This is a genomic window from Streptomyces sp. H27-D2, from assembly GCF_035828615.1.
Classification (GTDB): Bacteria; Actinomycetota; Actinomycetes; order Streptomycetales; family Streptomycetaceae; genus Streptomyces.
The window spans coordinates 1-57,194 of sequence record NZ_JAYMZR010000038.1 but is presented as its reverse complement, the minus strand read 5'-3'; the positions used below and the strand labels follow the sequence as shown (position 1 = coordinate 57,194).

Annotated in this window: 39 protein-coding genes and 3 pseudogenes; 20 read left to right on the top strand and 22 right to left on the bottom strand. The window is 71.0% G+C overall.

Features of this window, described 5'->3' with window-relative positions; all coding sequences use genetic code 11:
* Positions 1–51 precede the first annotated feature (51 nt).
* The 7 genes from QMK28_RS16745 to QMK28_RS16715 form a co-directional block, all read right to left on the bottom strand.
* The gene (locus QMK28_RS16745) at positions 52–327 is read right to left on the bottom strand and encodes a type B 50S ribosomal protein L31 (protein WP_326438641.1); all 276 of its coding nucleotides are present in this window, start codon (positions 325–327) and stop codon (positions 52–54) included.
* 121 nt (positions 328–448) lie between these two features.
* Positions 449–916 (bottom strand): hypothetical protein, encoded by a 468-nt coding sequence (locus QMK28_RS16740; protein ID WP_326438639.1) that lies wholly within the window; start codon positions 914–916, stop codon positions 449–451.
* Positions 916–2,049, bottom strand: a complete 1,134-nt coding sequence (locus QMK28_RS16735) for a molybdopterin-dependent oxidoreductase (protein ID WP_443050744.1) — start codon at positions 2,047–2,049, stop codon at positions 916–918. The genes QMK28_RS16740 and QMK28_RS16735 overlap by 1 nt, the downstream gene beginning before the upstream one ends.
* 102 nt (positions 2,050–2,151) lie before the next feature.
* A complete protein-coding gene (locus QMK28_RS16730; protein ID WP_326438635.1) occupies positions 2,152–3,222 on the bottom strand; it encodes an enoyl-CoA hydratase/isomerase family protein in 1,071 nt (356 codons plus the stop codon).
* Positions 3,223–3,560: 338 nt separating this feature from the next.
* Positions 3,561–5,666, bottom strand: coding sequence for a beta-N-acetylhexosaminidase family protein (locus QMK28_RS16725; RefSeq protein WP_326438633.1), 2,106 nt, complete (start codon positions 5,664–5,666; stop codon positions 3,561–3,563).
* 226 nt (positions 5,667–5,892) lie between these two features.
* The gene (locus tag QMK28_RS16720) at positions 5,893–8,133 is read right to left on the bottom strand and encodes a SpoIIE family protein phosphatase (protein ID WP_326438631.1); all 2,241 of its coding nucleotides are present in this window, start codon (positions 8,131–8,133) and stop codon (positions 5,893–5,895) included.
* Between the two features lie 381 nt (positions 8,134–8,514).
* Positions 8,515–9,753 (bottom strand): metallophosphoesterase, encoded by a 1,239-nt coding sequence (locus tag QMK28_RS16715; RefSeq protein ID WP_326438629.1) that lies wholly within the window; start codon positions 9,751–9,753, stop codon positions 8,515–8,517.
* A gap of 281 nt (positions 9,754–10,034) precedes the next feature.
* Between QMK28_RS16715 and QMK28_RS16710 the strand changes: the two genes are divergently transcribed.
* From QMK28_RS16710 to QMK28_RS16695, 4 genes are all read left to right on the top strand, one after another.
* On the top strand, positions 10,035–11,675 hold the full coding sequence (locus QMK28_RS16710) for an esterase/lipase family protein (RefSeq protein ID WP_326438627.1): 1,641 nt from the start codon (positions 10,035–10,037) through the stop codon (positions 11,673–11,675).
* Positions 11,676–11,927: 252 nt separating this feature from the next.
* Positions 11,928–12,452, top strand: a complete 525-nt coding sequence (locus tag QMK28_RS16705) for a hypothetical protein (protein WP_326438625.1) — start codon at positions 11,928–11,930, stop codon at positions 12,450–12,452.
* On the top strand, positions 12,439–13,485 hold the full coding sequence (locus QMK28_RS16700; protein ID WP_326438623.1) for a tyrosinase family protein: 1,047 nt from the start codon (positions 12,439–12,441) through the stop codon (positions 13,483–13,485). The genes QMK28_RS16705 and QMK28_RS16700 overlap by 14 nt, the downstream gene beginning before the upstream one ends.
* Positions 13,486–13,771: 286 nt before the next feature.
* A complete protein-coding gene (locus tag QMK28_RS16695) occupies positions 13,772–17,494 on the top strand; it encodes an NACHT domain-containing protein (RefSeq protein ID WP_326438621.1) in 3,723 nt (1,240 codons plus the stop codon).
* 36 nt (positions 17,495–17,530) lie between these two features.
* Here QMK28_RS16695 and QMK28_RS16690 read toward each other — a convergent pair whose 3' ends face one another.
* Complete coding sequence (locus QMK28_RS16690; protein WP_326438619.1) at positions 17,531–18,397, bottom strand: thermonuclease family protein; 867 nt, start codon at positions 18,395–18,397, stop codon at positions 17,531–17,533.
* A 471-nt stretch (positions 18,398–18,868) separates the two neighbouring features.
* Here QMK28_RS16690 and glgA point away from each other — a divergent pair, with 471 nt between their 5' ends.
* Entirely contained in the window at positions 18,869–20,347 is a 1,479-nt protein-coding gene (glgA, locus tag QMK28_RS16685) for a glycogen synthase (protein WP_326438617.1), read from the top strand.
* A gap of 149 nt (positions 20,348–20,496) precedes the next feature.
* Here the strand turns inward: glgA and QMK28_RS16680 are convergent, their stop codons facing one another.
* Together QMK28_RS16680 and QMK28_RS16675 are read right to left on the bottom strand one after the other, a co-directional pair.
* Positions 20,497–21,681 carry an FAD-dependent monooxygenase gene (locus tag QMK28_RS16680; RefSeq protein WP_326438615.1) on the bottom strand — a complete coding sequence of 395 codons (1,185 nt, stop codon included), beginning with the start codon at positions 21,679–21,681 and terminating at the stop codon, positions 20,497–20,499.
* A 257-nt stretch (positions 21,682–21,938) separates the two neighbouring features.
* Positions 21,939–24,344 (bottom strand): glycosyl hydrolase family 95 catalytic domain-containing protein, encoded by a 2,406-nt coding sequence (locus QMK28_RS16675; protein WP_326438651.1) that lies wholly within the window; start codon positions 24,342–24,344, stop codon positions 21,939–21,941.
* A 439-nt stretch (positions 24,345–24,783) separates the two neighbouring features.
* Here QMK28_RS16675 and QMK28_RS16670 point away from each other — a divergent pair, with 439 nt between their 5' ends.
* Positions 24,784–26,193 (top strand): SDR family NAD(P)-dependent oxidoreductase, encoded by a 1,410-nt coding sequence (locus QMK28_RS16670; protein WP_326438649.1) that lies wholly within the window; start codon positions 24,784–24,786, stop codon positions 26,191–26,193.
* Positions 26,194–26,435: 242 nt separating this feature from the next.
* Positions 26,436–26,861 carry an OsmC family protein gene (locus QMK28_RS16665; RefSeq protein WP_326438613.1) on the top strand — a complete coding sequence of 142 codons (426 nt, stop codon included), beginning with the start codon at positions 26,436–26,438 and terminating at the stop codon, positions 26,859–26,861.
* Positions 26,862–27,027: 166 nt separating this feature from the next.
* On the opposite strand, the gene QMK28_RS16660 is transcribed toward QMK28_RS16665, so the two are convergent.
* Positions 27,028–27,432, bottom strand: coding sequence for a hypothetical protein (locus QMK28_RS16660; protein ID WP_326438611.1), 405 nt, complete (start codon positions 27,430–27,432; stop codon positions 27,028–27,030).
* A 280-nt stretch (positions 27,433–27,712) separates the two neighbouring features.
* On the opposite strand from QMK28_RS16660, the gene trxA reads away from it, so the two are divergent.
* A complete protein-coding gene (gene trxA / locus QMK28_RS16655) occupies positions 27,713–28,090 on the top strand; it encodes a thioredoxin (protein ID WP_326438647.1) in 378 nt (125 codons plus the stop codon).
* A 70-nt stretch (positions 28,091–28,160) separates the two neighbouring features.
* On the opposite strand, the gene QMK28_RS16650 is transcribed toward trxA, so the two are convergent.
* Positions 28,161–28,703 carry a DoxX family protein gene (locus QMK28_RS16650; RefSeq protein WP_326438609.1) on the bottom strand — a complete coding sequence of 181 codons (543 nt, stop codon included), beginning with the start codon at positions 28,701–28,703 and terminating at the stop codon, positions 28,161–28,163.
* A 172-nt stretch (positions 28,704–28,875) separates the two neighbouring features.
* Between QMK28_RS16650 and QMK28_RS16645 the strand changes: the two are divergent.
* The 3 genes and pseudogenes from QMK28_RS16645 to QMK28_RS16635 form a co-directional block, all read left to right on the top strand.
* A pseudogene (locus QMK28_RS16645) lies at positions 28,876–29,256 on the top strand (AMP-binding enzyme); the annotation flags it as partial.
* On the top strand, positions 29,253–30,077 hold the full coding sequence (locus QMK28_RS16640; RefSeq protein WP_326438607.1) for a DUF427 domain-containing protein: 825 nt from the start codon (positions 29,253–29,255) through the stop codon (positions 30,075–30,077). The pseudogene QMK28_RS16645 and the gene QMK28_RS16640, both read left to right, overlap by 4 nt.
* 212 nt (positions 30,078–30,289) lie before the next feature.
* The gene (locus QMK28_RS16635) at positions 30,290–32,848 is read left to right on the top strand and encodes an excinuclease ABC subunit UvrA (protein ID WP_326438605.1); all 2,559 of its coding nucleotides are present in this window, start codon (positions 30,290–30,292) and stop codon (positions 32,846–32,848) included.
* Positions 32,849–33,018: 170 nt separating this feature from the next.
* Here the strand turns inward: QMK28_RS16635 and QMK28_RS16630 are convergent, their stop codons facing one another.
* The 3 genes from QMK28_RS16630 to QMK28_RS16620 form a co-directional block, all read right to left on the bottom strand.
* The gene (locus QMK28_RS16630) at positions 33,019–33,237 is read right to left on the bottom strand and encodes a dodecin (RefSeq protein WP_326438603.1); all 219 of its coding nucleotides are present in this window, start codon (positions 33,235–33,237) and stop codon (positions 33,019–33,021) included.
* 133 nt (positions 33,238–33,370) lie between these two features.
* On the bottom strand, positions 33,371–34,795 hold the full coding sequence (locus QMK28_RS16625) for an amino acid permease (RefSeq protein ID WP_326438602.1): 1,425 nt from the start codon (positions 34,793–34,795) through the stop codon (positions 33,371–33,373).
* An 89-nt stretch (positions 34,796–34,884) separates the two neighbouring features.
* A complete protein-coding gene (locus QMK28_RS16620) occupies positions 34,885–35,697 on the bottom strand; it encodes a crotonase/enoyl-CoA hydratase family protein (protein WP_326438645.1) in 813 nt (270 codons plus the stop codon).
* A gap of 220 nt (positions 35,698–35,917) precedes the next feature.
* On the opposite strand from QMK28_RS16620, the gene QMK28_RS16615 reads away from it, so the two are divergent.
* From QMK28_RS16615 to QMK28_RS16600, 4 genes are all read left to right on the top strand, one after another.
* The gene (locus QMK28_RS16615; RefSeq protein WP_326438600.1) at positions 35,918–36,349 is read left to right on the top strand and encodes an amidase family protein; all 432 of its coding nucleotides are present in this window, start codon (positions 35,918–35,920) and stop codon (positions 36,347–36,349) included.
* 19 nt (positions 36,350–36,368) lie between these two features.
* Positions 36,369–37,643: a VWA domain-containing protein gene (locus QMK28_RS16610; protein ID WP_326438598.1), complete on the top strand. Its 1,275-nt coding sequence runs from the start codon at positions 36,369–36,371 to the stop codon at positions 37,641–37,643.
* Complete coding sequence (locus QMK28_RS16605; RefSeq protein WP_326438596.1) at positions 37,643–38,428, top strand: hypothetical protein; 786 nt, start codon at positions 37,643–37,645, stop codon at positions 38,426–38,428. Before QMK28_RS16610 ends, QMK28_RS16605 begins: the two co-directional genes overlap by 1 nt.
* Before the next feature lie 409 nt (positions 38,429–38,837).
* Positions 38,838–40,373, top strand: coding sequence for an acetolactate synthase large subunit (locus tag QMK28_RS16600; protein ID WP_326438594.1), 1,536 nt, complete (start codon positions 38,838–38,840; stop codon positions 40,371–40,373).
* Position 40,374: 1 nt separating this feature from the next.
* On the opposite strand, the gene QMK28_RS16595 is transcribed toward QMK28_RS16600, so the two are convergent.
* Both QMK28_RS16595 and QMK28_RS16590 read right to left on the bottom strand, forming a co-directional pair.
* A complete protein-coding gene (locus QMK28_RS16595; protein ID WP_326438593.1) occupies positions 40,375–41,763 on the bottom strand; it encodes a hypothetical protein in 1,389 nt (462 codons plus the stop codon).
* A gap of 9 nt (positions 41,764–41,772) precedes the next feature.
* Positions 41,773–44,658: a peroxidase family protein gene (locus tag QMK28_RS16590; protein WP_326438591.1), complete on the bottom strand. Its 2,886-nt coding sequence runs from the start codon at positions 44,656–44,658 to the stop codon at positions 41,773–41,775.
* 369 nt (positions 44,659–45,027) lie between these two features.
* Here QMK28_RS16590 and QMK28_RS16585 point away from each other — a divergent pair.
* A pseudogene (locus QMK28_RS16585) lies at positions 45,028–45,411 on the top strand (FAD-dependent monooxygenase); the annotation flags it as partial.
* Here the strand turns inward: QMK28_RS16585 and glgX are convergent.
* The 5 genes from glgX to QMK28_RS16560 form a co-directional block, all read right to left on the bottom strand.
* Positions 45,332–47,413, bottom strand: a complete 2,082-nt coding sequence (gene glgX, locus QMK28_RS16580; RefSeq protein WP_326438589.1) for a glycogen debranching protein GlgX — start codon at positions 47,411–47,413, stop codon at positions 45,332–45,334. The pseudogene QMK28_RS16585 and the gene glgX sit on opposite strands and share 80 nt — an antisense overlap.
* 92 nt (positions 47,414–47,505) lie before the next feature.
* Positions 47,506–48,762, bottom strand: coding sequence for a hypothetical protein (locus QMK28_RS16575; RefSeq protein WP_326438587.1), 1,257 nt, complete (start codon positions 48,760–48,762; stop codon positions 47,506–47,508).
* A gap of 9 nt (positions 48,763–48,771) precedes the next feature.
* Complete coding sequence (locus QMK28_RS16570) at positions 48,772–49,902, bottom strand: cupin domain-containing protein (protein WP_326438585.1); 1,131 nt, start codon at positions 49,900–49,902, stop codon at positions 48,772–48,774.
* Positions 49,902–51,725 (bottom strand): GMC family oxidoreductase, encoded by a 1,824-nt coding sequence (locus tag QMK28_RS16565; RefSeq protein ID WP_326438583.1) that lies wholly within the window; start codon positions 51,723–51,725, stop codon positions 49,902–49,904. The genes QMK28_RS16570 and QMK28_RS16565 overlap by 1 nt, the downstream gene beginning before the upstream one ends.
* Positions 51,726–51,734: 9 nt before the next feature.
* A complete protein-coding gene (locus QMK28_RS16560) occupies positions 51,735–52,808 on the bottom strand; it encodes a hypothetical protein (protein WP_326438581.1) in 1,074 nt (357 codons plus the stop codon).
* Between the two features lie 349 nt (positions 52,809–53,157).
* Here QMK28_RS16560 and QMK28_RS16555 point away from each other — a divergent pair, with 349 nt between their 5' ends.
* From QMK28_RS16555 to QMK28_RS16540, 4 genes and pseudogenes are all read left to right on the top strand, one after another.
* Positions 53,158–54,819: an MFS transporter gene (locus QMK28_RS16555; protein WP_326438579.1), complete on the top strand. Its 1,662-nt coding sequence runs from the start codon at positions 53,158–53,160 to the stop codon at positions 54,817–54,819.
* 209 nt (positions 54,820–55,028) lie between these two features.
* Entirely contained in the window at positions 55,029–55,565 is a 537-nt protein-coding gene (locus QMK28_RS16550) for a MarR family winged helix-turn-helix transcriptional regulator (RefSeq protein ID WP_326438577.1), read from the top strand.
* Positions 55,566–55,688: 123 nt separating this feature from the next.
* Positions 55,689–56,720, top strand: coding sequence for an AvrD family protein (locus QMK28_RS16545; RefSeq protein WP_326438575.1), 1,032 nt, complete (start codon positions 55,689–55,691; stop codon positions 56,718–56,720).
* 130 nt (positions 56,721–56,850) lie between these two features.
* Positions 56,851–57,194 (top strand): annotated as a pseudogene (locus QMK28_RS16540) (hypothetical protein); the annotation flags it as partial.

Genomic DNA, 57,194 nt, shown 5'->3' with positions numbered 1-57,194 from the left:
CGACCACTCCACGCCAAGGGCTGGGGGCTGGGGGCTGGGGCCGACGAGGGCTCAGGAAGCCTTCCCGGGCTCGGGGCCCGATTCGGTGCTCCCGAAGCGGCGCTCGAACTTCTCGATGCGGCCCTCGGAGTCCACCACCCGGGCCTGCCCGGTGTAGAACGGGTGGCTCTCCGAGGAGATCTCCACATCGACGACGGGGTAGGTGCCGCCGTCGTCCCACTCGATGGTGGTGTCGCTGGTGGCCGTCGACCTTGTGAGGAACGCGTATCCGGCGCTCCGGTCCCGGAAGACCACCGGACGGTAGACGGGATGGGTATCCGACTTCACGGCTTGCTCCTCGCTGTGGCTGACGGGTGTCCGGGTGTCCGGGTGCTGCGAAGGGCGCCGGGGCGGGCCAGGCGGGTCCCGGTGGGGGCGCCGCGCAGCCGTGCGAACCGGCAGCCCCAGGCTAATCCGCCCTCCGGCGCTCGGCATGTCCCGCGCGCCGCCCCGCACCCCGTCCGCGCCCGCGCTCCCGCCCCCGTAGAGCCCGTACGAGCAACAGCGCCGCCGTGAGGGCCGCGGTCGCGGCCAGGGTGATCAGCCAGTTGCGCGGATAGTCCAGGGGCAGCACCGACGCCTTCGGGGTGCCGGGCCGCAGCAGCACCGGCAGCGCGACCGCCGTCAGCAGCGCGGCCACCAGCAGCCCGCCGCGCACCACCCCCTTCGCGCCCCTGGAGACCGGCAGCAGGGCCAGCAGCAGTCCGACGCCCAGCACCAGCGGCGCGATCAGCCCGTCGTGCGCGACCACCGACCCGGCCAGCCACACCACCGCGGCCCACGGCTCCCTGACGCGTTCGTTCGTGAACAGGATGAACGCCCCGATTCCCATCAGCGCGACACCCAGCGCGCCTGCCGTCATCCGAGCCGCACGCATCACAGCACCTCCAGACTGTTCACCCATTTGGTCTGCAGCACGCCGGGCCGGTTCGGCGCGATGATCCGCGCCGGGTAGCCGTGATCGAGCGTCAGCACCTCTCCGTTGAGGCGCAGCGCGAGCAGAGTGAGCGGATCGCGGGCGTAGTGGTGCCCCATCTCCATCACCCGGTAGTTGCCCCGCCGCTCCATCGAGACGACCCGTACCCGGGCGCCGGCCGGCGCGCCCGCCCGGTCCAGCAGGTCACGGACCCTCACCCCGGTCCAGCGGGCCGACTTGCTCCAGCCCTCCACACACGCGATCGGCAGCGTCACCTCCCGCTGCGGCAGCGCCCTCAGCTCGGCCAGGGTCAGTTCGTACGGCCGGGGCCCGTCCACCCGCAGCCGCCAGTCCCGTACGGAGTCGCGGCTCACCCGGGCCCTGGCCGCGGTGCGGTTGACCGGCAGGCCCTGTGCGCCATGATCGGGGTGGCGGGGAGCCAGCAGATCCAGGTCCTTCAAGGGAGTGAAGGACTGGCCGACCGTGGTGAGGGTGACCGCGCCGACCGCCGCGCCGACCGCTGTCAGCAGGGACCGCCGGTCGGGGCCGTCCTCGGCGGGCAGCGCGAGGGTGCCCGCCGAGCGGTTGCTCCAATGGGCGGCGATCTCGGGGGCCTTGACGGCCAGATGCAGGACCAGGGCCCCGATCATCAGCCAGCCGACCGCCCAGTGCGTCGAGATGAAGGAGAACGGCCACGGGTACCACTGGGCGGTGTTCAGCAGTCCGGTGAACAGCTCGAAGACCGCGGAGGCGACCAGCACCGCCACCGACAACCGCTCCAGCGCGTGCCGCACCGACCGCAGCGGGGGCAGGACGAACAACCGCGGGTAGACGGTCCACAGCTTCGCCGCGAGCAGCGGGATCGCCGCGGTCCCCACGGCCACGTGCAGCCCCTGGGTGAATCGGTAACCCCACGCCGGGCGGCTCGGCAGCCGATTGGCGAGCACGGCCGGAGGGTGCTGGAGGTAGTGACTGAGGACTCCGGTCACGAAGCACACCAGGACGGCCGCGCCCAGCCAGCGGCCGATCGCCGTGGCGGTACGCGCGTCGTGCAGCCGGCCGGAGAATCGGGGCGGGCGGAGTCGAGGCTTCATGCCGTCCATCAGACCCCCCCGACCTGGTGCCAGGGGGTGGTAGGACGCCTTACGAAACGCGGACGTCTGGGGTGCCGCAACCCATTCGGCCGAGTGCTCGGCTCAGGCTCCGGAGCCCGGCCCCGGCCCCAGCCCCGGTTCCGCGTCCCCGAGCGGCGCGAAGTTCCGTTCGACCGCCTCGTCGGTGACCGCTTCCAGCGTCGGCGGCGACCAGCGGGGAGTGCGGTCCTTGTCGACCACCTGGGCCCGTACCCCCTCGACCAGGTCCGGTCCGGCGAAAAGCGCGGTGGACACGCGGAACTCCTGGTCGAGCACGTCCTCCAGGGTCGCCAGCGCGCGGGCCCGGCGCAGCGCGCGCAGCGTCGTCTTGAGGGCGGTGGGGGAGTGGCCCAGGATGGCTTCGGCCGCTTCCTTGGCCGCCGGTTCCCCCGCGGACAGCAGGCGCTCGACGATGGCCTCGACCGAGTCGGCGGCGTAGCAGCTGTCGATCCAGTCCCGCTGCCCGGCGAGTTCGCCGGCCGGGGCGGGCTCGGCGAAGGCTCGTGCCGCGGCTTCGGGTTCGTCGGTCGCGAGCGCCTGGAGGAAGGCGTCGAGCCGCTCAGCCGGTACGAAGTGATCGGCGAAGCCGCACAGCAGCGCGTCGGCGGGGCCCAGGCGGCCCGCGGTGAGGGCGAGGTGGGTGCCGAATTCGCCCGGCGCCCGGGAGAGCAGCCAGGTGCCGCCGACGTCGGGCACGAAGCCGATGCCGACCTCGGGCATGGCGATCCGCGAGCGCTCGGTGACGATCCGCACGCTGCCGTGCGCCGAGACTCCGACGCCGCCGCCCATCACGATGCCGTCCATGGCCGCGACGTAGGGCTTGGGGTAACGCGCGACGCGGGCGTTGAGCCGGTACTCGTCGCGCCAGAATGCGAGGGACTCGCGGCCTCCGGCCAAGGCGTCCTCGCGGATCGCCCGGACGTCGCCGCCGGCGCACAGGCCCCGCTCGCCCGCGCCGGTGATGACCACGGCGCGCACGTCGTCGTCCCGCTCCCAGGAGGCGAGGGCGGCGTCGACGGCGCGGACCATCGGGTGGGTGAGGGCGTTGATCGCGCGCGGACGGTTCAGCACGATCCGGCCCACCCGGCCGTCCTTGCGGACGAGCACGGTCGCGTCGTCGGTGGGGGTGGGCATGGGGGCGGTTCCGTTCTGTCGCGGTGCTGCGCCGGCCGGCCCGTGCCGGGCGGTCCGTGTGGTGTGCGAGCCGCGCTGTCCGCGCCGCTCGGCGGGCGATCTTGCCGTCACCCTAGTGCGCGGGCCGGCGGCGCCGGACGGCGGTGGGGGGGGCCCCCCCGGGGTCCACGGGAGGGCCGCCCCACCGCCGTTCCCGGCTCTGTTCCCACCGCCGTTCCCACCGCCGTTCCCGGCACGGTTCCACTGCCGTTCCCGGCGGCTCCGCGTCCGGCGGTTCCGGCCCGACGCGCCCGTTCCCGCTGTTCGTCCCGTCCCACCGGGCGGCCGATGGGGGGCGCTCAGCCGGTCGTGGGGGCGCTGTCCCGCAGCTGTGCGCCGGCGCGTGTGATGAACGTGTCCAGCACGCCGTCGCCGACCTTGGGCGCTACCTTGCCCCAGCTGTTGCGGGGCGGGTCGACCCGTACGTCCCGGGCTTGCCGCTGCGCCGCGTCGGACTCGGCGAGCAGCGCTCGGGCCTTCACCTCGTCACCGCCCAGCCGAGCGGTGAGCGCGTCCAGCACCTTCACCAGCGCCTTGCCCCAGAGCTCGGTGGCGTCCAGCCAGGGTTTGGCGTCGGTGGTGAAGCCTGCTTCCACGGAGCCGGCGCGGATGGCGCTCGGGGCGCCGCTGACGGATTCCGCGTACGGGCGCAGTCCGGCGACGGCCCGGCTGCGGTCGCCCGCGTCCCAGGCGGTCCAGAACTCGGCTGTGCGGCGGGCGAGTTCGGGAGCCTGCGGCTGCCAGGGGGTGGCGCCGAAGGTCGGCGCGAGGTGTTCGAGGTCACCGAAGACGAGCAGCGCGTCCGTCGCCTTGCGGTCGTCGCCCGCGAGATGGGCCATGGCGCGGGGCCAGTTCTTCGTCGCGTCGTACGCCCGGTCGTTCCAGCTGAAGTCCGCCGCGCCGAAGACCGCGACCTTGCTGGCGTACGGCTGGTTCATCGGGTTCGCGACGATCCCCGTCAGCCGCTCGGACAGCCCCGCCGCGCGCTTGTCGTACGGGGCGAGCAGCAGCCGGCCGCTGGTGTTGTCGAAGTCGTTGACCGGGTAGTTGTCCCACACGAAGACCTTGCGGCCGAACAACTTCGCCGCCGCGTCGGCCTGTTCGTTGGTGATCACCGGCGGTACGACGTCCGTTCCGGTCCACATGATCTCGATCCTCGGGTCGAGGGTGGCCCGCAGCGTCTGCTTGTAGGCGGTGTCGGTCAGGTCGCCGTACTCGGTGGGGACCATGTGCAGCGGCTGGGCGCCGTCGTGGGTGGCGATGAAGTCGCGCTGTACGTCGTTGAGCAGGGCGGCCTGCGCCGTGGCGGCGGCCGCTCGGCCGGGCGCGCCGTACGCGCTCTGGTCGCCCGCGCAGTTCCATTTGGTGTAGCTGATGTCGTCGAGCGGGATGGAGAAGGCGCGGGTGCCGAGGTCGTACAGCGCCTGCAGCTTGGCCTTCAGCGCCTTGCGGTCCGCCGGGTCGGAGTAGCAGATCGAGGTGCCGGGGGACACGGCGAAGGTGAAGCGCACATGATTGGCGGTGGCCCGGTCGACGAGCTTGCCCAACTCGGCCAGTTTGTCCGCCGGGTAGGGGTCGCGCCACTTGCCGCGGTGGTACGGGTCGTCCTTGGGCGCGTAGATGTAGGTGTTGGCCTTCACCTCGCCGTAGAAGTCCATCTGGTCGAGCCGTTCGGCCGGGGTCCACGGCTGGCCGTAGAACCCCTCGATGGTGCCGCGCAGCGGCATGGACGGGTAGTCGCTGACCGAGACGCCCGCGATCCTCCAGCCCTCGGCGTCCCCGCCGCGGTCGGTTCGGTCGCCGCGCTTGCCGGGGCTCGCGCGCTCGCCGTCGCGCACGAAGAGCCGGCGCAGCGTCTGCACGGCGTAGAACAGCCCTGCGGTGTCCTTGCCGCCGAGAGAGACCCGCTCCTGGAGCCCGCCGCCGCGCACCCGCAGGGCGTAGCCCTCGGCGCGGTCGGGTACGTCGGTGCCGATCAGGTCCTCGGCGATGTCCGGCCGGGTGGCGGGCCCCAGCCGTACGGTGAGCCGGCCCGCGGTGGAGAGGGGCAGGCTGTCGGGGGAGACGACCTCGACGCTCTGCGCGCCGTGCGACCGGAGTTCCTGGACGAGCAGTTCGCGGGCCGCCGGGTCCGTAGCGGCGTCGGCGACGACGAGCACGCTCTTGCTGACGGCCGCGTCGTCACCGGCGAGCCGGAGCGACTGCGGGGTGGGGGAGACGGACGGCAGCGCGGCGGCGTCCCCGGCGCTCTGGCCCTTGCCGCTCTTTCCGCCCTTGCCTGCCTTGCTGTTCTTGCCGTCGGGCGGTGCGGCGGTGCTCGCGGTGGCGGCTGGGGCGAGGCCGCCGACGGTCATGGTGATCGCGATGGCGAAGCAGGTGCTCAGCGTGCTGGTGTGTCTTCCCATGGACGACTCCAGAGTGGTCTAGACCATCAAGCCGACCGTTAGCCTTGCCCGCGATGCGAATGACTGTCAAGGGGGCGCGTGTGCCGGTCCGGACCATCTTCCTGGCTGAACTTCGCTGTCGCCAACGCGCGGACCGGCGCGGCGCGGCTCCGCGCGGGGCGGGGGCGGAGCCGCAGCCCGGCAGGGTGTGACCCGGAGAGCCGCCGCCCGGCAGGGCACGCGTGGCTTACGGCACCGTGAACTCGCACCACACCGCCTTGCCCGTGCCGCGCGACTCCACCCCCCAGCGGCCGGCCAGCGCCTCCACCAGCAGCAGCCCGCGCCCTGAGGTCGCGGCCTCGCCCGGACTGCGCCGCTGCGGCCGGGTGCTGGAGCGGTCCTGCACTTCCAGGCGTACCCGGCGCGGCGTCCCGGGCAGCAGCTCCAGGCCGACCAGCGCGCCGCTGTCGGTGTGCATCAGCGCGTTGGTGATCAACTCGACCGCGATCAGCTCCGCGTCGTCGATCACGCCGTCCGCCCGCCAGCCCGAGAGGGTGTGCCGCAGCGCCAGCCGCGCCTCGACCAGCCCCTCGGGGTCGGCCTGATGGACGTGCAGATGGAACCGGGGCAGCGCCGAAACGCCGTGAGCCGCCGCCCGGCGCAGCAGCAGCAGCGCCATGTCGTCCTCGGACCCGGTGCGCTCCCACAGCAGGTCGGAGAGGTGGTCGGCGAGCTCTTCCAGGTCCTTGGGGCCGTCGCGCACGGCGTCGGACAGTGCGTCGAGTCCATAGACGATGTCCCGTCCGGGACGCTCCACGAGACCGTCCGTGCAGAGCAGCAGCGTCGCGCCGGGGTCCAGTTCGAGCTGGGTCTCCGGATACGCCTCCTGGCCGAAGGCCGTCGCGAGCCCCAGCGGCAGCCCGCCCCGCACCGGCGGCCAGCCGACGTTGCCGACGGCGTCCACCGCGAGCGGGCCGATGTGGCCGGCCCGGACCATGTGCACGATCCCCGAGAGCAGGTCCACCTCGGCGTAGGTGCAGGTCGCGAAGCGGGCGGTGTCCAGTTCGGCGAGGAAGTCCGAGGCGCGGGAGAGCACGGTCGAGGGCGGATGCCCCTCGGCGGCGTAGGCCCGCAGCGCGATGCGCAGCTGGCCCATGACGGCCGCGGCGTGGGTGTCGTGGCCCTGTACGTCCCCGACCACGATGCCGGTCCTGCCCTGCGGCAGCGGGATCACGTCGTACCAGTCCCCGCCGATGTCGCGCCCGGTCTTGGCCGCGTGGTAGCGGACGGTCACCTCCCCGCCGCTCAGCCGGGGGATGCGCCGCGGCAGCATCGCGGCCTGCAGCCCGGTCGCGAACTCCCGCTCCTGGTCGAAGAGCATCGCGCGCTGGAGGGACTGCGCGATGACGCCGGCGAGCGCCAGGCAGAGGTTGCGGTCCTCCGCGGAGAACTCCCGCGGGTTCTGGAAGAACAGCCCGAGGGCCCCGATGGACCGGGCCTGGGCCACCAGCGGAAGAAACGCGGCGCTGCCCACGTCGAAGGGCTCCAGGAAGCGTTCCACCTGCGGGTACACCGTGCCGAGCTCGTCGGAGGTGGCCAGGAACTTGGCCCGTCCGGTGAGCGCGGCCTGGGAGAGCGGGAGGTCCGCGTCGAGCCTGGCGAGCTGTAGTTCGTCCAGTTCGTGCGCGGGCCCGCCGGTCAGCCCGATCACCTTGATCCGCTCGCCCTCGACCAGCCCGAGGGCCAGCCCGTTCGCCCCGAAGCGGTCCAGGCTGCCCGCGCCGGTCAGCACCCGCGTGACATCCCGGACGGTCATGGCGCGGGACAGCGCCTCGGTGGTCCGCTGCACCATGGCGGTCTGCCGCCGTCGGTCCTCCTCCAGGATGCGGACCCGGTCGGAGTGCGCCAGCTCGGCGGTCGCGTCCCGGACGATGCCGATGACCCGGTGCGCCTTCCCGTGATCGTCCCGCAGCACCCGGCCCTGGGTGTGCGTCCAGCGGCGCGACCCGTCACGGCAGTGCAGCCTGAAGTACGCCCCGTACGACGGCTGCCCGTCCTGCAACGCCTCGGCCAGGGCCTCGTCGAGCCGGTATCCCTCCTCGGGCGGAATGCGGTGCGCCAACGCGTCCGGCGTTCCGTCGAACTCCTCCGGGAGCAGGTCGAAGACCTCCAGGCCGGCGGCGTCGAGGAGGAAGGTCCCCAGGTCCAGATTCCAGTCGAAGCTGCCGATCCGGTTCAGCGCGAACGGGTCGCCCGGGTCGGCGACCCGGTCCTCGCCGCCTTCCGGGGCCTCCGGATGCTCCCCGTGCTCCCGGCCGCCGCTGTCTCCCGCGCCCGCGGAGTCCCGGCCGTCCCGGCTGTGCGCCTCTGCGTGCACCTCTCCGTGCGCCTCGCCGGTCGCCGGAGCGGCCCGCGGGGGGCGTCGGTAGCGGCGCGTCGGGGACCGGGGATCGTACGGGTCCCGCGACGGCTGATCGGATGGAGCCATCCCAGCCCTCCCGGTGTGTGCCCGTGGTCTGTCGCGACCCGGCGCGTGGGAGCGCCCCATGCACACGGATCAACAGTAACTTTCGGTTGCTTCCGGGGCATCCAGGGCGGGTGTGCGGCTGGTCGGGTACCGGGGCGGACGGAGCGGAGGGCGGGACGGTACGGGAGGCGTGGCAGCGCCCGTACGGGGCCGGTACGGGGGCGTGGCCGTGCCGGTACGGGGGGCGTGGCTGTGCCGGTACGGGGCAGGCGCGCGCGGCGGCGGCCGGGCCGCCGGAGGGGCGCGCGGTGGAGGGCGCGCGTCGGAGCGTACGACAGCGGTCCCCTGGGCTCGGCCGCCCCCCACCCGGACATCCCCGCCCCCCGCGCCTGCTCCGGGGCGTCAGACGGCCTGCGGCACCGGTTCGCCCGTGGTGACGCTGTGCGCGAGGGTCGCGGCGGACGTCTCGATGTCCACCGTGTAGGCGTCCAGCGTGAGCCGGCCGGCCGAGGCCTTCAGCACCATGAAGCCGAGCTGGGAGAAGTCCTGCCAGCGCGCCGGGTGGTCACCGTGCGCGCGCCCGTCGCCCGCCTTGCCCGACGCGCCGCACACCGCCTGCCGGGTGCCGGCGCTGCGGACGGTCGGCTCCAGGATCTGCAGAGTGTGATCGTGGCCGGAGAGAATCAGGTCGGCCCGCCCGCAGACCACCTCTTCGTAGAGCTCCTTGAGGTGGACGCCGCTCGTGTAGTGGCCGATCTCGAACCCGTCGTACGAACCGGCGCTGCCGTGCTTGCCGTTGTTGAGGTACGGGTGGTGGCCGAGAACGATCTTCCAGGTCGCGCGGGAGGACGACAGCGCCGAGTCCAGCCAGCGGCGCTGCTCGCGCATGTACGGGCCGTTCCACCGGTAGCGCGGGTCGGTCTGCATCACCGTGGAGGCGACGGGATTGGTGTCGAGGGCGAAGAACTCGACCAGCGGCGGGGCGTCCGGGTCAGGACCGGCCGGCAGCGGCACCGAGTAGTAGCGCGCGGGCATATGCCAGCGGGAGGAACGGGCCGAGTAGGCGACCTCGCGGTCCCCGCGGGAGGGGTTGCCGCCGCTGCCGGGTATCAGGCCGGAGCAGTCGTGGTTGCCCAGCACCATGAGCCAGGGGACGTCGATCCCGGTATTGGGCTCCTCGAACTTCGTGCTGAATTCCGAGTCGTGGTCGGATTCGGGGCCGTTCTCGTAGATGTTGTCCCCGAGGCCCACCGCGAGCCGGATTCCCTCCGTCCGGCAGATCTGCCGGGCCGCCGCGGTCACCGCGTACTGGGTGGCCGACCCGGTGCCCGCGTCGCCGGTGACGAGCACCGCGTACTCCCCGTCCGCGTCGGGGCCGGCGGGGAGCGGGAAGGGCGTCGCGGCGGCTCGCGCGGGGGCGGCCGACTCGGGTCCCGGTGACTGGGCCCGCGCCTGCCCGCCGGACGGCAGCACGCTCAGCGCCGCGCCCGCGACCGCCCCTCCCAGCAGCGTCCGGCGGCCCACGGTGCGCGGGCCCCCGGCGGCTGTCCCGGCGGCGGACAGCGGCAGGTTCTCGTCCAGGTCGATCCACTGATATTCGGTCAGATCCGCACGTGGCGGGATCAGGTCGTGATCACACATGGACGCTTTCTCCCATGCTTCGCGGCCCGGGTGGTGGCGAACTGATGAATGCCCTGTGGACGTACGTCGCCGATCTGCCGACGTGGAAAGACGTGGAGAGGTGTCGCCTCTTCCGTAGCCCAGCCAGAGGAGGCCGGAGTCGTCCTCGGTGGCGAGGGCCGCGCAGCGTCATGCCGGCCGACACGCGGGCTGAAACGATACGGCAGGTGCCGTGGCATTGCGGCCCTCACAGTGGGGAGGCAGGGAACGCTTATACGCAACACTGGCTGGGAGTGGTCTCGATGGTTGACGGTCCTCGCCCACTGATCCTGATCCGCGGATTCGGTGGTGCGGATGTGCAGGACGAGCAGCGCGACGCCTATCAGGGTTTCAACAATGGCACGGTATATCCCGAGCGTCGGGGTGAGAACTACATTTACGAGGGCTTCGTTTTGCGTGCCCTGAAATCCACGCGCTACCCGTACCGCGACGCGACCAACGTGGTCAGCTACTACCCTCAAGAGGTTCCCGCCCCACCTGAACACGATGGCTGGCCGGAGGGTCTTCTTCGCGGGACTGTCGCGGTCGACGTTCCGATGGCGCGTCAAGTCCTCGCCGGAGGTATCTCCGGGACCCTGTGGGTCTACCGCTACTACGACCTCCGGCCCCGCACCATCGAGTGCTACGGGAAGGGACTCGCCCGGCTCATCGACATCATCCGGCAGGGAGCGGAGCGGGTGAACGAAGAGTTCGCCGGGGTGGACATCGTCGCCCACAGCATGGGGGGCCTGGTAGCTCGCGCCGCTCTCACCCAGATGGGGAGCAAGAGCGAGGAGCTGATCCACCGTATTGTCACCCTGGGTACCCCACATCGGGGGATCGCCTTCCAGCGTCTCCCGCATTGGCTGGTCGGATCGCTGCCCAAGGCCGACGCCGCCGCGGATGAACTCGCGGCCTTCAACCCGGACGGAACGGGCTTCCTCAAAATCCCGTTCTCGTCGAGGAAGATCCTCACGGTAGTCGGTACCGACTACCGCGCCTACGGCGCCAAGGCCGCGAGCTCGGGCAACCGGATCTCCACACTTCTGGACGAGGGCACCCTCAGCTACAACCGCAGCGACGGCCTCGTCAAGCAGGCTTCCGCCCAGCTTCCGGGAGCTCCCCGTACCTTCATCCACAAGTGCCACGGCGGCCGGGATTCGCTGGCCACCTCTCGCGAGGCGTACGAGATCGCGATGCGTTTCTTCCACGGGACGCGCCACGTGCAGCTCTGGCTGGATCGTGCCAAGGTCAGGCGAGGCAAAGATCTCTTCGGGAGAAGTGAGTTCTACCTCGGCGTCTGCGTCAAACCTCGGTACGTCGACTTCGAGATCTTCCACCAAAGCCCCGAGGCGGAGAACTGCTACGGACCATTCCGGAGGGACGACTTCACGGACGACCTGCCCGAACTCGCCCAGGAGCTGAGTCTGCCGCTCTCGGCATCCGGTGACGACACCACAGGCTGGGCGGGACCGGACCGGTTGATCTGGGAAGGCTGGATCGACGGCTCCTGCAAACCGGCCGGAGTGGTGGACGAGAGCCTGGTCTTCCGCCTGGACGTCTACGTAGGTGAACGCGACGCGTTCGGCATCGGATTTTTCGACAACGTCGTCTTCCGCAAGCAGTACTACGTGCAGGCAGTGCCCGGGGATGCGGGCGAGGCGCCAACGCTGTACCTCCACACAGGCGAGAGGTTTCTCGCACCAGACGTCACGACCGACGCGTTGGAGGCTGCTGCGCGGGGGACGGACCCGGCGGTCAAAAAACTGGAACCGTCGAAAGAGACCTCGGCTACTTGGGCGTTCTCCGTCGCCGGCAGCGGATTCGACGCCGACCTGTCGGTGTCGATCACCGACGTGGTCCACGCCCAGCAGCGGGCTTCGGAGGCGGCACCGGTGGCATAGCGGCCAGTGAGCCGCTGGTCCCGGTCATGGGGCGGGAGCCCCCGTACAGCCGGGCCTGTTCGGCGCGCATGCCCTCGTCGGGATCGCCGGCGCTTACCACCCGGACGGGCGTCGGCCCGCCCCTCGTTCGGACCCGTCGAGATCGCTGACGCGCGCCGCGAAGCCGACACTGAAGACGCTCCGCGAACGTCAAAGCCGCACACGCTGGACGTAGCAGCCTGGGACGAACACCCAATACGGAAAGAGCCCTTCATGACCTCAGCGCCACCCAGCACCGCCTCCGTGGTGCTGTCCAAGGGCGGAGCGGCCCTGGTCGACCTGCTCGTCGACACCGCGGAGCTCGGGATCACGGTCACCGGCCCACAGATGCTCTTCGAGAACCTGAGCCTGCTCACCACCCTCTCCCCGTTCGAGGGCTCCACCGTGCAGCGCCTCGAAGAGCTCGCCGGGTGTCTGGAGGGCACCATTCACTGCGGCCTCATCGGCATCCAACAGGCGGAGATCAAGGTCGCCAAGCACCGCGCGGGCGCCACCCTCCAGATCGGCCTCGGCCCCGCGAGCATGTACCAGAGCGAGCTCGTGCTGCGGACGAGGACGGCGGAGACCTTCCGCGCGTTGATCAGCCGACTGCTGTCCAGCGACCCTTCGCGCCCGTTCTTCGCGGGCCTGCACGCGGTGCCGGCCACGGGTCACCTCGAACACCACCACGCGCCTGCCGGCGGCGGACGCCACGAAGGCGGTACGCACCACGAAGGAGCGGGCCATGGACATCCGTAAGAGCGCCGTCGATCTCACGGAGCAGGAGCGGGACCGATTTCTCGAAGCCGTCATCCGCCTCAAACACCGTCCAGCCCCCGGCGGTTCCGCCGGAGTCAGCGTCTACGACCAGTTCGTCGTCCTGCACGGTGCCGTCATGGCCGTCATCACGCCGGGGCTCCCACCTGGCGAGACCGTCAACTTCGCCCACTGGGACATCGGATTCTGCGCATGGCACCGGAAGTACCTCAGAGAATTCGAAAGGGCTCTCCAGCAGGAAGTCAATGGAGTCGCCATTCCGTACTGGGACTGGACCGACCACGCGGGCGCGGTCAATAAGCTCTTCATTCCGGAGTTCCTCGGTTCCCTGCACTCCGGTGTGCCGGGCCCGGTGACCGACGGAGTGCTGCGCGACCCTGTCCCCGGATCGGAGCGGCCGGCCTGGTGGCCCGCGGGAGCGGACGGGTTCCCGGTCCATCCGCTGTTGGAGGACACCTTCGGCACCACCCTGGCCAGGGGGAGCGCCGGGGTCGGCTGGCCTGCGACGGCAGCGCGGATCGCACAGCTTGAGCGGCTCGTCATTCAAGAGCCGGGCGTACACCCCCTGTGGTACTTCTGGCAGGTCCTGGAGGAAGGAAACGCTCGATTCGCTACACGCACCCACAACAGAGGGCACAACTTCATCGGGGGCCATATGTCCGGCGCCTTTTCCCCCAATGACCCTGTCTTCTGGTTGCACCACGCCAACGTGGACCGGCTGTGGGCCGACTGGCAGGAGCGCCGCCTCAGTGACGTCCCCGGTTCCAAGCCTGACGACCACTATCCGCCGTCGGATGAGCTGTCCCCCTTCACCGGCTCGGAGGCGCCCGCAGGGCACCGCTTGGACGATCTGATGTGGCCGTGGGTGGGCGGCGCGCCGGGCTTTGACGTCGACCTGGACCCCGCCGTGAAACCGCTTCTGCCGGACTTCTCCAGTGCCCCGGCAGCGATCGTCAGGGAAATGCTCGATACGGACGCGGTGGGATATCGCTACGACCCACCGGGAGCACCGTAAACGCGCTGTCGGGCACCGTCCGGACCGAAACTGACGCCGGACCACCGTGGGCGTGACGGGAGCCATCCGCGCGGCAGAGCTGGATTTCCCGGCTCGATCCTGCCCAGTGGCGAGGTCGGGTGAGGGCTGGTAGCTGTGGAGGGAAGGGGATTCCTTCACCTCGACATCCCGCACCCGGAAGTGCCGGCCTACGGCTGTGCACGGGTTGGAATGCTGATTGGTTCCTCCCTCCCGCGCCCAGCCCGCAAGCGCCACTCCCGACGGCAGGCGTAGGGAGCTGGTGGTCATGGCGCACGAACTCCACGCGCCCAAGGTCAAGATCGTCACGGGTCCACCGGAGGGAGGTTCCCTCCGGGAGCTGTGGGCGCGCCTGCGGCGCCCGTTCGTCGCAGTCTTCAGGAACCTGCGCACCCGGTGGCTGCTTCACCGGGGCATCACTCACGCCAGACGGTGGTGGAACCCCTTCTGGACCACCGTGGTGATCTTCATCCTCGCCGTTCTGACCCTGGCGCTTGTCCTGTGGGGGCTCAGGGGCCTGCTGATCATCATCCATCACCCCGTGGGGTCGTGGTGGGGGTTCGACCCGGACGACGCTTGCAAGAGCAACGGCACCTCGTGCGCAGCGGTCACCAGTGCGGTGATGCCGGTGTTCCTGCTGGCTTCCTCGACCGTGCTGTTCCTGGTCTGGCGGCTGTGGCGGGTCCGCCGGTTCTGCGCGCGCCAGGCCAGGACGGAGCCCGGTCGCTTCGTGCAGACGGCGGGCAGTCTCATGGACGAGGTGGTCGGGCGCGACCAGCTCTGCAACGCGATCATGAACAACCTGCGTGACAGGAGGGCCCGGCGCCCCCATGTCGTCGTCGGCAAGGTCGGGGCGGGCAAGACGGCGGTGCTGGTCCGTCTCGCCGAGAAACTCGCTGCCGAGGGAGCCGTCCCTGTTCCGGTCCGGCTGTGCGACGCCCAGGAGGAGCTGGACTTCTGCGAGCTGGCCCGAAAGCGTTTCCGCGCCATGGTGCAGCCGATTGTCCGCTCCGATGCCGAAGTGGACAGGATCTGGCGGTGGCTCCGACAGCGGGCGGACCGCATCGTGGTCCTCGCGGACGGTCTGGAGGAGGCTCTCAACCACGACGACCAGGTGAGCGGCGAGCGCGACAACCTGATCCGGGAGGCGATCCGCAGGGCCGGCGAGGAAGGGCTGCCGCTGGTCATCGCCTCACGGCCGCACGACCCGCTGCGTGCGATGCAGGCCGCCGTCTCGGAGCTGGAACCGCTGAGCGATGAGGCGTCGTTGCGGTACATCGCCCGCAGCGGCAGCTGGCGCTCGGATGCGACGCTGCTCGACCGGGTCGTGGAAGTCGCCAACATGGCGGAGTCCCCCCTCTACCTGCAGATTGCCAAGGACCTGCACAGCAAGGAGCTGCTGGAAGCGCTGTGGGCGGGGGGTGGGACTGCGGACCCCCTGCTCCATGACAGCTGGGCGTTGCGGGCGGACCTCCTGGAGAGGTGGATCGACGCGCTGGTCGACGGGGAGATCCACCCCGAGCTGCCCATCGACCACGACATGAGGCTGGCGGTGGTGGAGTACCTCTCCGCGCTGGCCTGCATCGGCCTCGCGTCGGACCGCGGCGACGTCGGACTCTGTGAACTCGACCCCTCCGTAGGCACAGGCCGGAACGGCGAGCCCGGGACCGGCGGCAAGAAGGCGCGGATGCCCGCCGGCGGGGAATGGAACGAACGCGTCGTCAAGACGCTGGACGAACACATGTCCAAGCTGCAGCAGCCACGCAAGCCGCGGACACCCGACTGCGGCCCGGGGGGCGGCAGCCCTCGGCCTTCGGACAGCCCGCAAAACGGCTGCGAGGCCCGGATCGATGTCCGGCTGGCTGCCACGTGGGGCACGCGAATGGGGCTGGTCCAGGAGAGGGGGGAGAAGGTCCAGTTCCAGCACAGCATCATGCAGGCCTATCTCGGTTCCCGTTTCCTGCCGAACGTCCTGGACAGCACACCGGTGAGGGACGCGTCCGGGGACACGCCGCCGGGTCAGAAGAAAGCGGAACACCGCCTCACCACGGCGCTGCGCCAGGGCGGACGGGAACTCCTCATAGCCCTCACGCTTCACTCCCGCTCGCTGGAGGGGCGGTGCAACGGCGCTGTCTGTAGAGCGGACGGGTCCGCGACATGCCCGGTCGTCATCATGCGCGAGCTGTTGACGATGCAGGCCACGGCGCTGCTGAACGAAGCGGAAGAGGCAAGGGAGATGCAGTACCGGTCGGGGTACCGGCGGGAGGCCGACAGCTCCGTAGGCGGGGTCGTCGACGACCGTGGCAGTCTGCGCCTGAGGGCGATCGAGATCTACGGCGCTGCCGTGGAGATCGACAGCGTCGAAACCGTCCAAGCGCAGGACGGCCTCATCAGGGCGATCAAGGACGACTGGGAACGCTTTGGACGGGGCGAGGACCCCGCGAGGCTCCGCGAGGCAAAACTCACCCTGGTGAAGCAGTGCGGAGCGGCAGAGCGCCGTGTGGCTGCCGACCAAAGCTGCAATCCAGCGTACCGGGAACTGTTCGCGATCGGCTGCCGTGAATTGGACTACCGAGTGCGCGCCGGGATCGCGCAGGAGATAGGAGCCGGTGGCGAGCAGGCGTACCTGGCGGTGGACAGCTGTGGCGCGAAGGGGGCGCTGGACAACTGTCTCCGCGCGCCCAAACTCGACGCGATCGACACCCGCGAACATGATCAGCACGGGTGCGATGCCGAGAAGAATTTCGACGGGGCGCAGCGAGGGACGGACGCGGACGGGGAGCAGACCGAGAGGGTGCACCGCGCGCTGCGGCGGGAGCAGGTGAGGAAGCAGGAACGGGAGGAGCGGAAGAAGGCCGAGGAGGAGGTCCTGGAGGAGAAGCAGAGGTGGTACGGCGACACGATGCGGGCCTGGGTCCTCCCCATGCTCGTCGACTCCGCCATGATGACCCGTCACCGCGGCACCCCACGCGACGACCTGGAGAACTGGGTGCGCGCCGCGACCGGGGAAGCCGACTCCCCGGCCTCTGAGGCCCCTCCGGGCACCAGCAGCGGCTTGGGCGTGGCGCTGGCCCAGGGGTTCAAGTACGCCGCCAACCGGCGGCCGAGCCTGCGGTCCGACAGACAGGCCCGGGAGTTCCTGGTCAAGCATGCCGAGGAGATGCTGAAGCGCAGCACCCTCTGGTACACCCGGCTCACGCTCCTGCATGCCTTGACCCTGTGGGCCCTGCCTGATGACGTCAACGAGGACCAGCCGATCCGCGGGCACGGGGCCGATCCAAGAGGCCAGGTCCAGGAGTGGCTGACGCTGGGTGAGGGGAGGCAGAAGGAGCACCCGCTGGTGGAGGCGGCCGGCGAGCTGGCGGTCCGCGCGCTGCAGACCCGGCGCCCCGAGCGGTTTTTGTGGATCGATGAGGCCGGCGTGGCTTCCGGTGTTGGCGCTGAGGTCGGCGTTCTCGGGGAGCAGCGGGCCCACAACCTGTGGATCCCGCAGTCCACCGGGTGGAGCACCCTGGATCCCATGGCCCAGCAGCTGCTGGCGGACGTGCTGCTGCTGCTGGTGCTCGGTGAGCGGGGATACCGGCCGAAGGACCTGTTCCGCTTCCTGGACCTCGCTTCCCGCGAGCGGACCCAGATCCCGTCCTGCATGAGCAGGGACCGCACCCGGCTGGACCCTGTACGGGGAGTGGAGCGCACTTTGCAGCCCGGGTCCAACTGCACGGACGAGTGCCGGCTGAGGATGTGCCCCTACCCGGCCAAGGTGGAGAACTTGCGGCTGGAGTTCAGCGAGGTCTTCTGCTTGCACCAGCGCGATCTGCTGCGCAGGTGGCGACCCCGGGCGTGGCTTTGCCTGCAGTTCCGGCGGGAGGCTCCTTGGCAGCGCAAGGTGCCGGTCGCCGGCATGCGCCGGTTCTGGGGCCAGATGGGCGACCGTGCGTGGGACGCGAACCCCGACGGCGCGGACGCCGCCCGCAGGCGCGTCGGCAGCTGACGCCGACAGCATGGGAGGAGGCGAGCGCGCGGACGGTCATCCTTCTTCGAAGACGAGGTCCTCTGGCGGGTGGTTCAGCCGCACGATGCTGCCGTTGGTGACGTCCACGATGGTGTCGAACCCGGTCGACTGCCCGTTGGACAGGATGAACAGCCGGTCGTCGCGCTGCGCCAGGTAGTCCGGGAACCCGGACAGCGAGGGATCGCCGTCGTTGAGTACGAAATAGTCCGCCAGCCGGCGGAACAGCTTCGGCATCAGCACCGAGGAGTCGGTCAGCGATGTCAGCCCGTCGAGCTTCGCCCCGCTCTCGGTCTTGTCCTTCGGCCACAGCCCCTTACCGGCGCTCCGGGCCGCCTTCGCCGCCTTGGACATCTCCTCGCGCAGGTCGACGTAGAGCTTGCGGTAGAAGGTGGGGTAGGCCAGGCCCTCGGTGAGCTGGTGGTGGTTCGCGGTCTCCTTCAGCAGAGGGACGTCGACGGGGATGCGGCTACCGCTGCTGCCCGGCGCCGCCCCGCGGCCGGCCATCGCCACGCACCGCCCGTACTTGTCAGCGCTGCGGGTCAGGATGTAGCCAGGCACCTCAGGCGGGACCGCCTCCGTGACGATCCCCTGTCCATTGCGCGTGACGTCCCTGAAGCCCAGCCACGTGAGCAGCTCGTCCGCGGCTTTCTGGGCGAATGGCGGCGGCTGGTGAAGTTCCGGGCCGTGCAGCGGGCGGTAGTGGGTCTCCAGGGTGTCAATGCCATCCAGGCGCAGCTGCGCGCCGCCGGACCGGTTGCGCCGCACCCGCCGGCCCCTGAGCAGGTCCCACTGGTCCGGGTCATTCGGATAGAAACGAACCGAGTCCCCGTCGGGGCTGGCCCCGAGTACCTTGTACGAGCCTTCGATCAACAACATCGGCATAGCTGCACCTTCCGATTGGGTCGCGTGCGCTGAACGGCGGACGGGAACTGAGACCAGCAGCCTCCTCAACCGCGGTTCCAATGTGACCAGCGAGCAGCCCGATCATGCCGTGGCGGGCCCATACGTGTACGGATATCACCCGGGCAGTGGATACCCAGCGGGCCGTTGGGCGGGCCTGCCCTTCGCCGGGGATCTCGTGCCGACCGGTGAGAGAAGTACCTTCGACCGCCTCCAGGATCCGCCCGCCGGGGGCCGATTTCAAGAGCCGTTCCAACGGCGGCGCTCGGTGCGGTGCTGAGCTGTCCGGGGGTGGTCGTTGCCGAGCGCTTGCCGGCAGTTGTCTTCCTCCCGGCGGCTCGCGCGCGGCGATAAGGACCGCCGCGCGGGTATCGGCGGTCTTTCGCTTCGCGGGTATCTGGGCGAGCATCAGCACAGAGGTCCATCGCCGGGACGAAGGAGTCCGCCTGATGCGTGAGCGGCGAACGCGGTGCGAGCACAGCGGGCCGCGGGACAGCCACGGACGGATCGCGGACCGCCGGCCCGAGGAGGCGCGACCATGAAGGTCGGGCTGCTGACCCGGGAGTTCCCGCCCGACGTCTACGGCGGCGCCGGGGTCCATGTCGACTTCCTCGCCCAGGAGTTGCGCGACCTGGTCGACCTGGAGGTGCACTGCTGGAGCGACGGCGCCTCGCCGCCTCGCCGTCCCGCGCCCCCGGCCTCGTACGGCACCGGGCCGCGGCCGAACTCGACGGCGCCAATGCCGCGCTGCGGACCTTCTCCGTCGACCTGGCGATGGCGGCGGCGCTGCACGGCAGCGAACTGGTGCACTCCCACACCTGGTACGCCAACCTGGCCGGCCATCTCGCGAAGCTGCTGCTCGGCGTCCCGCATGTGATGACCGCGCACTCCCTGGAGCCGCTGCGCCCATGGAAGGCCGAGCAACTCGGCGGCGGCTACGCCCTCTCCGGCTGGGCCGAGCGTACGGCGATCGAGGCGGCCGACGCCGTCATCGCCGTCTCCCACGGCATGCGGGCCGACATCCTCACCTGCTACCCGGCCCTGGACCCGGACCGGGTGCGGGTCGTGCACAACGGCATCGACACCGAGCTCTACCGGCCCGATCCGGACACCGATGTGCTCCGCGCGCTCGACGTCGATCCGGACCGGCCGAGCGTCGTGTTCGTCGGCCGGATCACCCGGCAGAAGGGCGTCACCCATCTGCTGCGGGCAATGCGCGAGCTGCCGCCCGAAGTGCAACTCGTCCTGTGCGCCGGGGCGCCCGACCCGCCGGGTCTGGTGGGTGACCCGGGCCGGGTCTTCGCCTCCATGGGCAACTACATCTTCACCACCAAGATCCTGCTCGACGCGCTGCACCAGGACGCCGAGGACCCGGGATCGGCGCACGACCTGGGCGGCAGCATCCTGCCGATGCTCACCGAGCGCGGCATGGCCCAGGTCTACGACTTCGACGACAACCACGTCCCCGGCGAGACGGCCCGCGACCACGGCTACTGGCGTGACGTGGGCACCCTGGACAGCTACTACGAGGCCCATATGGACCTCATATCGGCGCACCCCATCTTCAACCTCCACAACCAGCGCTGGCCGATCTTCACCTACCCGGGCCAGCTGCCCCCGGCGAAGTTCGTCTCCGGCGGCATCGCGGGCGAGTCCATCGTCGGACCGGGCCGCGTCATCCGGGGCCAGGTCACCCGCTCGGTGCTGTCGCCCGGTGTGATCGTGGAGGAAGGGGCCGTGGTCCAGGGCTCGGTGCTGCACGACAACGTCCGGGTCGGCCGGCACGCGGTGGTGCGGGGCGCGGTCATCGACAAGAACGTGGACGTGCCGCCCGGCGCGACCGTCGGGGTCAACCCCGACCGGGACCGCGAGCTGTACGCGGTGTCCCCGAACGGGATCATCACGCTGGGCAAGGGGCAGCGCGTGCCGTGACCGTTCCGACGGTTCGCCGGAACGGTCTGGATTGACCGGGCCCCGCGATGCGGCACGCTGGTGCCGTGATGCCCTTCGGCCAGGGTGTCCTCAAGCGCCGGGGGCGCCTCCCGGCCGGAGACCGGGGGAGGGCTGAATTCAGCACGCGCTCAGTACGGTTCCGCCAACCGAGCCTGCGCCCCCGGGATGCCGATGCCCATCAACACCGCCTCGGCGGAGCTGAGCTCGAGGCCGCTCTCCTGTCGCAGCAGAGCCCGCGAGAAGTCCTGGACGAACGCGGCCCGCGGCCGCCGCCGCTCGTACCAAGCGGTGAGGGCCGCGCCGAGAACGGGATGTTCGCGCAGCGACTCTCCGAGCACGACCGCGTCCTCCACCGCCATGGCCGCGCCCTGCGCCAGCTGCGGCACGGTCGCGTGCGCCGCGTCGCCCGCGATGGCGATCCGGCCGCGGAACCAGGGCTCGGCGACGGTGACTTGCTCCAGCGGCGTGTAGGCGACGGTGCGGGAGGACTTGACGGTGTCGGCTACCGCGCCGACCGTGCCCCCGAAGCCCGCCTCGACGAGCTGCTCGTGGAAGAGCTGCGGCAGCCGCTGCCGGTCCATCCAGGGGTTGCCCGGAGCGGGGACGACCAGCGCGATGTACATCGTCGAGGCGTCGATCGGCGTCAGCACCGCCTTGCGGTCACCCGCGCTGGACATGATGACGCGATCGACCTCGGCGGGACGCGGCACACTCGCGCGCCAGACCGCCTGTCCGGTCAACTCCGGTTCGTATGAGCTGCCGTAGAGGTGCGTCCGGAGCGGCGAGCGGATGCCGTCGAAGCCGAGGACGAGGTCGTAGCAGCCTTGCAGCACCGGGCTGTCGTCGGCGTCCGGCTCGAGGGCGGAGGCGGTCACCGTCACGGTGGCCGGGTCCTCGACGAGTTCGGTGATGGTCGCGCCGTAGTGGATGCGGGCCCCGGACCGCAGCGCCGCGCCGGTGAGGACCGCGGACAGCCGGGCGCGGCTGATCGCGTTGTGCGAGGGCGGGCCGTAGCCGGAGACCGGCGGCGGTATCGCGGTGGTCAGCCGGCCGTCAGGCGACCGGATGTGCAACTCCTCGAAGGAGAAACCGGCGGCCAGGCAGGCGTCACGCAGGCCCAGGGTCGCCAGCGCCCCCAGCGCGTTGGACGGCTGGATGAGCCCGACACCGGGAGCGGAGTCGGCCGCGCGCAGTTCCACGACGTCCACCTCGATGCCGAGCCGGGCCAGCGCGACGGCGGCGGTCAGACCGCCGATCCCGGCGCCGTGCACGAGCACGCGGCGGGTGCCGGCCGCTGAGTGTTCCTGGCGCATGGAGTCTCTCTTCCGCGAGCTGCTGCGAGTCGGGCGCACAACCGCGCCGCGCGCAGCGTAGGCGAACGGCTCGCCGCCGGGCCAGCCCCCCGGCACGGCGGGGCCAGCCCCCCGGCACGGCGGGGCCAGCCCCCCGGCACGGCGGGGCCAGCCCCCCGGCACGGCGGGGGCGGCCCGGCGGCACACGCTGAACTGGCCTGATGCCGAAGCGTGTTGCCGGCGCGCATCGCCCGAGCAGGCTGCCGGGGCGCGGCGTGTCAGGCCGGCAGGCCCCAGGGCGCCGAGTCGCCGTTGGCCGGTACATCGCGCGGCTGGGGCGAGACCTCGCTGCCGCGCGCGGAGACCAGCGCGGACTGGCCGCGCCGCAGCTCGATCGCGATGCGGCCGTCCCCGGCGGGCTTCCAGGGCAGTGCGCGGCCCGCGCCGTCCCTGACCCGGAGCGTGCCCCGGACGCCGTGCTGGAGCACCAGCGGGGCGCCCGCCTCGCTGGTCACCCGCACCCAGCGGGTCCGGCCGCCGGAGCGGTCGGCGTCCAGCAGGAACGCGCCCTGGGTGCGCAGCCCCGCGATCGAGGCGTCCGGCCAGCGCCGGGACACGGAGGGGAAGACCTTCACGACTCCGCCGTGGCTCTGCACCGCCATGTCCAGCATCGACTGGGCGGCCGAGAGCGGGCTCTCCAGCGCGAAGTTCCTGCCTTCCCGGTACATGGTGTTGGCCGTCAGCTCGCAGTCCGCGACGATATTGCGGTCGGTGAAGAAGGTCAGCTCGTCCAGCGCCCGCTCGGGCTCGCCCATCACCGAGCACATCGAGGACGCCGCCGCGAAGCTGTAGCCGTGCCACGCGGAGCGCATGCTCACCCAGTGGTCGTAGCTGCGCCGCATCAGGTCGCGGTCGCCGGTGCGGTCCCAGTCCAGTTCGCGCAGCGGGTAGAGCCACAGCAGATGCGAGAAGTGCCGGTGCGAGTCCGCGAGCGGCACGCCGGCGCCGATCAGGACGCCGGTCGCCGGGTCCTGGGCGTACGGAACGAGCCGGTCGGCGATGTCCCGCCACCGCTTGGCGCGCGGGTCGTCGACGCGCAGCAGGCGCGCGGACTCCAGCAGGGTGGTGACGCCCCAGCGGATGAGCGAGAGGTCGTAACTGCAGTCCGCGGCGTTCGCGTACTCGGGTGAGCGGGTCGTCGGCAGGTGCAGTTTGCCGTCCGGGCCCTCGTGCAGGAAGCGCGCGTAGAAGTTGACCGCTTTGGCCAGAATCGGGAAGAGCACATCCCGCAGAGATCCGATGTCCAGCGTGTGCCGGTAGGCGAGCCAGACGTTGTGCAGCCCCCAGGTGAGATTGCCGAAATTGTCCGAGACGTGACTCGAACCGGGCGCTCCGACCGTCCACTCCCCAGGGCGCAGCCGCCAGTCGGCCGGGTGGCCCAGGGCGCAGCTCTGCCCGTCGCGGTACTCCTCCGGGACGGACAGCGCGAGGTTGTCCTCGAAGCGGCGGAAGGCGTTCGTCACCGAGTCGAGTTCGAGGTGATTGGAGCCGTACATCGGCCAGCTGGCGATCTGCACATTGAGGTTCCACCACAGCGCGGTCCAGTTGTTGCCCACCTCGGGGAACCACGGCCCCCACTCCGACATGGCGGGCCCGGCCGCCCGCGTCGAGCAGGCCAGCTTGTACAGCTGGATGAGGTAGAAGCTCTGCAGCCGCTTGTCGGGTACGGACAGCAGGCTCCGCCGGAAGTAGTGGTGCCACCAGTCGCGGTGTTCGCCGACCAGCCGGTCGGGGTCGGCGGCCAGGGTGCGCGCGACCTCCCGTACGGCCCGCCGGGTCGACTCGGCGGGATCGCCGGGGAAGCCGTAGTCGAGGTGCAGGGCGAGCAGCCGGGCCGTGCCGGTGCGCCGCTCGCGCCAGGCGGTGCACCAGCCGCCGCCCGCGAGCAGCGGTTGCTCGGCGTACTCGGTGCCGCTCGCGGATCCGGTGCGCGGATCCGGGTTCGGGGTGTAGTCGGCGGGCTTTCCGCTGGTCCGGGTGGTGGCGGCGGGCAGCGGGACGAACGACCAGGTCGCCGATTCCTCGCCGTCGCTCGGCCGGGTGGAGATCAGCAGAGCGCCGCGCGAGGTGTGCACCAGGGCGGAGAAGGCGACGCTGCCCCGGGTGGTGGTGATGGTGCCGCGCAGCTCGGCGTCCCACAGGTCGAGGGTCCAGTCCACGGCGGTCACCGTGCCGGCCAGGGTGAGGGTGAGATGGCCCACGGGCAGCCGGGAGTAGCCGATGCCGGCCCGCCACTGGCCTCGCTGGTCCTGCACCTGGGTGTGGCTGATCATCACCTTGACGGTGTCGGCGAGCTTGCCCCGGTAGATCTGGCAGCCGAGGTAGCCGTTGCCGAGGAAGGGGGCCTCCCGCCAGTCGGCCGGCATCCGCCGCCAGCGCAGGGCGGCGGCGCGTACGGAGGTCTCGTACGCGTCCCGCGCGGCGGGCAGCCCGGACGCGCCGGGCGTACGCGCCGGGGCGGCCCACGCGGCGCCCCCGCCCGCGAGCCACAGCCCGGCCCCGCCGGCCGCGGCCGCCGCGCCGGCGAAGCTTCGCCGGGAGACGCCGCCGGCGGCGTGATCGGGGGCGCCGGAAACGGCGGGAACCTCAGGGAGCTTGGGAACCTTAGGAACCTCAGAAAACATGGTCACGTACATGCCTCCAGTTCTCGTCACTGAACTCACCCCGCATAGTGCAGGGCCGCAGGGGGAACCGGAAGACTTTTGACGCCACAAACATCGGATGAGTGCGCCTTGTCGTTTGGCGGCACTGGGCGACCAAACGTAGAGTTCCGCCGAACCTTGGGTAGAACAGACGATCCGGAAAGCGACAGCGGCGATGACGGCTAGCACGACGAGCAATGACCATCCGGCTGGCCGGGCCACCACGAAGCCTCCGCAGGACGCACCGGACCGGGCCCCCGAGACCCCGGACGGCACCGCTGCCGCAGCCTCTGCGTACGCGCCCGAGCAGCACGCGCCCGGACACGACGCGCCTGAACACGACGCGAGCGCGGCCGACAGCGCCGACCGCACCGCGGCCGTACCCGCCCCCGCCGACGGTCCGGGCATCGACCCCGCGCGCATGGCGCTCTGCCTGAGCGTGCTCGCCGAGCTGGACGAGCTGGACGTCGACCACCCCGACGCCATCGCCGTGCGCCGCGCCACCGCGGGCGTCTACCGCACCGTGAAGCAGCGCCGCCGCCAGGAGCGCCGGGCCGCCAAGACCGCCAACGACAAGGCCGTCACCGAAGCCACCGCCACCGGCGCGGCCGACCGCATCGACGACGAGACGCTCGGCAACATGCTCACGACCTCCACCACCACGGAGATCGCGGGCATCCTGGAGCGGCCCAGGTCCTGCTACATCTGCAAGACCCGCTACCGCGAGGTCGACGCCTTCTACCACCAGCTCTGCCAGCCCTGCGCCAAGGAGAACCACAGCAGGCGCGACGCCCGTACGGACCTCAGCGGCCGGCGCGCGCTGCTCACCGGCGGCCGGGCGAAGATCGGCATGTACATCGCGCTGCGGCTGCTGCGCGACGGCGCCCACACCACCATCACCACCCGGTTCCCCGGCGATGCCGTCCGCCGCTTCAAGGCGATGCCGGACAGCGCGGAGTGGCTGCACCGCCTCAAAATCATCGGTATCGACCTGCGCGACCCGGCCCAGGTCGTCGCCCTCGCCGACACGGTGAGCGCCGCCGGGCCGCTCGACATCCTGATCAACAACGCGGCGCAGACCGTCCGCCGCAGCCCCAAGGCGTACGCCGAGCTGCTCGGCGCCGAATCGGCCCCGCTGCCCGCCGGCGAGCTGCCCGAGTCGATCGTGCTGGGCAGCTTCGGCAGCGGCAGCCAGGCCGCGCTGCCCGGTCCCTCCAAGGCCGCGCACGACGCGCTCACTCCGGAGTCGATCACCGCCCTCGCGCTGACCACCGGCTCCGCCTCGCCGGCCCGCATCGACGCGGGCACCGCCATCGACGCAGGCGGGCTGGTCCCCGACCTGGACCCGACCAACACCTGGATCCAGCGGGTGCACGAGGTCGACCCGGTCGAGCTGCTCGAAGTGCAACTGTGCAATGTGACCGCGCCGTTCGTGCTGGTCAGCCGGCTGCGCCCGGCGATGGCCGCAGCCGCCGCCCGCCGCAAGTACGTCGTGAACGTATCGGCGATGGAAGGCCAGTTCAGCCGCGGCTACAAGGGCGCGGGCCACCCGCACACCAACATGGCCAAGGCCGCGCTGAACATGCTGACCCGCACCAGCTCCCAGGAGATGCTGGAGGCCGACGGCATCCTGATGACCGCCGTCGACACCGGCTGGATCACCGACGAGCGTCCGCACCCCGACAAGATGCGACTGGCCGAGGAGGGCTTCCACGCCCCCCTCGACCTCGTCGACGGCGCGGCGCGGGTCTACGACCCGATCGTCCGCGGCGAGCTGGGCGAGGACCTCTTCGGCTGCTTCCTCAAGGACTACGCGCCGTCTGCCTGGTAGAGCGCGGGCCGGACGCGACCGGGCTTCTGCGCTGCGGCCGGGCCCCGGCGCTGCGGGCGGGCGGCGGGGCTGCCGGGGGAGACCGGCCGGGCTGCGGCCCCGCTTCGGCGGGGACCGCGCCGCGCGGCGGAACATCCGTGGATTCCCATGCGCCCATCGCGGAACACGGCGGGTCGGCTCCGGAGTTGTCGGGTGGGGGCCGGATGATCTGGAACACACCCCGTCTACGAGGAGGTACCGCAGTGGCTACCAAGCGCATCGCCAGCACGGTCTGGGAAGGCAATCTGCTGGAGGGCAAGGGCACCGTCAGCTTCGCTTCCTCCGGGATCGGCGACTACCCGGTCTCCTGGCCCGCGCGCGCCGAGCAGGCGAACGGCAAGACCAGCCCCGAGGAACTGATCGCGGCGGCTCACTCCAGCTGCTTCTCGATGGCCCTCTCCAACGGCCTGGCCACGGCCGGCACGCCGCCCACCCGGCTGGACACCCGGGCCGAGGTCAGCTTCCAGCCGGGCACCGGCATCACCGGCATCCACCTCGTGGTCAGCGGCGAGGTGCCGGGCCTGGACGAGGCCGGTTTCACCGCCGCCGCCGAGGACGCCAAGAAGAACTGCCCGGTCAGCCAGGCGCTGACGGGAACGACCATCACCCTCGCCGCAAAGCTTGCGTGACCTGGTCTTTTATCTCTGACTGGGCGGTGTGACCCCGCCCGCACCCGCGTCAAGGGTTCGCCGGACGAGTTGCTCAGCGGCGTGAAACTCGCTGAGCGACGCGTCCGGCGCCCTCCTCGGGGCGGCCCGCCCGCGGAGCGTCCAAGCCGGGCCGGCACCTCACCGGCTATGGATTCGGCCGGGCGTCCGGATCGGCGATTTCGATCCGGGCGCCGGCCGCTTCCACGTCCGCGATCACCTGCGCGAAGCACTCCCAGGTGTCCCGCATCCGCTCCATGACGCCTCTGCCGGGGATCACTACGACCGAGATCCGGTGCTCGGCCACGTACCGCGCGAGCTGCTGCGTCGGCGGCGCGATCGACCAGATCTCGTACCCGCGGCGCTGGTAGCCCTGGCGTTCCATCCACGCCCCGATCGCCGCGAGTTGGGCGTCCCAGTCCTTCTCGAAAGGCGAGTAGAGCTGCGGCTCCAAGAGTGCTTCGGGCTCATCGTCGATGCGGGCCCCGAACAGCCAGCCGTACGCGCGGGGTGCGTCAGTGTCGGTTGTTCCGGTCTCGGTCGTTCCGGTCATGGGCCCGACGCTACCGCGTGACGACGACCGCGCAGAAGGTGACCGTCGAGCCCGCTCACGCCGATCCGAGTCGGCCACGGCCCGGTCAGCCGGGCGCTGACGGGAACGACCGTCACCCTCACCGCCCCACTCGCCTGACCTGCGAGAACAGCATGATCCACGTACTGATGCCGCCTTTTTCGCATGGCGGCACCAGTACGTGGGCAGCGGCCAGGAATAGGTCGCTGACGCTGTCCGTTATGCGGCTCGTACCCCCGTCATCGGCACGAGAGAGCAGGCAATTCGAATGAGCGCGACGGTAGAGCTCACCAAGGACAACTTCGACGCGACTGTCTCGGGGAACAGTTTTGTCCTCATCGACTTCTGGGCCGAGTGGTGCGGACCCTGCAAGCAGTTCGGCCCGATCTTCGAAAAGTCGGCCGAAACGCACCCCGACCTGGTGTTCGCGAAGGTGGACACCGAGGCGCAGTCCGAACTCGCAGCCGCCTTCGAGATCCAGTCGATTCCGACGCTGATGATCGTCCGGGACGGCGTCATCGTCTTCGGCCAGCCGGGGGCGCTGCCCGAGGCGGCGCTGGAGGACCTCATCGGCCAGGCCCGCGGCCTGGACATGGACGAGGTCCGCAAGTCCGTCGCCGAAGAGGCGAACAAGGCCTGAACCGCCGCAGCCGCCGCGGGCCCGCGGCGCGTCGGCCAGTCGTCCCCCCAGCCGCGTCCCCCCAGCCGCGTCAGTCGTCCGGGTCGAGGCCGTAGTCCTCGTCCGTACGGCTGCGGCCCGCGGCCCGGCGGCGCAGCACGGCAGCCGCCGCCGCGGCGCTCCCGGTGAAGGCCAGCGCGAGCACCCACGGCTGGTCGAGGTGATGCCGGGTCAGGTGGTCGAATGAGAACCGGCCGGGACCGGCGAGTCCGATGCCGGCCGCGACGAAGCCCAGGAACGCCGGGTACTCGTAGCCGCCCGAAGCGGCGAAGAACCCGGCCGGGGCGTGTACCGCCACCGCGCCCGCCATCGCTCCGCCCGCCGCCGCGCCGGCGGCGGGCGTCGCGATGCCCAGGGCCAGCAGCACGCCGCCGCCCGCCTCGCCCAGACCGGCCGCCAGCGCGCTCTGCCGCCCGGGGACGAAGCCCATCGCCTCCATGGCCGCTCCGGTGGCCTCCAGGCCGTGGCCGCCGAACCAGCCGAAGAGTTTCTGCGCGCCATGGGCGAAGAGCACACCTCCGGTGCCCACACGCAGGGCGAGCAGCCCGAGGTCTTTCCTGCACGACGAAGCCATGGCGGGTCCTTTCCGGCCGGGGGACACCGCTCCAGTCTCGGCCCGAACGCACCGCGGCGACCCCTCCTGTTAGGCCGTACGGGACGCGCCCGGCCGGCCCCGGCGGCAGGAAGGCGCTTGACGCGCGGGCGGCGGCGACCGAGGCTGATCATCGAGCCGGAGCCTGGGAGGCAGCATGCACAACGCCGAGGGCTGTCCCACCGTCGTCGACCGGGTCAAGGACGTCATCAACTCCGGTGGCGTGCTGGTCGCTTCGCGGCAGGTCGAGGACGTGTTGTACGAGCACCCCGCGGTGGCCGAGGCGGCCGTCGTCGGGCTGCCGGACGACCGCTGGATCGAGGCGGTCACCGCGATCGTCGAACCGAGCGCGGAGACCCCCGAGGTGGCCGCGGCGAAACTGCTCGCCCACGCCCGGGACCGGCCGGCCCACTTCAAGGCCCCCAAGAAGGTGCTGCTGGTGGCCGACTTGCCGCGAAACGCCAGCGCCAAGCTCCTCAAGCGAGTGCCGCGCGATCGATACGGTCGGACGACCGAGGAAAAGGAAACACCATGACGCTCACGCTGTCCCACGGGCCGCTCTCCGGCCGTCCGCCGCAGACCGTCAACTACGAATTGCGCGGTCCGGCCCACAAGTTGTTCTTCCAGGACTTTCCCCGGCGGGTCCGCGCACGGTTCGCGGGCGAGACGGTGCTGGACACCAGAGACGGCATGCTGCTGCACGAGACGGGTCTGCTGCCCCAGCTCTACGTCCCCGACGCGGACCTGACCGCCGAACTGCTGCGGCCGACCGAACACGACACGCACTGCCCGTTCAAGGGCACGGCCGCCTACTGGTCGGTGTCGCCGGCGGGCGGCGCGGGGGAGTCGCAGCAGGAGGGCGGCGCGGCCCGGGTGGCCGAGAACGCCGTCTGGGCCTACCCCGAGCCGCTGGCCGAGGCGTCCTGGCTGCGCGGCTACAAGGCCGTGTACTGGGGCTCGATGGACCAGTGGCTCGACGAGGACGAAGAGGTGCTGGGCCACCTGCGCGACCCGTACCACCGCGTCGACGTCCGCCGCTCCAGCCGCCACGTCCGGATTCTCGCCGGCGAGCAGGTGATCGCCGACAGCACCCGGCCGATGCTGCTGTCCGAGACAGGGCTGCCGAACCGCTACTACCTGCCGCGCGGCGACGTGCGCACGGATCTGCTCGAACACAGCGACACCAGCACGGTCTGCCCCTACAAGGGCACCGCCGAGTACTGGTCGCTGCCGCTCGACGGCCGCCGGCTCGACGATGTCGCGTGGTCGTACGCCGAGCCGCTCGACGAGACGCTCAAGGCCGCCGGATACCTGTGCTTCCTGCACGACGAGCTGAGCATCGAGGTGACCGACTGACGGCGGCGAGCGCCGCGGGGCGTGGACGGCCGGGAGCGGCAGCGTGGGCGGGGCAGGGAGCGGCAGCGTGGGATAAACGGCTAAAATCATCCCCAATACCCTCCCGGCCGTCAGCTCTCCGCAGCCTCGTCCAGCCCCGGCCGCAACGCCGGCCCCGGCCGCAGCCCCGGAAGGCGCAACGCCCTGCCGCACCCGAGCCGTGGAGACGACCCTTGAGCAGCCCCTTCGTCCGCGTCCGCGGTGCCCGCGAGCACAACCTGCGCGACGTCGACGTGGACATCCCCAGAGACTCCCTCGTCGTCTTCACGGGCGTCTCCGGCTCCGGGAAGTCCTCGCTGGCCTTCGGCACCCTCTACGCCGAGGCGCAGCGCCGCTATTTCGAGTCCGTGGCGCCCTACGCCCGCCGGCTGATCCACCAGGTCGGCGCGCCCCGGGTCGAGGAGATCACCGGCCTGCCGCCCGCCGTAGCCCTCGAACAGCGCCGCTCCGTGCCCACCTCGCGCTCCTCGGTCGGCACCGTCACCACCCTCTCGAACTCGCTGCGGATGCTCTTCTCCCGAGCGGGGGACTACCCGGTCGGCACGGCCGAGCGGCTCGACTCGGACTCCTTCTCGCCGAACACCGCCATCGGCGCCTGCCCCGAGTGCCACGGCCTGGGCCGCGTCCACCGGGTCACCGAGGACTCCCTCGTACCCGACCCCACGCTCAGCATCCGCGAGGGCGCCATCGCCGCCTGGCCCGGCGCGTGGCAGGGCAAGAACCTCCGCGACATCCTGGCCGCCCTCGGCCACGACATCGACCGCCCCTGGCGCGAACTGCCCCCCGAAGCCCGCGACTGGATGCTGTTCACCGACGAACAGCCCGTCGTCACCGTGCACCCCGTACGGGACGCGAACCGCATCCAACGGCCCTACCAGGGCACGTACATGAGCGCGAAACGTTATGTGCTGCACACCTTCGCCGACTCCAGGAGCGCGGCGCTGCGCCGGCGCGTCCAGCGGTTCATGGAGAGCCTGCCCTGCCCGACCTGCGAGGGCCGCAGGCTGCGCCCCGAGGCGCTCGCCGTCACCTTCGCCGGACACGACATCGCCGAACTGGCCGCCATGCCGCTCACCGCGCTGGCCGCCGTACTGCGCCCGGCCGCCGAGCACACCGGCGAGCCCGGCGTGCCGGAGGAGGCCGCCGTCGGCGTCGCCGCGACCCTCACCCGCGACCTGCTGGCCCGCATCGAGGTGCTCACCGAACTGGGACTCGGCTACCTCAGCACGGACCGCGCCACGCCGACGCTCTCCTCAGGCGAGCTGCAACGGCTCCGGCTGGCCACCCAACTGCGGTCCGGCCTGTTCGGCGTCGTCTACGTCCTCGACGAGCCGTCCGCCGGGCTGCACCCGGCCGACGGCGAAGCGCTGCTCACCGTCCTGGACCGGCTCAAGGCCGCCGGCAACTCGCTGTTCGTCGTCGAGCACGACATGGACGTGGTGCGGCGCGCGGACTGGATCGTGGACGTCGGCCCGCACGCGGGGGAGCACGGCGGCCGGGTGCTCTACAGCGGCCCGGTGGCCGGCCTGGCCGAGGTGGCCGAGTCGGCGACCCGCAGATTCCTCTTCCCCGGCGAGTTTTCCGGCGATTTCCCCGGCGAGCTCTCCGGGGCCGCGCCCGAGCCCCCGCGCGAGCCGTCCGGCCTGCTGCGGCTGTACGGCGTCAACCGGCACAACCTGCGGGATCTCGACGCGGAGATCCCGCTCGGGGTCTTCACCGCGGTCACCGGCGTGTCCGGTTCGGGCAAGTCGACGCTGGTCAGCCAGGTGCTCGCGGACGTGCTGCGCGACCACCTCGGCACCGGGGGCGAGAGCGGGCGGCCGGGCGAGTCCGACGCCGATGGCGACGGTGCCGACGGTGCCGAGGACGACTCAGCCCGTACGGACACCGCCGATGTGACGGCGGTGGCTGCTGTCAAGGGGCTCGAAGCCGTCGACCGGCTGGTCTGCGTCGACCAGAAGCCCATCGGACGCACCCCGCGCTCCAACCTCGCCACCTACACCGGCCTGTTCGACTCCGTACGCAAGCTCTACGCGGCCACCGACGAGGCCAGGGCGCGCGGCTACACCGCGGGCCGCTTCTCCTTCAACGTGGCGACGGGCCGCTGCGAGAACTGCCAGGGCGAGGGTTTCGTCGCCGTCGAGCTGCTGTTCCTTCCCGGCGCCTACGCGGCCTGCACCGTCTGCGGCGGCGACCGCTACAACCCCGAGACGCTGGAGATCACCTATCGCGGCGTGAACATCGCCGGAGTGCTGGCCATGACCGTCGAGACGGCCGCCGGCTTCCTGGCCGACGTGCCGTCGGCCGCCCGCAGTCTGCGCACCCTCCAGGAGGTGGGGCTCGGCTACCTGCGGCTCGGCCAGCCCGCCACCGAGCTGTCCGGCGGCGAGGCACAGCGCATCAAGCTCGCCACCGAACTCCAGCGCTCGCGCCGCGGGCACACCCTCTACCTGCTCGACGAGCCCACCACCGGGCTGCACCCGGCCGACACCGAGCTGCTGCTGCGCCAGTTGCACGGGCTGGTCGCGGCGGGGAACTCCGTGGTGGTGGTCGAGCACGACATGCATGTGGTGGCGGGCGCCGACCGGGTCATCGACCTGGGCCCCGGCGGGGGCGACGAGGGCGGACGGATCGTGGCGGCCGGCACCCCGGCGGAAGTGGCCCGCGCTGCCCGGAGCGTGACGGCGGGCTATCTCGCCGGGGTGCTGCGCGGTGACACGCGGCGCGCGTGACCGGTGCCCGGCGGCCGGTGCCTGTCAGCTGGGCACCGGGACAGCTGGGCACCGGGTCAGCTGGGCACTGGGTCAGCTGGGCACTGGGTCAGCTGGGCACTGGGTCAGCTGGGCACTGGGTCAGCTGGGCACAACGGGCGGCGGCGCACCGGGTCGGCGGGGCGAGCGCGTCAGGAAGGCTCGTCCTCCAGCCGGAAACCGACCTTCAGGCCCACCTGGAAGTGCTCGACCCGCCCGTCCACGATGTGGCCCCGCACCTGCTGCACTTCGAACCAGTCCAGGCCGCGCAGGGTCTGGGAGGCGCGCTTGATCCCATTGCGGATCGCGGCGTCCACGCCTTCGTGCGAGGTGCCGACGATCTCGGTGACGCGGTAGGTGTGATCGGTCACGGTGACTCCCTGAGCGGTGAGGCTGCTGCCTGATGTCCCAGTCCACGGTGCCCCACGGCGGGGAGTCGCACCATTCGAATGCCGGCCCCCGTTGCCCTTCGCCGTACGCCCCTCAGCCCGGCCGTCACGCCCCTCAGTCCTGCCGCGCGGGCTCCGTCTTGGCCAGCTCCGACTTGCGGTACGAGTAGCCGAAGTAGACGCCGAGCCCGATCAGGAACCACACCGCGAACCGCACCCAGGTCTGCCACTGGAGGAAGGTGATCAGCCAGATCGAGAAGGCCACGCCGATCACCGGGACGTACGGCATCCCCGGGCAGCGGAAGGTGCGCGGCAGGTCCGGCTGCTTGTAGCGCAGCCTGATCACCGCGATGCACACCACGATGAAGGCCAGCAGGATGCCGATGTTCGTCAGCTCGGCGGCCTCCCCGATGGGAATAAAACCGGCGATGGCGGCAGACGCGAAGCCGACGATCCAGGTCACCCGGGTCGGCACATGGCGGGTCGGGTGGGTCTTGGCGAACCACTTCGGCAGCAGGCCGTCCCGGCTCATCGAGAACCAGACACGGGTCACCCCGAGCATGAAGGTGAACATCACCGTCATGATGCCGATGATCGCGCCGACCGCGATGACGTCCGCGAGCCCGCCCAGGCCCACCGACTTGAACGCCGTCGAGAAGCCGCTCTCCGGGTCGATGTCCGTGAAGTTCTGCATACCGGTCAGCACCAGGCAGGCCAGCACGTACAGCACCATCGAGATGGCGAGCGAGTACAGGATCGCCTTGGGCATGTGGCGCTGCGCGTCCTTGGACTCCTCGGCCGCCGTGCTCATCGCGTCATAGCCGAAGACCGCGAAGAAGACGGTGGCCGCGCCGGTGAACGCCCCGCTGACCCCGAACGGGAAGAACGGGCTGTAGTTGCCGGTCTCGACGTGGAAGAAGCCGACCGCGATGACGACGATCACCACCACGACCTTCAGCACCACGACGACCATCTCGAACCGCGCGGCGTTCTTGATGCCCAGCGTCAGCAGATAGGCGATCAACAGGCACAGCACGGCGGCGAACAGGTCCACCCTGTGCCCGCCGCCGGTGCCCGGCGCGCCCAGCATCCAGGCCGGCAGATCGGTGCCCATCTCCCCCAGCAGGAAGGAGAAGTACCCCGAGATGCCGATGGCGACCACCGCCACGATCGCCGTGTACTCCAGCAGCAGGTCCCAGCCGATGAACCAGCCCACCAGCTCGCCGAGCACCGCGTAGCCATAGGTGTACGCGGACCCCGCCTTCGGGATGAGGCCCGCGAACTCCGCGTACGAGAAGGCCGCCGCCGCGCTCGCGACGCCCGCGATGAGGAACGAGAGCAGTACCGCCGGCCCGGCCGTGCCGTTGGCGACGGTGCCGGCGAGGGTGAAGATTCCCGCGCCGATGATGCCGCCGACACCGATCGCGGTGAGCTGCCAGAGGCCCAGGGTGCGGGTGAGTTGCTCACCCTCGCCGCCCTCTTGGATCTGGTCAATGGGCTTGCGGCGCAGTACGCCTTGTCCCATCCGCAGTCCCGCCATGATGTGTCCTCTCCGTCGACAGCTGACGGCGGTTCATGATGGCGGAGCCCGGGCGGAGACGGAAGACGCCGCTCCGCTGGGCCTCCGCGCTAACTGAACTCACCGTGACGGCCCATTCCCGCCGCGAAGCGCGCGGCCCCGGCCGCCGCCTCCGCCAGCGCGGCCCTGCCGTGCTCCAGTTCACCGGCCATCGCCCGCTCCTCCGGAAGCCCCTGCTGCTCCAGCAGCGACGCCCGGTCGCCGCGCAGGCAGGTCTGCGGGAAGCGGGCGATCCCGGCGGCCAGCTCCTCGGCGGCGGCGCGGGCCCCGCCGGCCGGCACCACCCGGTTGGCGAGGCCGATCTCGTACGCCTCCCGCGCCTCGACCGGCCGGCCGGTCAGCACGAGGTCCATGGCCCGGCTCGCCCCGATCAGCCTTGGCAGCCGCACGGTTCCGCCGTCGATCAACGGAACGCCCCAGCGCCGGCAGAACACGCCGAGGACCGCGTCCTCCTCCATGACCCGCAGGTCGCACCAGAGCGCGAGTTCCAGACCGCCCGCCACCGCGTGGCCGCTGATCGCGGCGATCACCGGCTTCGTCAGCCGCAGCCGGGTGGGCCCCATCGGGCCGTCCCCGTCCGGTGCGACGCGGTTCGCCCGCTCGGTGCCGATCGCCTTGAGGTCCGCTCCGGAACAGAAGCCGCCGCCCTCTCCCCACAGCACCGCCACCCGCGCCCCGTCGTCCGCCTCGAAGGCGCGGAAGGCGTCCGCGAGCGCGGCGGCGGTCGGGCCGTCCACGGCGTTGCGGCTCTCCGGGCGGGACAGCACGACGGTCGTCACGGGGCCGCTCCGCTCGGTCCGTACGGGGTCCTTGGCTGGGTGTTGGGCGGGGCTGGGGGTGGGGGTGGGGTCCTGGGTGGTCATCGGGTCCTTCGCGGAGCTCGGGTCGGTGACGTCCACGGCAACCTCCTCGGCCGGACGGCCGGCTCGCCGGTCGGCGCGATCAAGCGTAGCGGGGTACGGGCGCGCCGGGAACGATTCGGTCGACGGAGGCGGGCGGGCGCTGCGAGCATGCGGGAGATGTCTCGCGACGTCGAGTGGGTAACCCTGTGTCGAGGCGCGGGAGCTCGGCGCCCTCGACCTGGTGGCCGCGTTCGCCGCGCAGAACCAGGTGTGCCGGTCGGTGGGCGCGTTCTTCACCGAGTACGACCTGCTGGTCACCCCGACGCTGGGACAACTGCCCGCGCCGCACGGCACCTTGCGCTACGACGGCCCCGGCCACACCGTGACGAGCTGGCTCACCTCGCTCTTCGCCTACGGCCCGTTCACCATCGTGTTCAACATCTCCGGGCAGCCCGCGATCAGTCTGCCGCTCGGCTGGAGCGAGGCCGGCGTGCCGGTCGGCGTGCAACTCGTCGCTCCCTACGGCGGGGAGGACCTGCTGTTCCGGATCGCCGGCCGGCTCGAAGAGGCCATGCCGTGGAAGGACCTCAGGCCCGCCGGGCCGGGGTCGGCCAGCCTCCCCAGGTACGCCGGGCCGGGGTCGGCCAACCCGCCGTTTCGCCAGAAGACTTGAAGATCAATAAGATCCGGGGATGATCGTAAGAAAACGGCTGGCGGTGGGCCTGTGCGGCCTCATCGCAGCCACCGCCACAGGGCTTTTCCCGGCGCAGGCCGCCGCTGACGAGCCATCGCAGGAATCCCCCAAGGTCGAGCTGGTGCTGGACGTCAGCGGCTCGATGCGGGCCCGGGACGTCGACGGGAAGTCCCGGATGAGCGTCGCCAAGCAGGCGTTCAACGAGGTGCTCGACGCGGCGCCCAAGGAGGTGCGGCTCGGCATACGCACCCTCGGCGCGAACTACCCCGGCAAGGACAAGGTGGTGGGCTGCCGGGACAGCCAACAGCTCTACCCCGTCGGCCCGGTCGACAGGACCGAGGCGAAGGCGGCCGTGGCCACCCTGCGGCCCACCGGCTGGACCCCCATCGGGCTCGCGCTGCGCGGCGCGGACAAGGACCTCGGCGACGGCGCGGGCACCCGCAGGATCGTGCTCATCACCGACGGTGAGGACTCCTGCGGGCAGCCCGACCCCTGTGACGTGGCACGTGAACTCGCCGCCAAGGGAACCCACTTGGTCGTCGACACGCTGGGTCTGACCCAGGACGCGAAGGTCCGCGAGCAGCTCAGCTGCATCGCTGAGGCCACCGGCGGCACCTACACAGCCGTCCAGCACAAGGACGAGCTCTCCGGCCGCGTCAAGCAGCTCGTCCGCCGCTCGGTCGACACGCCCGTCGAGACCCCGAAGGCCGTACAGGGCTCCACGGCGTGCGAGAACGCGCCGCAGCTCGGCGCGGGTCTCTACACCGACCGCGAGAAGTTCGAGGAGCACCGCTGGTACCGGATTCCGGTCAAGCCTGGCCAGGAACTGCGGGCCTCGGTGAGCGTCGGCGCGGACCGCGCGGTCAACCGGGACTACGGGGTTCTGCTGCGCGCCGTGACCGACAAGGGCCGGGAGCTGGTACGCGGCACCGACGCCGACAGCGGCCGTACGGACGTGATCTCGGCCGGGCTGAGGTATCCGCTCGCCGCCGAGGACGACGCTGACGACGGGACTCCGCCGCCGGCTCGGACGGTCTGTCTCGATGTCGGCAACTCCTTCTCCGCGCCCCCTTCGGTGAAGCGCGATCCGGGGCTGCCGGTCGAACTGTCGGTGGCTCTCGTGGAGTCGCCCGACGAGCCGATGGACGTCGCCGCGTTCGGGCTCGGGCGTGGCTGGGTTCTGTTGGCCGTGCTGGCCTTCACCGGGCTGATCGCCGGGTTGCTGTGGGGACTGTTGACGCGTTGGCGTGTCGGTACGGGGAGGGCTGTCTGATGCGTGGTGCTTCGCGTGCGGTTCATGTGGTTGGTGTTGGGTTGTTGAGTGGTGTGGTGCTGTTGGGGGGTGCTTCGTCGGCTTTGGCTGACGACGCGCCTACTGAGGCGGGCACTACGTTCCGTACCGCGGCCGGGATCGAGCAGGGGGAGCGGGCTGAGGCCGACGCGTCCAATGGCGACTACCTCTACTGGGTGTTCCCCGCTGGGGCCGGCGAGAACGTCACGGCCAAGGCTGTGGTCAATCTGCCGGAGGTCGCTTCCCGGCATGGCGCCGCTACGTGGCGGTTGGACGTCTTTGACGGGCTGCGTCGGCGGCAGGCGTGTGCGTCGGGGCATGCGGTGCGGGAGGCGGGGGAGCAGGCGGAGTCGGTGACGCTCCGGTGCAGGTTGCGTACGGTTCGGCCTTGGGCTGAGCCGTGGTCCAACGATCCGTTGCCTGGTTCGTATTATCTGCGGCTGACCGTTGTGGATGTGCCGGAGCGGGACTTGGGGCTGCCGGTGCGGGCTGTGGTCTCTGCCGATAGTGAGGATGCGGGTGGGTCGGTTGCGTCTGGTGGGGAGTTGACGGCTCCGTTGGGGGCGGTTGTTCGGGCCGGCTCTGACGCGGGCTCGGGCTCGGGCTCGGGTTCGGACGCGGGTGACGGTGAGGGCGATAGCGCCGTTGGTGGGTGGTGGTCCGATCGGTGGCTCTGGACCGTTGGCGGTGGTGTGCTGGGGGCGCTTGCCGGTGTCGGTGGTTACACCTTGGCTCGGCGGCCGCGGCGGGGCTTTGTGCGGGTGTGACTGGGGTGCGGGGCCGGGGCCTGCGGGGCGGTAGGTCCTGGACCGTGTATTTACGGGCCTGGCGGCCCACAAATACACGACAGCGTCCAGGACCTACCGCCCCTCCGGCCCCACCCCCTCCTGTCACTTCTCCGGTCCGCCACCGGTAGGGGGCATCCCCGCCCTGTCGCGTCGGGCCGCCGACGGCTTGTCGTGACGTGGGGCCGCCGACTTCCCGTCGCGACGTGGGGCCCCCGGGGGTCCGTCAGAGTGGGTGCTGTGGGAGGCTCCCGGCCGGCGGGGCCTGCGGGTCGTCGCTCCGTGTGGTGTGGGGGCGTCTTTGCCAGCCCGTTGTGACCGGGGCTTTCGCGGGTGGGTTCTGTCGGGTGAGACTGGCTTTCCGGTGTCACTCCTAGCAGAGGCGGACCCCATGCCGAACGGCGCGCAGACCCTGATTCGCGGCCTCGTCGACGGTGGTGTCGACGTGTGTTTCGCGAACCCCGGTACGTCGGAGATGCACTTCGTCGCGGCGTTGGACGACGTTCCGCGGATGCGTGCCGTGCTGACTCTGTTCGAGGGCGTGGCCACGGGGGCTGCCGACGGGTTCGGGCGGATGGCTGAGCGGCCCGCCTGCACGTTGTTGCATCTGGGGCCGGGGCTCGCCAACGGGCTCGCCAATCTGCACAACGCTCGGCGGGCTCGGACCGGGATCGTCAATATCGTCGGTGATCACGCTTTGGGGCACAAGGCGCTGGACGCTCCGTTGGAGTCGGACATCGACGCCTTGGCGGGGACGGTCTCCGGCTGGATCCGCCGTACGTACGATCCGGCGGAGTTGAGTCTGGACGTCGCGGAGGCCATCGATGCCGCCAGCGGTCCTGGGGGGAGTGTGGCGACTCTTATTCTGCCCGCTGATGTTTCCTGGTCGGAAACTGCGGCTGTGGGGTTCGCGAGTGTGTCGGTCGAGGATTCTGTCGTGGTGGGTGATGTGGAGCTCGTGGGTGAGGTGTTGGGCTCTGGGGAGTCGACTGTGATGTTGTTGGGCGGGGGTGCGACTCGGGAGGCCGGGCTGGTCGCGGCGGGGCGGATCGCCTCGGCTACCGGGGCGACGGTGTTGTGCGAGACCTTTCCGGCGCGGTTGGAGCGGGGGGCCGGGCTGCCCGCTGTCGACCGGCTCGCCTATCTCGCCGACTTCGCCGCCGCCCAGCTCGAAGGGTTCAAGCATGTGGTGCTGGTCGGTGCGGCCTCGCCGGTGAGTTTCTTCGCGTATCCGGGTAAGCGGGGGGATCTGGTGCCGGAGGGGTGTCGGACGCATGTCATCGGGGTGGAGGAGTTGGGCCTGTTGGCTGATCGGTTGGGTGGGGGGAGTCGGGCCGCTACCGCGGTCGCGCGGCGGCCCGCGCGGCCCGAGGGCGCGCTCACCGCTGAGTCCGCCGCTGACGCGATCGGTGCGCTGCTTCCCGCTGACGCCATCGTGGTGGACGAGGCGAACACCTCCGGGCTGTGGCTGGCCGGGGCCACCGCGGGGGCGCCGCGGCACGACTGGCTGACGCTGACCGGCGGCGCGATCGGGCAGGGCTTGCCGGTGGCGACCGGTGCGGCGGTGGCCTGTCCTGAGCGGCCCGTGCTGTGCCTGGAGTCCGACGGCAGCGCGATGTACACCATCTCGGCGCTGTGGACGCAGGCCCGCGAAGGGCTCAACGTCACCACCGTCGTGTTCAACAACCGCTCGTACGCGATCCTCGATCTGGAGCTGCGGCAGGTCGGCGCCGCTCCGGCGGGGGAGCGGGCCCGTGCGCTGTTCGATCTGTCCCGGCCGGAACTGGACTTCGTCGCGCTGGCCGCCGGCATGGGTGTGCCGGCGGCCAGAGCGGATACGGCCGAGGAGTTCACTGAGCTATTGGAGCGGGCGTTGGCCGTGTCTGGTCCGTTTTTGATCGACTGCGTCGTGCCGCCGATCGGTTGACTCAGTCCCACAGTTCGGCGTGCCTGCGGTGCGCTTCGGTCAGGCCGTGGTTGAAGAACCGGTCGTAGTAGTCGTTCTCTACGTGGTGTGCTTGCAACCAGATGCCGGGGACGTGGATCGCGTCGGTGTGGGCCGGGAAGCGGCCGTGCGTGGCCAGGATGTACTCGCAGATGTCCCGCGCGCAGTCGATCACCCGCTCCTCGTACTCGCTCGCCTCCGCGAGATAGCGCTGTCCGTAGTCGTTCTTGTAGATGCGGGCGAAGACGTCCTTGTCCGCGTAGACGCCGCCGGTGCCGAACTTCGCGCGGATCACCGAGTCCACCGCGTCCGACATCGACGCGTGGTACGGCGGGCAGGCGGCGGCGATCAGCCGCTCCCCGGCGCGCTCCAGGCCCACCGGGTGGGACCGTACGGACGCGAACTTGGGCAGCGGCAGCTGCCAGCGCCAGGCGTCGGCGAGCCGCCAGCGCGGAGTGATGAAGGTGAAGCCGAGCATCTGGCCGTAGGCGCGGGAGAACTTCGGGTCGCCCAGCGCGATCTGCGGGTTGATGGAGGCGTGGATCCACGCACCGAGCCCCATGCCCTCGGCGACCAGCATCAGGTTCTGGACCAGCAGATCGGCTTCGATCTGGGTGCGCAGCGGACCGAGCGCGCCCAGCGGCAGCTTCACGTCCTTGTTCAGGAAGCCGTTCTTCACCCACTTCTTCACCCCGGCGGGACGGTAGAAGTTCCGGTCGTCGACGAGCGTCGGCCGGGCGCCGTCCGGCTGGGTGAGCAGGTACATGATGGCGTTGATGTACTGGTGGGAGAGGTCGACGACCGGCAGGAACAGCGTGCTGCCGGGCAGGTTGGACAGGAAGCGGTTGGAGTCGAGGTAGGCGGGGAAGTCCCGCAGCCCCTCCGCGACGTCGAGTCGCTGGTCGAGCACCTTGACCTTGGCGAGCCGGGCCCGGTCGATCAGGGTCGCCGCGTCGAAGGGCTCCTTCGGCGCGGGCGGCAGGTTGCGGAGCAGGTACGTCCCGCTGTCGTTGATCATGAAGAAGTGGGTGGCCTGGGCGTTGTCGGGGCTGCCCGCCGTCCGGCCGGCCATGGTGAGGTTGGGCTTCGCCATGATCGGCTTGCCGTCGCACGGGTCGTCGAACGGCCGGTCCGGCATGGTGAGTCCGGTGCAGCCGGTGATCGCGATCAGCACCGCCTCCTCCAGCTCGTCCAGCGGCTCGGGCGAGTGCGGCGAGGCGTAGCTCATCGACCCGGCCGGCACCGACGCGCCCCGGCTGACCCGGTGCGTACGGCGTCGCCACACCGTCTCCAGCAGCGGACGGGCGAGCAGGTCGTCGAGGCCCGGGTGGCCGGACCCGGCGGTCCGGCCACCCTCTGCGTGCGTGGTCATCGCGTTCCCCTATTTGTCCGGGGCGGAGTTGCGCGACGGCGTCACCGGCCGCCAGGGCGCGAAGGCGCTCGCGTCCCGCGGCAGCAGGCTGGCCAGCTCCGGGCAGTGCCGCAGGATGACGGCGGTCATGTCGCCCTTCTCCACCCAGTCCATGCCCAGCGGGGTGTAGACCTCGGGCCGGAAGTCGACGGTCAGGAAGCGGTCGCTCTGCAGCCGCCGGGTGGCCATCAGGATGAAGATGCGGAAGGCCGTGTCGCTGAACCCGAAGCCCTCGGGCGGGTTCTCTGCGAACAGCCCCACCATGGTGTCGACCTCGTCCACGTTGCGGTAGACGTCCTTGAGCCGCGCCACCGTCTCCGGGTCGGTGGACAGGTCCTCGAAGCTCCGGACGCGCTGCTTGTGCAGCCCGCTGCGGAAGTCGTTGTAGCGCGGCACCCCGCGCCGCCGGGTCCGTACCAGGTCCACCACCGAGAGGTCGATCAGCTCGCCGTCGCGCTCGAACTTCTGTAGCGAGCGCGGGTAGTTGTGCAGCGTGATCGCACCGGGGTGGGTGATGCCGAGTGAGTAGAGCGAGTCGGTCAGGCCGGTCTTGCGGATGACGGACTCGGCGGCGGTGCCCTGGAGGTCGTGGAAGCCCAGGGTCTCCAGGCGCTGGCCGAAGCGGTGCTCGCGCAGCTCGTAGTCGTCGGGCAGCAGCGGGTGCATCCGGTAGACGGTGACGAAGTCCTCGGTCAGCGAGTACGGGGCGGCGTGGTGGTCCGGCAGCGTCTTGGGGATGCCGGTCAGCGAGTGCGCCTCGAACAGCCACAGGCCCAGCTTGTTGAGCCAGGTGTTCGGCGGGCCCTGCCAGTTGGTCTTGAGGCCGATGTCGATCGCCTCGGTGGCCAGGATCGCCGGGGTCCACTCCACCGTGTGGATCTTGGCGATCAGGGCGGAGACCACCAGCCGCGCCGTGTGATAGATCCGCTCCTCGCCCATCGACGGGTACTCCTGCCGGAGCGCCTCGCAGACCGAGTTGTGCTCACGGGCGAAGAGGGTGTGCATCACGCTGAGGCCGAGCCACCAGCTCTCGTTGAAGCCGGTCAGCGGAATGCCGTTGAGGCCGCCGGGCAGATGCCCGTCCTCCAGCCGCAGCGCCGCCCCGCCGTCCGGCTCGCGCAGCGAGCGCGCGGTGCGCTCGTCGCCGCCGTAGACCTCGGAGCCGTCCCACCAGTGCGAGGCGGTGTTGCCGAAAAGGATCGGCGGGCGCTCGCCCGGCGCCTCGATGCCCTCGTTCTCGGCGAAGCGCATCACGCTCTCGCTCGGGCCGCCGGGGGTGTTCTGCCAGCTGTCACCGGGCGGCAGCGGGAACTCCACGGCCTTGCCGCCGACCGGGTAGCGCCGGTGGTTGACCCAGTCGTGGACCTGGAACTGGATCCAGGCCGCCGCCAGCACGTTCAGCGACTCGGCGGGCAGGAACCTGTCGCGGTACAGCAGCTGCTTGCTGACCGTGACCGGGTTCGGGACATCGAAGAGGTCCGGCCGGTACTCGGCCTTGAGGTTGCGCCCGAACGCCGAACCGATCGCGCCCATCTTCGGGTCGGAGAGGTCGTTGGACGTGCCGTCGTACGAGCGGGTGACGCGGGTCTTCTCGTCGATGGGCGCGGGCACCGGCTCGGCCTCCGGCGGCGCCTCGCGGATCTCGGTGTCGATCAGATTGAGACGGCGCAGCGCCTGCCGCAGCGCGACCAGGTTGAGCAGGCTCAGCTGCACCGGCAGCTTGTGCCACGGCACATAGCGGTTCACGAAGCGGAACGCGGCCCGCAGCGGAACGCCCAGCAGGGCGTTGCGGCGCGGCTCGACGGTGGTGAAGCGCAGCCCCTGCCGGTGCGCGGCGCTCGCCTGGTACGCGAGCTTGCGGACCCGATTGATGTTGCCCAGCGGGCGGAACTCGTCCGTCGTGTGCCAGGGGTTGAAGGCCAGTTCCTCGACGCGCCGGGACGCCGAGCGGGCCTGTGCGGTGTCGATGTCCTGCCCCGGCACGGTCAGCGTCGCGATCGGCACCAGCGGCGCGGTCGTCTCCAGCCACTCCACCGCCGCGTTCTCGATCGGCGTGAGCGTCTCGTCCACGAACCGCTGCACGCACAGCTCGAAGGCCACCTCGCCCTCGCTCAGCCGCCGCGCCAGCTCGCGGCGCAGATAGTGCGGGTCGGTGCTCACGGGATCGGGCGCGGGGGCGCCGCCGGGGGCCGGGCGCAGCAGATAGCGGACCGGGCCGGCCTCGCCCCACAGCATCGCGCCACGGCTCCAGTACGTCTCCCTGGCCAGGCTGCCGGCCTTGTGCCGGGTGGCCTGCTGGACATTGCGCCGCATCCGCGCGGCGACCGACCAGCCGACGGCGATCGGCAGCTTCACGAAGAGGCCGAAGGCCTTCTGCAGGGTGCTCTCCGCACCGGCCATGGCCTTGGCGAAGGCGACGAACTCGCGCGCGTCGGCGGCGTGCGAGACCGGGAAGTTGGTCATCAGCAGGTCGTGGTTCTCCTCTGCGGAGACCTCGACGCGCACGGCCGCGCCGCGCAGATCGGGCGAGATGTCGGGCTGCCGGGCCCCGCTCGCGTTCGACAGCCGCAGCACGGCCGGGTACTCCGCGCCGGGCTGCGCGTAGCCCGTGCGCAGGGCGGCCGGCAGATCGTCGTGGAACCGCAGGCGGGCGTTCTCCACGCCCAGCACGGCCTTGGCGTGGAAGGTCCGCGCGAGACTCGCCGCATCGCTGCTCTTCTTGGTCTTCCGCTGCACGTTCATGATCTCGCGTGCCAGCTGTTCGAATATCCGCCGCTCGGCCTCGGCGCTGCCGCCGTCGTACGTCTCGAACCGCGACTGTTCCTCGCGCTGCTCGTGCTGCCCGGTCTCAACCATGGGTCGATCCCTCCCTACGGGTCAGGAAAGAGAGACTACGCGGAGTGATCAGTTGTCAGCATCCTGTATTTTCAGCCGAGTTCGCGCGCGTGGAAAGGTGTTGGCGCAGCTGTTCGGACGTGATGATTCCGCAGCTCGGAGCGTTGCGGACGGACCGGCGACGGTACGGTGGAGGCCAGTTGGGTTACGTTCTGTCGCTCCAGCCCCACCTGCCCGTCCTGTTGTTGGCCAAGTCCGCATCCGTCGGCGGTGAACGCTGCTCCGCGAGTGCTCTGGACGCACCCGGCCCCGGCTGGTAGCGCTGGGGGCACCGGGGAAAACGCTCCGAATCGCTTGACGGACCACAGGAGCATCATGACCAGAGCACTGATGGTGATCGTCGGCGACGCCGCGCACGCCGCCGCGCCCAACGCGGCGCAGGGCGCGTCGATGGCCATCGAGGACGGCGTCGTGCTCGCCAAGTGCCTGCGCGACCTGCCGGACCCGCGAGCAGCCTTCGCGGCCTACGAGGGGCTGCGGCGCGAGCGGGTGGAGCGCGTGGTGGCGGCCAGTGCGGGGATGGCCCGGCGCACGGGGGCCGGGGAGCAGGCTGTTCGGAACGAGGACCGGCCCCGGCAGCCGGAGGAGGGGACGGACTGGCTCACCGGGTACCGCATCGACTGGGACGCGCCGGTCACGGCCCCGGAGCGGGCAACGGTGACACCGCGACGATCGTCGTGCGAGGTGGAACGGCGCACAGGTCGCCCGACTTGAGGGCGTCGGCCGGGGCGGGTGCGCCGTCCGGGGCGGTGGTGTCCAGCACGATCCGGTAGACCGAGCCGGGCCTGCCGGGCACGGTGAAGTCGGCGGCGGTCGTATCGGCGTTGAACAGCACGAGGAGGTCGTCGTCGCGCTGCGGGCGGCCCTCCGGGGTGAGCGGGTCGACGCGGTCGCCCGCCAGCAGCAGGCCGAGGAACCGGGTCGCCGGGTCCTGCCAGCGCTGGGTGGTCATCGGCTGCCCGGTGCGGTCGTACCAGCCGATGTCCGGGAGCGCCGGGCCGCCGGGGGAGCCGGGCGGAGCGCTCTCGCCGCGCAGGAAGGAGCGGCGTTGCAGGGCCGGGTGGTCGCGTTGCAGGGCCACGACGCGGCGGACGAAGGAGCTGAGCGAGGTGTCCTGGGCCGCCCAGTCGTACCAACTGGTCCTGTTGTCCTGGCAGTACGCGTTGTTGTTGCCGCCCTGGGTGCGGCCGATCTCGTCGCCGCCGTAGAGCATCGTCGCGCCCTGGGAGACCAGCAGCGTGGTGAGGATGTTGCGCTGTTGCCGCTGCCGTACGGCGGTGATCTCCGGGTCGGGGGTGGGGCCTTCGACGCCGTAGTTGGCGGCGCGGTCGTCGTTGCCGCCGTCGCGGTTGTCCTCGCCGTTGGCCTCGTTGTGCTTGCGCTCGTAGCTGACCAGGTCGGTGAGGGTCTTGCCGTCGTGGCAGGCGGCGAAGTTGACGGAGGCGTCCGGGCCGCGCCGGTCGGCCGCGTAGAGGTCGGCGGAGCCGGTGAGCCGCGCGCCGAGGTCGGCGACGGCGGACCGGCCGCGCCAGAAGTCGCGGACGGTGTCGCGGTAGCGGTCGTTCCACTCCGCCCAGCCGGCCGGGAAACGGCCGACCTGGTAGCTGTCGGGCGCGCCGACGTCCCAGGGCTCGGCGATGAGCTTGGTCCGGTTCAGCACCGGGTCCTGGTAGAGCAGGTCGAAGAAGGCGGACAGCCGGTCGACGTAGCCGTGCTGCCGGGCGAGGGTGGCCGCGAGGTCGAAGCGGAAGCCGTCGACGTGCATGTCCCGCACCCAGTAGCGCAGCGAGTCCATGATGAGCCGGAGCACCTCGGGGCGGCCGGTGTCAAGGGTGTTGCGGGTGCCGGTGGTGTCGATGTAGCGGGACGGGTCGGTGGGGTCGAGCCGGTAGTAGACCTCGTTGGCCAGGCCCCGGAAGCTCAGCGCGGGGTCGAACGGCGGGCCCTCCGCCGTGTGGTTGTACACGACGTCGAGGATGACCTCCAGGCCCGCCGCGTGCAGGGCGGCGACCATCCGTTTGAACTCGGTGATCTGCTCGCCCGCGCCGCCCGCCGAGCTGTAGCCGGCGTGCGGCGCGAAGAAGCCGATCGTCGAGTAGCCCCAGTAGTTGGTCAGCCCCCGGTCGAGCAGGAACTGCTCGGGCAGGTGCTGGTGCACCGGCAGCAGTTCGACGGCGGTGACCCCCAGGTCGATGAGGTGCCCGATGACCGCCGGGTGCGCGAGCCCGGCGTAGCTGCCGCGCGCGTGCTCCGGCACCTCGGGGTGGGTGGCGCTGATCCCCTTGACGTGCGTCTCGTACAGCACGGTCCGCGACCAGGGCCGGTTCGGCGGGCTGTCCGCACCCCAGTCGAAGGCGGTGTCCGCGACGCGGCAGACCGGCTTGCGCGGCGCGCCCGGACCCCCCGGGCTCATCGCCTTGGCGTACGGGTCGAGCAGCAGCGTCCCGGGGTCGAAGAACAGCCCGCGCGCGGGGTCGTACGGGCCGCGCGCGCGAAAGCCGTACCGCTGTCCCGGCCGGACCTCCGGCAGGTAGGCGTGCCAGATGTCGCAGTCGACGGACAGCGGCACCCGGTTTTCCCGGCCGTCCTCGCCGAGGAGGCAGAGCACGACGTCGCCGCCGTACGCGCCCGCCGAGGAGTGCACGGCGAAGTTGACGCCCTGCCCGTCCCAGTCGGCGCCGAGCCGGTACGGGTCGCCGGGGCGGGTCTCGGTCATGGCAGTCCTGTCGGTCGCGGGCGGACGGGCGGACGGGCGGACGGGCGGACGGGCGCAAGCGCGCGGTGCGGGCGGCGGGCTGCGCGTGGCCGTCAGTCGTAGCCGCCGAACATGAAGAGGGAGGCCCGCTGGTCGGCCGGGTTCATCAGGCCGTGCAGATTGCCGCCGCGCAGCATCGCGAGGTGCCCGGCCGGCAGCCGCCGGATCTCGAAGGAGCGGGTGCGGCTGCCGGAGTCGGCCCAGTCGCCGATCACCATCAGGCCGTCGCCCTCCAGCATCAGGAAGATCTCCTGGTTGTCCCGGTGCCGGTGCAGCCCGATGCCGCAGGCCGGATCGAGGACGTGCAGATCCATGTAGTTGACGGCGAGGAACGGCTCGGATTCGCCGCTGGCGTGGCCTTTGCGGCCGAACGCGTCGAGGTTCCACGGCTCCAGGCCCCGGCGCAGCTCGTCGCTGCCCGCCCAGCGTCCGTAGTCGCTGAACAGCGTGCGGTATTCGAGGAAGCCGACGCCGCCGTGCGGGCTGCCGCTGCTGCCGACGCTGAGGTAGCTGTCCCAGCCCCGGACGCGCATCTCGAAGCCGAGCCGGACGCTCGCTCCGGGCAGCGGGTCGGCGGCCCCCGATCCGTCCGCGTTGGCGGTCCAGCGCAGGTCCACGTAGAGCGGCAGCACCGGGTGCATCGCGTGCCGGGGCGCGACGGCGCGGACGTCCTGCTCGGTGAGCCGGTCGCGGGCGAAGTCCTCGGCGCCGCCGGTGATCAGGTCGGGCCGGGGCTGGAGCAGGCCGGTGTCCAGCGAGGCCCGGCCCCGGTCGCCGAGCGCGTCGCGCAGCCCGTCGCCGGAGCGGCCCCACAGCTCGACCGTGTAGAAGTCGGTGTCCTCGTCGTAGGGGGCCCGCAGCGTCACCGGGCTGCCGCCCTGGACGGAGACGACGCAGCCGATGGCGTCGCCGAGCCGGCCCGCCGCCTGCCACAGTGCGGAGTCGGGGCCGCCCCGGTAGCTGAGCTGGAGGAACGGCCCGCGCCAGCCGCCGGCCGTCGCCCAGCCGCGCACCGCCCGGGTGTCGGCGAGCCGGAAGTCGCGGACGTTCTGCTTCTGGAAGTCCGTCTTGACGTCCTGCTCCTCCGGATTGAGCCGGTCGGTGTCGGGTGCGCTCGGCCCGTACAGCTCCAGCCAGCGGTGCGGGAAGAGATATTGCAGCGAGGCCGCGTCGTACGACTCGCGCTCGGCGGCCGTACGGGAGCGCTCGACCAGCCCGAGGAGCTTGAGCAGCGGGTTGGCGGCGGCGTAGTCCGGCGGTTTGCCGGGCTCCACGCGGAAGACCGAATCGCTGTGCACGATCGTGGGCATCGGCCCTCCTCAGGTCGTGTGGTAAAGGAACGCGACGAACTTGAGCGGTTCGTCGTACGGGTTGCGGATGCCGTGCACGCCGCCGCTCTTGGTGTAGATGACGCTGCCGGGACGGACCGGCAGCTCCCGGCACTTGACCGGGCCGATGCCGAACACCGGCCGCTCGACCAGCGGATAGCCCGCGGTGGTCGGGTCGTCGCCGTCGCTCATGTAGGCGGTGCCGGTGCCGGAGACGATGTAGTACAGCTCCTCGGAGCCGATGTGCCGGTGGGTGCCCTCGACCGCGCCGGGCGGCACCGTCACCTCGTGGAAGAAGACGAGGTCGCTGCCCAGCTCGCGCTGGAACAGCCAGCGCATCTCGACGATGTTGTCCGGGCGGCGATCCGGGTTGTCCTCGTCGGACATCGCGTTGACGTAGCTGACCGGAGTGATGGCGGACGCGTCGGGGATGAAGAATCCGCGCTGGAAGTCGAGCAGGTAGTTCTTGTCCTCGACGGTGTTCTGCGAGGAGCTGGGCCGCGGGTCGCGCGGTTCCTGGTGGGAGCGGAGATAGGCGTTGTCCCACTGCGGGTTTTCGAGCTGCTGGCCGGTCGGGTAGAGCACGCCGTGCTCACGGAAGGCCATCGCGACCTCGGTCACCGAGCCGAGCAGCCCGGACAGCTCGGGAACCCGGGTGATCGGGGCGTCGCGGCCCATCAGCGGCAGCACCCGGTGGTCGTGCGGTGTGCCCTCCGGCGGCTCCAGGGTCTCCCAGATCTCCACCGCGTAGGCGGCGATGACCGGGTCCCAGTGCAGGGTGACGGTGGCCTCCCCGCTCTGGTCGGGGTCCTCCCCGGTGATCTTGACCCAGGCCTTGGCGCGCGGGCCGAGGCGGCGGCCGAACTCGCGGGCCTGCTCGATGAGGCGGATGCCCGCGTACTCGATCCTGAGCATCGAGCACAGCTTGACCCCGCCCAGGAACACATCGCCCTTGATCGCGGTGCCGTCCGCCGAGCCGCGCACCTCGGCGACGTAGTAGCGGTAGCGCGAGGAGCGCGTCGCGTTGAGGTAGCGGGCGTGGTAGATGCGGTCCGGATAGAACACGACCCGGAAGATCTCGTTCTCCGGATGGGTGTAGACCTGATCGAACCTGGTGTCCATCACGGCCTCCCGAGCCGGTCCAGCAGCACGTCCGCGACCCGGAACGCGTTGGCCTCGATGGTGAGCGTGGGGTTCGCGCTGCCGGAGGTCGGCATGAACGAGCCGTCGGTGACGTAGAGGTTGTCGAAGTTCCAGGCCCGGCAGTCCCGGTCGAGCACCGAGTCCGCCGCGTCCGAGCCGAACCGGGCCCCGCCCAGCACATGGTTGGCGATCCGCACCACCGAGCCGCCCACAGAGCCCGAGCTGACGTCGCGCATGTCGCCGCCGCGGACCAGGATTTGCCGGCACTGGTCGGCGAGGGTGTCCATGAGCGCGCGGTCGTGCGGGTGCCAGGTCTTGATGATGTACGCGACCGGGCGGCCCCACTTGTCCTTGACGGCGGGGTGCAGCTCGATCCGGTTGGAGCGCTGCGGGACCTGGTTGGCCATGAAGGCGACCGAGAGCCGGCGGCCGAAGCTGTCCTCCAGATAGTCCTCGAAGCTGTTGCCGAGGATGCCGGTGTCGGACAGATAGCCCTTCCACATGTCGTCCATGTCCATCGCGTGCCAGGTGCGGGCCAGCGAGATGGGCAGCGCGCCGTCGGAGGTGTTGTTGTACATCACCGCGCCGGCCCACAGCCCTTGCTCGCGCAGCCACTGCGGGCGGGCGCAGTGGTCGGTGGCCCAGTCGGAGTCCAGCGTCCTCGACTTGTCCGCCCGCTGCGGCACGATGCACTGGGCGCCGCCGAAGCAGTGGGTGAGGAAATAGGCGCCGAGCAGGCCGTTGGCGTTGACGCGCTTGTCGAAGGCAGGGTCGGCCGCCCCGGACAGCTGGAGCAGCCGCACCGACTCGATCGCCGAGCAGGCCACCACCACGGTGCCGGCGGTGATCGTCCGGGCCCGGCCCGCCGGGTCGCGGTAGTGCACCTTGGTGACCCGCGGGCCGTCCGCCTCCAGGTGGGTGACGTTGCAGTTGGCGCGCAGTTGGAAGCCGTCGCCGCCCGGCCCGCCCGCGAGCGGGGCGAGCAGCGAGACCCAGGCGTTCGACTTCAGCCCCAGCGGATCGCCGTAGCGGTTGACGAACGCCGTCTTGATGCTCTCCACGTCGGCGGGGACCGTCCGGCCGCTGGGAGCGTGGTCGCGGGTGATCACGGCGAGCGGGGTGCGGTAGCGGCGCATCCCGCTCGCGTCCATCCCGGCCGCGACGTACGAGCTGATCGGGTTGGGCGACAGCGGCGGCTGGTAGTGGTCCGCCGACGGGGTCTTGAGCTGCCCGTCCCAGCTGCCGTTGACGCCGACGAGCTGCTCGGCCCTGGTGTAGTACGGCTCCAGCTCCGCGTAGTCCACCGGCCAGTCGCGGGCCTCGCGGCGCACCTCGCCGCCCGGGTCCTCGCGCAGATCGGTGCGGCCCTCGTTGAAGCTGCGCAGCCGCAGGTCCTCGGGGGTGAAGCGGGGCGAGACGCCGCCGTAGAGCTGGGTGCCGCCGCCGACCACCTGGGCGGTGTAGCCCTCGATGGTGACGCGGTCCCGGCCGTCGCTGTCGCGGTAGACGTGCGGCTCGTCGTTGAGGTCGGGCTCGACATGGCTGGAGAAGTACGACTCGCCGGTGTTGGCCACACCCGGCACGGTGATGCGCTTCTCCGCGCCGGTGGCGAAGGACTCGTCGCGCTTGAAGTCGCTGAGCCCCTGCGGGCTCTGCGTCTGGGTGCGCAGCAGCGGACCCTTCTCCAGCATGACGACCTGGTGGCCGGCCCGTACCAGGGTGTGCGCGAGCGGCGCGCCGCCGGCGCCGCTGCCGATGACGACGATCTCGGCCTGTTCGTCGGCGGGCGTTGGCTGCGCCATCGTTCCCCCTCAGCCCCGGTAGTCGGTGTTGTGCCCCAGCGGGGATTCCAGGGCGCGCCGCCAGTCGAAGAGCGTCGCGCCGGCGCTGTCGCGGAAGCGGCTCTCCAGGTACATCCAGCCGGCGGCACCGGAGTTGCCGCCGTGTTTGGGGTGGACGAACGCGCCGGTCATGGCGTGCCGCCGGAGGAGCAGCAGGAAGTAGCGGGGGCTCTGGTAGCGGGAGTGGTCCCAGCCGTCCACCCGCTCGGTCTCCATCTGCCGGTACAGCTCGGCGTACAGCTCGGCGGAGGCGACCGCGGGGTCGGTCCCGCCGGCGCGTGAGCGGATGAGGTCGCCGATGATCCGCAGGCAGATCCGGTAGTCGACGGCGTGGTGCTGTTCCTGACGGGAGATCAGTTTGTCGATGTAGTTGACGGTGCCGACCTCGTCGTCGAGCTGATAGGCGAGCGGGAACGCCTCGCCCCGCCCGGCCCGGTCGAGCGATTCGTACACGCCGCGGATGAAGCGGCGGTTCTCCTCCAGCCGGAACGGCAGCAGATGCTGGACGAGCCGTCCGAGCACGTCCCGTTCGGCGCGGTTCAGCGCGAGCGGTACGGCGCACGCGTCGGTGAAGAAGCGCGACCAGGTCCGGCCGTTGTCGAGTACGGCGCGTTGCGGGTTGACCGGGTCGAGCTGGTACCGGTCGTCCACGGCGTACTGGTAGTGGTGCACCTGGCCTTTGGGGACGCGCACGGTGACCGCGAAGAAGCCGGTGGGCTCGCCCGCGAACAGCAGCGGGCGCAGTGGCTCGGGGGCGTGCAGCGGCCCGAAGGTGCCGAGGACCGCGACGGTCGCGGGTTTGGTCGCGCGGCCGTCGTACACGAAGGTCACGTCGTTGAACGCGTAGCCGGCCTCCGATGGGGCGGCCGCGTCCGCGTGGGTGTCGATGACGGGGAAGCGCCAGGCCTCGCACCAGGTCGCCCGGGAGTCGTCAGGGCCGTACTGACCGAAGTCGTGGCGGCGGTCGGCGGTGTCCCGGGCGAGGTATTTCGTGCAGTGGTTGAGGACGTACTGGTCGTCCCTGTCGATGATCTGGAGTTTCACCGAAGCCCCCCGGTGATCGACGAACCGCGGTCGCCCTTGCGGAGATGTGATTGAACGTAGGGCGGGACCGGGGGCTTGTCCACGGCCTTCGGGGCTGGGGTTTCCGCCGCTGGGGACGCGTCGGGGGAGGCTCCCGCTCCGGTACCGGAAGCGCTGGGGCGGCAGGGGTGGACGGTGATCAACACGCCTTGTGCGGCGGGGTGTCGGGTGAAATAGGGGTGGGCAATCCTTCGAATCCGTTGACAGTCGGCAGCTCGTTCCTTAGCGTCGTGGATCGTAGGAATCGCAGATGATTCGCTGATCCGATCGATGGTGTGCGGACTGGACGCACACGACTGGGGGAGTCTCCATGGCCGACGGAATCGCCGTACGGTTGACGCCCGAAGGGCAGTCGCCGACCAGAGCGCGGGGCTGGACGCTCGCGGCGGTCTGTATCGCGACCTTCATGCTGATGCTGGACCTGACCGTGGTGAACGTGGCGCTGCCGGACATGCGCGAGACGTTCAGCGCGAGCTTCTCCGACTTGCAGTGGGTGCTCGACGCCTACGCCCTGGGGCTCGCCGTCTTTCTGCTGACCGCCGGCTCGCTGGCCGACCGGCTCGGCCGCAAGCGGGTGTTCAACGCCGGGTTCGTCATCTTCGTCCTCGCCTCGCTCGCGTGCGGGCTGGCGCCGAACGCCGCGTCACTGTCCGTGGCGCGCGGGTTGCAGGGGCTGGGCGGCGCGGTGCTGTTCGCGATCGGCCCCGCGCTGATCGGACACGAGTACCGGGGCAAGGAGCGCGGCAAGGCGTTCGGCGTCTTCGGCGGTGTGGCCGGCCTGGCCATCGCCTTCGGCCCGCTCATCGGCGGCGCCCTGACCGACAGCCTCAGCTGGCGTTGGATCTTCCTGGTGAACGTCCCGGTGGGGATCGCGGCGCTGGTGATGGGCATGCTGCGGATGCGCGAATCGCGTGACCCGCAGGCCCGCGGTGTCGACTGGTGGGGGCTGGTGCTGTTCTCCGGAGCGCTCGCGCTGCTGGTGCTCGGCTTCCTGCGCGGTGAGGCGCAGGGCTGGGGGAGTACGTCGATCATCAGCATGTTCACCGCTTCGCTGCTGCTCCTCGTGCTGTTCTACGCGGTCGAACGGCATCTGGGGGACGGGGCGATGCTCCAGCTCTCGCTGTTCCGCAATGTGACGTTCAACGGGCTGTCGGTGGTCACACTGCTGTGCGCGGCGGCCACGATGTCGGCGATCTTCCTGCAGATCTCCTATGTGCAGAACGTGCTGGGGTTCTCGGCCTGGGAGACCGGGGTGCGCTTCCTGCCGCTGACCCTCACGCTCTTCGTCGCGGCGGCGATCGCGGGCGGGCTGACCACGAAGATGCCGCAGCGCGTGCTCGTCGGCTTCGCGCTGACGTTCATCGCGGTCGGGCTGGCGCTGGTCACCCTGGTCGACGCGGACAGCGCCTGGACCGCGCTGCTGCCGAGCATGTTCGGGATCGGCCTCGGCATGGGGCTGTTCAACCCGCCGCGCGCCTCGCTGTCGATCGCGGTGGTCGAGCCGTCCAAGGCGGGCATGGCGTCGGGTATCGGTGAGACCTTCCAGCAGGTGGGCGTCGCGGTGGGGATCGCGGCGTTCGGGGCGCTGTTCCAGGCGCGGGTCACCGATCTGTTCACGGCCTCCGACGCGGCCGGCCGACTCGGGCCGAAGGCGGAGGAGTTCGGTGAGGCGGTCGCGGCGGGCGGTGGGTCGGAAGCGGTTTCCGGCTCGGGGGTGCCGTCCGGCCTCGCGGCGCAGCTCGACCAGGCGGCGCGGACCGCGTTCACGGACGGGCTGAACGAGGTCATGCTCGTGTGCGCGGCGGTGGCGGCCCTGGGTGCGGTGATCGCCTTCGCGTTCATCCGGACCCGTGATCTGCATGAGAGCGCGCTGGCCGGCGCCGAGAGCGGGGGTGGCGCCGGGGGCGCCCCCGCCGGAACCGACGCGGAGCGGGCGGCGACCGCCGGGGGGAAGATCTCCGCGGAGGTGTGAGCGGCCGGTGCGAATGCGGTGCCCCGGAGACCCCAACCTCCGGGGCGCCGAACTCCGTTACCGACGGGACTGCCCACGGGACCACCGACGGGACGCCGGCCGCCGTTCATCGAATTTCCGACGATCGACTGTTCGCCTTTCGGGACCCGCCGACGATAATGACGGGTGACAGCCGACCGGCATTCCTGCCCACGACGGGAGCGGCCCGCATGCCCCGCACCGACCACATTCCAGGTCCGGCCCCAGCGGCGGTTCCCGCCGCGGTCCCCGGACCGGCGAGCGCGCCCACGGCGGCGGAGTTCGCCTTCCCGCTGGTCCGCCGCACCGGATACCTGCTGCACAAAGCGGGAGTGCTGCTGATGCACGAGGCCGACCGGGCGCTGGAATCACGCGGCATGCGCATGCGCTACTTCTATGTGCTCGCCGCGCTCGAAGGCGGACCCTCGCTCTCCCAGCAGGACTTGAGCGGACTGCTCAACCTCGATCCCACGACCATGGTCGCGCTGATCGACGAGATGGAGAGCGCGGGCCACGTCGAGCGGCGGCGCAACCCCGCCGACCGCCGGCGCTACATCCTGGACCTCACGGACGCCGGGCGCGAAGCGCTCCTGGGCGCGTCGCGGGCGGTGGAGGAAGTGGAACAGGACTTCCTCTCCGCAGTTCCCGCGGCGGACCGCGAACGCCTGCGCGATATTCTCGGCGAGGTGCTCGCGGATCGCTGGCCGAGTGTCATTTCCTGTGAATGAATTGACACTTCACCCGACTGTGCAGACACCTCAATAGATCAGGTGAGCTTCTTCACAGGCCCCCTGTTGATGTTTTCCCGCTGCTATTCTTGAACAGTCCAACAGCGGGGGAAGGAAACGGGGATGAGTTCAGGAAAGCTATTATTCGATTCGCTTGACGCCTGCCTCGGGCCGGGGGACTCGAGATTCTTCGGCAGCGGGTACAAGCGGGTCGGTCAGCACTTACGCCACATCGTGGCGGACGGCTCCACGGAACCGGGCGGCACAGTCGCCGCACGGGCCGCGCTGAGCTATCCGCTGGACTGGTCGAGGAAAGCGGACGGCCGGGAACTGCGGCCGCATCTGAGCAGCATCGACGCGCTGGTGCTCGCCGCCTCACTGGCGGAGATCCACCTCAACGCCGCCCGGGGGCTCCGGCCCGGCCAGCAGCGGCGGACCTGGCTGCGCTCGGCCGACGTACGCGCCGGCGCCCGGCCGCACGAAGACCTCTCGGACTTCGCCGTCGAGGCACGGCTGCGGAGCACCGGGCCGGCCCGGGGGCCGTACGGGCCGGACGCCGAGACGTACAGCGTCTACGACTGCCGGATCGGCGGGCTGAAAGTGCGCTGCACCTTCGCGCACGAGGTCGGCGACCCGGCGCGCGGCGGACCCGCGCGCTACGTCTCGGACGAGGACGCGCTCGGCCCGGCGAGCGAACGGCACTACGGTGAGGGCTACAAGGCGCACAGCCAGCACGCGGACGACGTATCGGTCGAGTTGGCCGAGCAGCGGGTCCGCGCCCGGCAGTACGTCGAGCCCGGCTCCGGGGGAGCCGCGGTCGTCAAAGGAGCCGAGGCGGCCTACGCACCCTCGGTGTCCCTGATCGACTGCATGGTGAGCGTCGCCCAGCTCGCGCAGGCGCTGCTCTACTCGTACGACCGGGTGGACCGCGTCGACAGCAACACGCTGTGGATGCGGCGGATCTCCATTGGCGCGCAGGCGCCCTCCCGGCCGTACGGCGGGCCCTTCGACGCCTCGGCCCGGGTGACCAGGACCAGGCTGCTCGGCCACGACGGCGGCAGCTGGCGCGTCGCCGATCTGACCGTCGACGATTTCAACGGAATTCACGGCTGGTGCTCACTCGCGCACCGGCTTCCTGTCGCGGCCGCCGCCTGACGGCCGCCGCCGGCACATCCGATCCATACATCAGATCCATCGATTTCCGCCCCGTCATCGAATCGGCGAGGGAAAGCCGGCCTGTCGATGACGGCTGCGCGAAAGCAAAACAAAACGGGGATGCAATTTCATGAACGGAACGCCGACGATGCGCTTCGGGGAAGTGCTCGTCGTATTCGAAGGCCCCGCCAGGATCGACTGGCGGATCAATGGACAAGGCGATTGGACGCCCGAGGGGCTGTGGCCGGAGCCACGGCATCGGGAACTGCTGGACGAACACCTGGACTGCGGCGGATCGCTGCTCGTCGTCCTCGACGAGGCACGCTCGGTCGTACCCGTCCTGCACGACGAATGGCAGCGGACGCCGCACCCGCTGCGCACCGCGCTGAGCGCGGAGACCACCGATGAAGCCGCGGGCATCGATGACATCGAGGAGGTCATGGAACTGCGGGTGCCGTTCCTCGACTGGCTGCC

Coding starts and splice junctions, on each gene's coding strand:
- QMK28_RS16740 (WP_326438639.1), bottom strand. CDS start 916: ATGCGTGCGGCTCGGATGACGGCAGGCGCGCTGGGTGTCGCGCTGATG.
- QMK28_RS16735 (WP_443050744.1), bottom strand. CDS start 2,049: ATGAAGCCTCGACTCCGCCCGCCCCGATTCTCCGGCCGGCTGCACGAC.
- QMK28_RS16730 (WP_326438635.1), bottom strand. CDS start 3,222: ATGCCCACCCCCACCGACGACGCGACCGTGCTCGTCCGCAAGGACGGC.
- QMK28_RS16725 (WP_326438633.1), bottom strand. CDS start 5,666: ATGGGAAGACACACCAGCACGCTGAGCACCTGCTTCGCCATCGCGATC.
- QMK28_RS16720 (WP_326438631.1), bottom strand. CDS start 8,133: ATGGCTCCATCCGATCAGCCGTCGCGGGACCCGTACGATCCCCGGTCC.
- QMK28_RS16715 (WP_326438629.1), bottom strand. CDS start 9,753: ATGTGTGATCACGACCTGATCCCGCCACGTGCGGATCTGACCGAATAT.
- QMK28_RS16710 (WP_326438627.1), top strand. CDS start 10,035: ATGGTTGACGGTCCTCGCCCACTGATCCTGATCCGCGGATTCGGTGGT.
- QMK28_RS16705 (WP_326438625.1), top strand. CDS start 11,928: ATGACCTCAGCGCCACCCAGCACCGCCTCCGTGGTGCTGTCCAAGGGC.
- QMK28_RS16700 (WP_326438623.1), top strand. CDS start 12,439: ATGGACATCCGTAAGAGCGCCGTCGATCTCACGGAGCAGGAGCGGGAC.
- QMK28_RS16695 (WP_326438621.1), top strand. CDS start 13,772: ATGGCGCACGAACTCCACGCGCCCAAGGTCAAGATCGTCACGGGTCCA.
- QMK28_RS16690 (WP_326438619.1), bottom strand. CDS start 18,397: ATGCCGATGTTGTTGATCGAAGGCTCGTACAAGGTACTCGGGGCCAGC.
- QMK28_RS16680 (WP_326438615.1), bottom strand. CDS start 21,681: ATGCGCCAGGAACACTCAGCGGCCGGCACCCGCCGCGTGCTCGTGCAC.
- QMK28_RS16675 (WP_326438651.1), bottom strand. CDS start 24,344: ATGTTTTCTGAGGTTCCTAAGGTTCCCAAGCTCCCTGAGGTTCCCGCC.
- QMK28_RS16670 (WP_326438649.1), top strand. CDS start 24,784: ATGGCGCTCTGCCTGAGCGTGCTCGCCGAGCTGGACGAGCTGGACGTC.
- QMK28_RS16660 (WP_326438611.1), bottom strand. CDS start 27,432: ATGACCGGAACGACCGAGACCGGAACAACCGACACTGACGCACCCCGC.
- QMK28_RS16650 (WP_326438609.1), bottom strand. CDS start 28,703: ATGGCTTCGTCGTGCAGGAAAGACCTCGGGCTGCTCGCCCTGCGTGTG.
- QMK28_RS16640 (WP_326438607.1), top strand. CDS start 29,253: ATGACGCTCACGCTGTCCCACGGGCCGCTCTCCGGCCGTCCGCCGCAG.
- QMK28_RS16625 (WP_326438602.1), bottom strand. CDS start 34,795: ATGGCGGGACTGCGGATGGGACAAGGCGTACTGCGCCGCAAGCCCATT.
- QMK28_RS16620 (WP_326438645.1), bottom strand. CDS start 35,697: ATGACCACCCAGGACCCCACCCCCACCCCCAGCCCCGCCCAACACCCA.
- QMK28_RS16610 (WP_326438598.1), top strand. CDS start 36,369: ATGATCGTAAGAAAACGGCTGGCGGTGGGCCTGTGCGGCCTCATCGCA.
- QMK28_RS16605 (WP_326438596.1), top strand. CDS start 37,643: ATGCGTGGTGCTTCGCGTGCGGTTCATGTGGTTGGTGTTGGGTTGTTG.
- QMK28_RS16600 (WP_326438594.1), top strand. CDS start 38,838: ATGCCGAACGGCGCGCAGACCCTGATTCGCGGCCTCGTCGACGGTGGT.
- QMK28_RS16595 (WP_326438593.1), bottom strand. CDS start 41,763: ATGACCACGCACGCAGAGGGTGGCCGGACCGCCGGGTCCGGCCACCCG.
- QMK28_RS16590 (WP_326438591.1), bottom strand. CDS start 44,658: ATGGTTGAGACCGGGCAGCACGAGCAGCGCGAGGAACAGTCGCGGTTC.
- glgX (WP_326438589.1), bottom strand. CDS start 47,413: ATGACCGAGACCCGCCCCGGCGACCCGTACCGGCTCGGCGCCGACTGG.
- QMK28_RS16575 (WP_326438587.1), bottom strand. CDS start 48,762: ATGCCCACGATCGTGCACAGCGATTCGGTCTTCCGCGTGGAGCCCGGC.
- QMK28_RS16570 (WP_326438585.1), bottom strand. CDS start 49,902: ATGGACACCAGGTTCGATCAGGTCTACACCCATCCGGAGAACGAGATC.
- QMK28_RS16565 (WP_326438583.1), bottom strand. CDS start 51,725: ATGGCGCAGCCAACGCCCGCCGACGAACAGGCCGAGATCGTCGTCATC.
- QMK28_RS16555 (WP_326438579.1), top strand. CDS start 53,158: ATGGCCGACGGAATCGCCGTACGGTTGACGCCCGAAGGGCAGTCGCCG.
- QMK28_RS16550 (WP_326438577.1), top strand. CDS start 55,029: ATGCCCCGCACCGACCACATTCCAGGTCCGGCCCCAGCGGCGGTTCCC.
- QMK28_RS16545 (WP_326438575.1), top strand. CDS start 55,689: ATGAGTTCAGGAAAGCTATTATTCGATTCGCTTGACGCCTGCCTCGGG.